Origin of the sequence: Enterobacter sp. Bisph1 (assembly GCF_000814905.1) — a bacterium.
In the GTDB taxonomy this organism is placed as follows: Bacteria; Pseudomonadota; Gammaproteobacteria; order Enterobacterales; family Enterobacteriaceae; genus Kosakonia.
The window spans coordinates 1-57,508 of record NZ_JXAG01000053.1 but is presented as its reverse complement, the minus strand read 5'-3'; the positions used below and the strand labels follow the sequence as shown (position 1 = coordinate 57,508).

General features: G+C 54.1%; 52 protein-coding genes, 1 tRNA gene and 1 pseudogene (1 of these 54 cut by a window edge). 29 read left to right on the top strand and 25 right to left on the bottom strand.

All coding sequences use genetic code 11. The features are described from left to right. On the top strand, nt 1–461 hold the 3' portion of the coding sequence (locus RW65_RS20680; protein ID WP_039058728.1) for a hypothetical protein. 385 nt of this gene lie to the left of the window's left edge; 461 of the gene's 846 nt are visible here — the last part of the coding sequence; the start codon falls outside the window, past its left edge; its stop codon occupies nt 459–461. 118 nt (nt 462–579) lie between these two features. Here the strand turns inward: RW65_RS20680 and RW65_RS20675 are convergent, their stop codons facing one another. After that, a complete protein-coding gene (locus RW65_RS20675; RefSeq protein WP_039058727.1) occupies nt 580–810 on the bottom strand; it encodes a hypothetical protein in 231 nt (76 codons plus the stop codon). A gap of 369 nt (nt 811–1,179) precedes the next feature. Between RW65_RS20675 and RW65_RS20670 the strand changes: the two genes are divergently transcribed. Both RW65_RS20670 and RW65_RS20665 read left to right on the top strand, forming a co-directional pair. Then, complete coding sequence (locus tag RW65_RS20670) at nt 1,180–2,184, top strand: hypothetical protein (protein ID WP_039058726.1); 1,005 nt, start codon at nt 1,180–1,182, stop codon at nt 2,182–2,184. 742 nt (nt 2,185–2,926) lie between these two features. After that, entirely contained in the window at nt 2,927–3,298 is a 372-nt protein-coding gene (locus tag RW65_RS20665; RefSeq protein ID WP_039058762.1) for an STY0301 family protein, read from the top strand. Between the two features lie 237 nt (nt 3,299–3,535). Here RW65_RS20665 and RW65_RS20660 read toward each other — a convergent pair. The 3 genes from RW65_RS20660 to RW65_RS20650 all read right to left on the bottom strand — a co-directional run bounded on the left by RW65_RS20660 (nt 3,536) and on the right by RW65_RS20650 (nt 5,695). After that, nucleotides 3,536–3,612: transfer RNA gene (locus RW65_RS20660), tRNA-Pro, on the bottom strand. 76 nt (nt 3,613–3,688) lie between these two features. Next, nucleotides 3,689–5,449: an LPS biosynthesis-modulating metalloenzyme YejM gene (gene yejM / locus RW65_RS20655; protein ID WP_039058725.1), complete on the bottom strand. Its 1,761-nt coding sequence runs from the start codon at nt 5,447–5,449 to the stop codon at nt 3,689–3,691. Between the two features lie 18 nt (nt 5,450–5,467). Then, complete coding sequence (locus RW65_RS20650) at nt 5,468–5,695, bottom strand: YejL family protein (RefSeq protein ID WP_039058724.1); 228 nt, start codon at nt 5,693–5,695, stop codon at nt 5,468–5,470. A 133-nt stretch (nt 5,696–5,828) separates the two neighbouring features. Here RW65_RS20650 and yejK point away from each other — a divergent pair, with 133 nt between their 5' ends. Then, the gene (gene yejK, locus RW65_RS20645) at nt 5,829–6,836 is read left to right on the top strand and encodes a nucleoid-associated protein YejK (protein WP_039058723.1); all 1,008 of its coding nucleotides are present in this window, start codon (nt 5,829–5,831) and stop codon (nt 6,834–6,836) included. A gap of 101 nt (nt 6,837–6,937) precedes the next feature. Here yejK and rplY read toward each other — a convergent pair whose 3' ends face one another. Further along, nucleotides 6,938–7,222: a 50S ribosomal protein L25 gene (rplY, locus tag RW65_RS20640; RefSeq protein WP_039058722.1), complete on the bottom strand. Its 285-nt coding sequence runs from the start codon at nt 7,220–7,222 to the stop codon at nt 6,938–6,940. Between the two features lie 124 nt (nt 7,223–7,346). Then, a complete protein-coding gene (gene radD, locus RW65_RS20635) occupies nt 7,347–9,107 on the bottom strand; it encodes a DNA repair helicase RadD (RefSeq protein ID WP_039058761.1) in 1,761 nt (586 codons plus the stop codon). A gap of 149 nt (nt 9,108–9,256) precedes the next feature. Here radD and rsuA point away from each other — a divergent pair, with 149 nt between their 5' ends. The 3 genes from rsuA (at nt 9,257) to RW65_RS20620 (ending at nt 11,853) form a co-directional block, all read left to right on the top strand. Then, nucleotides 9,257–9,964: a 16S rRNA pseudouridine(516) synthase RsuA gene (gene rsuA / locus RW65_RS20630; protein WP_039058721.1), complete on the top strand. Its 708-nt coding sequence runs from the start codon at nt 9,257–9,259 to the stop codon at nt 9,962–9,964. A 14-nt stretch (nt 9,965–9,978) separates the two neighbouring features. Continuing rightward, nucleotides 9,979–11,172: a Bcr/CflA family multidrug efflux MFS transporter gene (locus RW65_RS20625; RefSeq protein ID WP_039058720.1), complete on the top strand. Its 1,194-nt coding sequence runs from the start codon at nt 9,979–9,981 to the stop codon at nt 11,170–11,172. A gap of 336 nt (nt 11,173–11,508) precedes the next feature. Beyond that, nucleotides 11,509–11,853 carry a YejG family protein gene (locus tag RW65_RS20620; RefSeq protein ID WP_039058719.1) on the top strand — a complete coding sequence of 115 codons (345 nt, stop codon included), beginning with the start codon at nt 11,509–11,511 and terminating at the stop codon, nt 11,851–11,853. Between the two features lie 2 nt (nt 11,854–11,855). Here the strand turns inward: RW65_RS20620 and yejF are convergent, their stop codons facing one another. From yejF to RW65_RS20575, 9 genes are all read right to left on the bottom strand, one after another. Beyond that, nucleotides 11,856–13,445 carry a microcin C ABC transporter ATP-binding protein YejF gene (gene yejF / locus RW65_RS20615; protein ID WP_039058718.1) on the bottom strand — a complete coding sequence of 530 codons (1,590 nt, stop codon included), beginning with the start codon at nt 13,443–13,445 and terminating at the stop codon, nt 11,856–11,858. A gap of 1 nt (nt 13,446) precedes the next feature. Further along, nucleotides 13,447–14,472 carry a microcin C ABC transporter permease gene (locus RW65_RS20610; RefSeq protein ID WP_039058717.1) on the bottom strand — a complete coding sequence of 342 codons (1,026 nt, stop codon included), beginning with the start codon at nt 14,470–14,472 and terminating at the stop codon, nt 13,447–13,449. Next, complete coding sequence (locus RW65_RS20605; protein ID WP_039058716.1) at nt 14,472–15,572, bottom strand: microcin C ABC transporter permease YejB; 1,101 nt, start codon at nt 15,570–15,572, stop codon at nt 14,472–14,474. Before RW65_RS20605 ends, RW65_RS20610 begins: the two co-directional genes overlap by 1 nt. A 9-nt stretch (nt 15,573–15,581) precedes the next feature. Next, entirely contained in the window at nt 15,582–17,390 is a 1,809-nt protein-coding gene (locus RW65_RS20600) for an extracellular solute-binding protein (RefSeq protein ID WP_039058715.1), read from the bottom strand. 94 nt (nt 17,391–17,484) lie between these two features. Continuing rightward, nucleotides 17,485–19,041: a cyclic di-3',5'-guanosine monophosphate phosphodiesterase PdeN gene (pdeN, locus tag RW65_RS20595; protein WP_039058714.1), complete on the bottom strand. Its 1,557-nt coding sequence runs from the start codon at nt 19,039–19,041 to the stop codon at nt 17,485–17,487. Nucleotides 19,042–19,198: 157 nt separating this feature from the next. Further along, nucleotides 19,199–19,762 (bottom strand): bifunctional murein DD-endopeptidase/murein LD-carboxypeptidase, encoded by a 564-nt coding sequence (gene mepS / locus RW65_RS20590; RefSeq protein WP_039058713.1) that lies wholly within the window; start codon nt 19,760–19,762, stop codon nt 19,199–19,201. A gap of 415 nt (nt 19,763–20,177) precedes the next feature. Then, complete coding sequence (locus RW65_RS20585) at nt 20,178–20,888, bottom strand: phosphatase PAP2 family protein (protein ID WP_039058712.1); 711 nt, start codon at nt 20,886–20,888, stop codon at nt 20,178–20,180. Nucleotides 20,889–20,930: 42 nt separating this feature from the next. After that, nucleotides 20,931–21,908 carry a CobW family GTP-binding protein gene (locus RW65_RS20580; protein WP_039058711.1) on the bottom strand — a complete coding sequence of 326 codons (978 nt, stop codon included), beginning with the start codon at nt 21,906–21,908 and terminating at the stop codon, nt 20,931–20,933. Between the two features lie 120 nt (nt 21,909–22,028). Continuing rightward, nucleotides 22,029–23,495, bottom strand: coding sequence for a mannitol dehydrogenase family protein (locus RW65_RS20575; protein WP_039058710.1), 1,467 nt, complete (start codon nt 23,493–23,495; stop codon nt 22,029–22,031). Between the two features lie 206 nt (nt 23,496–23,701). Between RW65_RS20575 and uxuA the strand changes: the two genes are divergently transcribed. Next, nucleotides 23,702–24,892: a mannonate dehydratase gene (gene uxuA / locus RW65_RS20570; RefSeq protein WP_039058709.1), complete on the top strand. Its 1,191-nt coding sequence runs from the start codon at nt 23,702–23,704 to the stop codon at nt 24,890–24,892. A 69-nt stretch (nt 24,893–24,961) separates the two neighbouring features. On the opposite strand, the gene yeiP is transcribed toward uxuA, so the two are convergent. Further along, nucleotides 24,962–25,534, bottom strand: a complete 573-nt coding sequence (gene yeiP / locus RW65_RS20565; RefSeq protein WP_039058708.1) for an elongation factor P-like protein YeiP — start codon at nt 25,532–25,534, stop codon at nt 24,962–24,964. 161 nt (nt 25,535–25,695) lie between these two features. Between yeiP and RW65_RS20560 the strand changes: the two genes are divergently transcribed. After that, the gene (locus tag RW65_RS20560) at nt 25,696–25,950 is read left to right on the top strand and encodes a YkgJ family cysteine cluster protein (RefSeq protein ID WP_039058707.1); all 255 of its coding nucleotides are present in this window, start codon (nt 25,696–25,698) and stop codon (nt 25,948–25,950) included. On the opposite strand, the pseudogene RW65_RS22490 reads toward RW65_RS20560, so the two are convergent. After that, a pseudogene (locus RW65_RS22490) lies at nt 25,947–26,258 on the bottom strand (MFS transporter); the annotation flags it as partial. The gene RW65_RS20560 and the pseudogene RW65_RS22490 overlap by 4 nt on opposite strands. A gap of 278 nt (nt 26,259–26,536) precedes the next feature. Between RW65_RS22490 and fruB the strand changes: the two are divergent. Genes fruB through fruA form a run of 3 tightly spaced genes read left to right on the top strand, consistent with a single transcriptional unit; the run spans nt 26,537 to nt 30,314 of the window. Next, nucleotides 26,537–27,667, top strand: coding sequence for a fused PTS fructose transporter subunit IIA/HPr protein (fruB, locus tag RW65_RS20555; RefSeq protein WP_039058706.1), 1,131 nt, complete (start codon nt 26,537–26,539; stop codon nt 27,665–27,667). Then, on the top strand, nt 27,668–28,606 hold the full coding sequence (fruK, locus tag RW65_RS20550) for a 1-phosphofructokinase (protein WP_017458530.1): 939 nt from the start codon (nt 27,668–27,670) through the stop codon (nt 28,604–28,606). 16 nt (nt 28,607–28,622) lie between these two features. Beyond that, the gene (fruA, locus tag RW65_RS20545; RefSeq protein ID WP_039058705.1) at nt 28,623–30,314 is read left to right on the top strand and encodes a PTS fructose transporter subunit IIBC; all 1,692 of its coding nucleotides are present in this window, start codon (nt 28,623–28,625) and stop codon (nt 30,312–30,314) included. A 72-nt stretch (nt 30,315–30,386) separates the two neighbouring features. Here the strand turns inward: fruA and nfo are convergent, their stop codons facing one another. Together nfo and RW65_RS20535 are read right to left on the bottom strand one after the other, a co-directional pair. Continuing rightward, entirely contained in the window at nt 30,387–31,244 is an 858-nt protein-coding gene (gene nfo / locus RW65_RS20540) for a deoxyribonuclease IV (protein WP_039058704.1), read from the bottom strand. A gap of 71 nt (nt 31,245–31,315) precedes the next feature. Further along, nucleotides 31,316–32,365 (bottom strand): YeiH family putative sulfate export transporter, encoded by a 1,050-nt coding sequence (locus RW65_RS20535; RefSeq protein WP_039058703.1) that lies wholly within the window; start codon nt 32,363–32,365, stop codon nt 31,316–31,318. A 102-nt stretch (nt 32,366–32,467) separates the two neighbouring features. Here RW65_RS20535 and yieE point away from each other — a divergent pair, with 102 nt between their 5' ends. Together yieE and RW65_RS20525 are read left to right on the top strand one after the other, a co-directional pair. Continuing rightward, nucleotides 32,468–33,334, top strand: a complete 867-nt coding sequence (yieE, locus tag RW65_RS20530; protein ID WP_039058702.1) for a DNA-binding transcriptional regulator YeiE — start codon at nt 32,468–32,470, stop codon at nt 33,332–33,334. A 372-nt stretch (nt 33,335–33,706) separates the two neighbouring features. Continuing rightward, a complete protein-coding gene (locus tag RW65_RS20525; RefSeq protein WP_039058701.1) occupies nt 33,707–35,176 on the top strand; it encodes an amino acid permease in 1,470 nt (489 codons plus the stop codon). A gap of 79 nt (nt 35,177–35,255) precedes the next feature. Here the strand turns inward: RW65_RS20525 and fghA are convergent, their stop codons facing one another. Then, a complete protein-coding gene (fghA, locus tag RW65_RS20520; protein ID WP_039058700.1) occupies nt 35,256–36,092 on the bottom strand; it encodes an S-formylglutathione hydrolase in 837 nt (278 codons plus the stop codon). Nucleotides 36,093–36,243: 151 nt separating this feature from the next. Between fghA and RW65_RS20515 the strand changes: the two genes are divergently transcribed. The 9 genes from RW65_RS20515 (at nt 36,244) to RW65_RS20475 (ending at nt 45,413) form a co-directional block, all read left to right on the top strand. Further along, complete coding sequence (locus tag RW65_RS20515) at nt 36,244–37,371, top strand: YbfB/YjiJ family MFS transporter (RefSeq protein ID WP_039058699.1); 1,128 nt, start codon at nt 36,244–36,246, stop codon at nt 37,369–37,371. Between the two features lie 126 nt (nt 37,372–37,497). Then, nucleotides 37,498–38,163, top strand: a complete 666-nt coding sequence (gene folE, locus RW65_RS20510; protein ID WP_039058698.1) for a GTP cyclohydrolase I FolE — start codon at nt 37,498–37,500, stop codon at nt 38,161–38,163. A gap of 18 nt (nt 38,164–38,181) precedes the next feature. Then, nucleotides 38,182–39,342, top strand: coding sequence for a DUF418 domain-containing protein YeiB (gene yeiB / locus RW65_RS20505; protein WP_039058697.1), 1,161 nt, complete (start codon nt 38,182–38,184; stop codon nt 39,340–39,342). A 155-nt stretch (nt 39,343–39,497) separates the two neighbouring features. Then, complete coding sequence (gene galS, locus RW65_RS20500; RefSeq protein WP_039058696.1) at nt 39,498–40,523, top strand: HTH-type transcriptional regulator GalS; 1,026 nt, start codon at nt 39,498–39,500, stop codon at nt 40,521–40,523. A 294-nt stretch (nt 40,524–40,817) separates the two neighbouring features. Then, complete coding sequence (gene mglB / locus RW65_RS20495; RefSeq protein WP_039058695.1) at nt 40,818–41,816, top strand: galactose/glucose ABC transporter substrate-binding protein MglB; 999 nt, start codon at nt 40,818–40,820, stop codon at nt 41,814–41,816. Nucleotides 41,817–41,895: 79 nt separating this feature from the next. Next, nucleotides 41,896–43,416 carry a galactose/methyl galactoside ABC transporter ATP-binding protein MglA gene (gene mglA, locus RW65_RS20490; RefSeq protein WP_039058694.1) on the top strand — a complete coding sequence of 507 codons (1,521 nt, stop codon included), beginning with the start codon at nt 41,896–41,898 and terminating at the stop codon, nt 43,414–43,416. Between the two features lie 15 nt (nt 43,417–43,431). Then, nucleotides 43,432–44,442, top strand: a complete 1,011-nt coding sequence (gene mglC / locus RW65_RS20485; protein WP_039058693.1) for a galactose/methyl galactoside ABC transporter permease MglC — start codon at nt 43,432–43,434, stop codon at nt 44,440–44,442. A 184-nt stretch (nt 44,443–44,626) separates the two neighbouring features. Further along, nucleotides 44,627–44,854, top strand: a complete 228-nt coding sequence (locus tag RW65_RS20480; protein ID WP_039058692.1) for a phage domain protein — start codon at nt 44,627–44,629, stop codon at nt 44,852–44,854. Between the two features lie 133 nt (nt 44,855–44,987). Beyond that, the gene (locus RW65_RS20475; protein ID WP_039058691.1) at nt 44,988–45,413 is read left to right on the top strand and encodes a hypothetical protein; all 426 of its coding nucleotides are present in this window, start codon (nt 44,988–44,990) and stop codon (nt 45,411–45,413) included. On the opposite strand, the gene sanA is transcribed toward RW65_RS20475, so the two are convergent. From sanA to RW65_RS20455, 4 genes are all read right to left on the bottom strand, one after another. Further along, nucleotides 45,406–46,137 (bottom strand): outer membrane permeability protein SanA, encoded by a 732-nt coding sequence (gene sanA, locus RW65_RS20470; RefSeq protein WP_039058689.1) that lies wholly within the window; start codon nt 46,135–46,137, stop codon nt 45,406–45,408. The genes RW65_RS20475 and sanA overlap by 8 nt on opposite strands. Nucleotides 46,138–46,255: 118 nt before the next feature. After that, nucleotides 46,256–47,143 carry a cytidine deaminase gene (cdd, locus tag RW65_RS20465; RefSeq protein WP_039058688.1) on the bottom strand — a complete coding sequence of 296 codons (888 nt, stop codon included), beginning with the start codon at nt 47,141–47,143 and terminating at the stop codon, nt 46,256–46,258. Between the two features lie 129 nt (nt 47,144–47,272). Further along, a complete protein-coding gene (locus RW65_RS20460; RefSeq protein WP_039058687.1) occupies nt 47,273–47,968 on the bottom strand; it encodes a CidB/LrgB family autolysis modulator in 696 nt (231 codons plus the stop codon). Next, complete coding sequence (locus tag RW65_RS20455; protein WP_039058686.1) at nt 47,965–48,363, bottom strand: CidA/LrgA family protein; 399 nt, start codon at nt 48,361–48,363, stop codon at nt 47,965–47,967. The genes RW65_RS20460 and RW65_RS20455 overlap by 4 nt, the downstream gene beginning before the upstream one ends. A 220-nt stretch (nt 48,364–48,583) precedes the next feature. Between RW65_RS20455 and dusC the strand changes: the two genes are divergently transcribed. The 6 genes from dusC to ascB all read left to right on the top strand — a co-directional run bounded on the left by dusC (nt 48,584) and on the right by ascB (nt 56,388). After that, entirely contained in the window at nt 48,584–49,537 is a 954-nt protein-coding gene (dusC, locus tag RW65_RS20450; protein WP_039058685.1) for a tRNA dihydrouridine(16) synthase DusC, read from the top strand. A gap of 248 nt (nt 49,538–49,785) precedes the next feature. Further along, nucleotides 49,786–51,111, top strand: coding sequence for an OprD family outer membrane porin (locus RW65_RS20445; protein ID WP_039058684.1), 1,326 nt, complete (start codon nt 49,786–49,788; stop codon nt 51,109–51,111). A 15-nt stretch (nt 51,112–51,126) separates the two neighbouring features. Continuing rightward, nucleotides 51,127–51,999, top strand: coding sequence for a 5'/3'-nucleotidase SurE (gene surE, locus RW65_RS20440; RefSeq protein ID WP_039058683.1), 873 nt, complete (start codon nt 51,127–51,129; stop codon nt 51,997–51,999). 158 nt (nt 52,000–52,157) lie between these two features. Beyond that, a complete protein-coding gene (licT, locus tag RW65_RS20435) occupies nt 52,158–52,991 on the top strand; it encodes a BglG family transcription antiterminator LicT (protein ID WP_039058682.1) in 834 nt (277 codons plus the stop codon). 133 nt (nt 52,992–53,124) lie between these two features. Then, nucleotides 53,125–54,981: a PTS beta-glucoside transporter subunit IIABC gene (gene bglF, locus RW65_RS20430; RefSeq protein ID WP_039058681.1), complete on the top strand. Its 1,857-nt coding sequence runs from the start codon at nt 53,125–53,127 to the stop codon at nt 54,979–54,981. Nucleotides 54,982–54,996: 15 nt separating this feature from the next. Then, nucleotides 54,997–56,388, top strand: a complete 1,392-nt coding sequence (ascB, locus tag RW65_RS20425) for a 6-phospho-beta-glucosidase (protein ID WP_039058680.1) — start codon at nt 54,997–54,999, stop codon at nt 56,386–56,388. Nucleotides 56,389–56,422: 34 nt separating this feature from the next. Here ascB and RW65_RS20420 read toward each other — a convergent pair whose 3' ends face one another. Continuing rightward, on the bottom strand, nt 56,423–57,337 hold the full coding sequence (locus RW65_RS20420) for a LysR family transcriptional regulator (RefSeq protein ID WP_039058679.1): 915 nt from the start codon (nt 57,335–57,337) through the stop codon (nt 56,423–56,425). Nucleotides 57,338–57,508 lie beyond the last annotated feature (171 nt).

The following is a 57,508-nucleotide window of genomic DNA, read 5'->3' as shown; positions in this document are numbered from 1 at the left end:
GCACGGGGGCGTATATCATTGGCGGCGCGGTGGCGCATCACTCCTCTGACGCGCTGCAACTGCAGCTAAGCGATAAAGATAAGCAGATCGCTACGCTTAAAAATCAGTTACAGACGGCGACGACAGGTAAGCCGACTAAACGCCGGGCAGAAGCGGCTGCAAAAAATAGCCAGGCTAAAACCCCCAATGTTTTCGATCAATTTGATAGCAAGGATCCCGTCGACGCGCGCAAAGAGATTTATACCCTCAAAGCCGAGTGCATCAACGGGCGCGGTAAAAAATTGAACCCGGCGTGGACCGTTAATACCCGCAAGTTTGAAGTTGATGAATCGACAAAGCTGTTAGCCAACGGCTATTCGCTGTCACTGTCCGATAAAGCCGTTCCGGTGAACGGGCAGCGCTTTAAGCTGACTTATCCCGACGGCAGCGTGATCAACTGTAGCGTCGTTGATGCGCGATAAGGATTTCACCTTCGCTATCGCGCAGCCATACAAACGGATTAATGCCGATCCACTTAGGATCGGTTGACCGAACCGCTGTCAGGAATCAATCCGTCGCGCATAATATGCAACCGGCTCGCTAGCGCTTCGCGCCTGTAATTCTGGCAGCTACCGCTTTTGCCGCTTCAAGCTTGGCTTTCCCTGCTTCAGACTGGGCACCCGCTTCAAAGGCTTTGAAGTTCAATTCGACGTTCTCTATCGCTTTTTCTTTAAAAAACTGCGGCAGTTCAGAAAAAATGGACTGAAAAATGATTTCATACGCTAAGGCACGGCACTGCAAATCGTTAATCACTTCTTCAACTGGCTTCATACCCTCTCCTTAAAAAACTACAGCAATCATCGGCGAACAAGAGATACTCAGTCGTATGTATCTGCGACATGAATATGTAATATCGTTCACTTAGGCGAATAAAACCAGCGGAAGTCATTGCAAGAGCCTTGCATAAAAACAGTTAGACATCTGTCGCATCAGCATTTCTTCAAATTTTTGCGGGGTTAAAGCTTTAGTACCGCTGTCTTGTTCGTTACCGATGGACCGCTATTTTCATCAGTTATGAATACCACCATTTTTTGCCTAAGCCGCTAGAATTCTTTACAGTATTCAGTAGTCTTCATTAATAAGTTACGGTAACTACTCTCAATTTCATCACTACTGGCTCTTTAAGAGGAGGGAGGGAATATGCCACGCAATCTGGCACCTGCATACTGTGTTGTCCAACAGCCTGGCACTCTTGATTTCCAGGCGCGGATGCTTTTTCGTGACAGCCGCTCCGAAGCGGCTCGCCTTTTTATGCAGAATAATGTTGATACGCCTTGGCTGAATCCGGGGCAGATCATGATTGTAGCGGACCCTGGATCTTCACAAACCATGCACATGCTCAACGCTCTTCGGCAGGCGAAACAACAAACTAATAATGCCTTTGTTGGGGTAAGCTCTGACGAAGCTAGCTTTATGCAGCAACATTACGGTTTGATTGCTGCCCTCACCAGTGCAGGCGATAAAATTTTCGGCACCATAGGTGACGCGGGAGAAAAATACTTTTCTGAGATAGAAACTACCCTTAAAAAAATAGAAATAAGTTACCAGAATCAATTCCGAAGCCAAGGAACACTGATAAGCCAGCAGTTCTTTGTTGAACGTAACCAACTGTTCAACCAGCTAAAAGAACTTGTGAATAAACCTTTGTTGAAATCTTTGATCCGCAATGCGGTGAAGTTTAAGCCCTATGAAGATATGCGTAGGGCTTTGAATCTTTCCAGCCGTTCCATAGTTTATGAATGGTCTACCGTCGGACTCGGAGGGATACCCGGTTATTCAAGTTATGTTGGGAATGCGGCGAAAGCAGCTAAATTTTTAAAAACGGGAGGCTATATTGGAATCGGGTTTGCTTTTGCTGGCACAACGAACAATGTGGTGAGCGCTTGTACTAAGGGGCGTGAAAGCGAATGCAAAAGAACAGCGTTCAAAGAATATGGTAAGTTTGGCGCTTCAACTTTAACCGGGGTAGGGGCGGGTGCAGCGGGGTCCTTTGCTGGATTAGCAGTATGTACAGCTATAGGTGTCGCCACAGCAGGTACCGGCGCAGTTGTATGCGCGGCAGTAGGCTCGTTAGTTGCAGGTTATGCAGGTGCTGAAGCAAGCGACTTTGCGATGGATACAATTTATGAATATATGGGAATTTGAAGAGTGAAGTCAGCAATTGTGATCTTAATCATATTTCCTTCTCTTTGCCTGCTAATCAGCATACTACTCTATTTTTCCAATAGAACTACTTACCGCAAATTGATTTCCGATTTTCAAAAGAATCATACTTTCCCTCCTCCTTATTTATTGCATTGCAATATGGGTTACTTCGGCTCTCCGCTAATAAGTTATTTTTTTCTACACCTAAAAGAAAAGAAGAGGATCTTTTTTTTAGAAAAGAATAGCCAGGCCTATAACTTTGCCCAGAAAAGTGAACATTACGCTTCTATAAGTAGCCTGAAACCGCTCTACTATACATTTTTGGTGGGTTTTTCTTGCTGTTGCTTACTATTAATGATTGCAGTATGTATCAAGGTTAAATCATTATTTTTTCTATAAATCACAAAGACTTATGGCTAGCTAAAATTTCATTATATACATTCGGTAGTTTAAAGTTTTAGTTCCGATGTTATTCAGGGCACTGGTCGTTTTTACCAGAGATAGATTCCCGGGTGTGGAGTTTAATTTAGACATATCAAAAGGGAAGCCAGGCGAGATTTACGAGCCGTCCAGTGACGTGTCAGAAGGGGCACTACGGTCTGCCGGAGCATTGCGCCATTGTGCACGGACCATACACTAGCGGCGTGATAACCCGCAATAGACGCATAGATCTCACTACGGGAGTAAGTGGAATATGAATTTGTACCTAAGCCGCGCCCTGAAAACGTCGGAGGGAATTACTATGTTGTGGAGTAAAAGGGCGCTCGCCTTAAGTGCTATTTTCTGGCTTTATTCCGGACTCAGCTATGCTGAAAAAATCGAGTGCCCACAGTCTCTAACAGAAAATCACAAGCAATACCCGCTCTTTAATCTTGATGTATTTGAAGGGCCCCCAGAAGAAATGGGTTCTTTGATGCCTGATTCCGATGAAGCTGCTGTATGGACACTGAGTGATTCGCAGGCTGCGGCTAAAGCACGCAACACCGCTATGTTTCTTGTTTGTCAGTTTAAAGGGACAAAAAAGACGGTTACGTTGAAAATCCCGGCGAGCGCGAAAAAATGTTCAGCATGGATCGAGGGAAGTGCTGAACGCACACATATAACTTGCGAATAAGCCCATCGAAGTGCCAGATTTCGTTAAGACGTTCGCAACGAGATGCTGGCATTTCCTCAGCACACGCCACGTTCTTGAAACAAATTTCTCGTCTTAGTTCTTCGATATCACGCTCTTTTTGCGGGTGGTTTAGAGGAGCGACTCGCTGAGTCAGGCAACAAAAAAACCGCAAACTCAAAAAGTATGCGGTTTTTTGTGGGGTTTCCGTATGTAGTAGATACATCCAGAATGATGATTTGGTCGGCACGAGAGGATTTGAACCTCCGACCCCTGACACCCCATGACAGTGCGCTACCAGGCTGCGCTACGTGCCGACATGTGGCGCTAATAGTACCCTTTTCATCGCTGATTGCAAGTCAAGGACACGCTGAGTGATTCATAATTAATCAATCAGTTAGCGATAAAACGTTTTTCATCCGTCAGAACCTGCAGCAGTAAACTGAGCTGCGGTTTCTGATCGTGAATTTTTTCACCCTGCGTATTCCACGTCTGGTAATTCCCGTTCTGATTCAGCACCAGCGTTAGTTCCGGTGTGGTAATCGCCAGCACGCTGTTATTCGCCGCGGTAACCCAGTTATGACGGCGCGCAGCGTTAAACAAGTCCTGACCCTGGGAATACTCATTCGCGGGCGTAGTGACGTGCAGCAGGCGCTGCATCAGGGTAGTCATAATATCTTTATGGCCCGTAAGCTTAACGATCCGCTGCGCCGGGGTGCCCGGCCAGTGCACGACGAGCGGTACATGCAGATGGCTGCGCGACCACTCAAAATGGCTGTCCTCTTTGCTTCCCGGGATGCCGTAACCGGCGGTGATAATCACCACCGTGTCGTCGAGCTTACCGGCGGCGCGCAGAGCGTCAAGCACGCGGGCGATCTGCGCATCCACCTGTGAGGCGGCGCGGCCATATTTGCGGGCAAAACCGGGCTGCGTCATATCAACCGTGGCGGTGCCGTTTAAGGAAATCCACGAGAACCAACGGTTATCATCCTGGGCATAATGCCCAAGCCAGTTGATCCACTGGTTGGCGGTCTCTTCATCGCTCTGCGCTTTGGCGGCGGGCAGCGAGAAATCCGACAGCAGCGCCTGACGATAAAGCGGGCTGCTAAAGCCATCGGAGGAGAACAGGCCTAACTGATAACCCTGCTGGTTGAAAGCGGTAATCAACGCCGCCGGGATGCGCGCCGACAGCACGCCATCCATATAGCTTGGGGAAATGCCGTAAAACAGGCCGAAATAGCCATCGTCCGCGCTGTTGCCCGAGCTCATATGCTGTGTGAAGTTCACGTTTTGCTCGGCGAAGCTCGCCAGCTGCGGCATCTGTTTTTCATAACGCGAATAGTTGAGGCCGTCGACGGTAATCAGCAGAACGTTCTGGCCCGATCCCATATCCTGATAGCGCAGTTCACTTAACGGATACTGCACCGAAACCGCTTCGGGATTGCCTTGTTCCACCAGGCGGCGCTGGTAATCCTGCGCATCAAGCAGCCCGTGTTTTTCCAGGAATCGGCGTGCGGTCATCGGGTAGGAGAGAGGTAAATTCGCCCGCTGCATGGTAATCGGACGATAGAAATTAGCGTCAGCCCAAATGTACATCACATGGGTTGCGATAAAGGCGACGAAGAAAAAGGCGGCCAGCGGTTTCGCATAATGGCGGCGGCGCGTCAGGCTGCGCAGCTTCTGCCAGCTCCAGGTGGCAAACAGCATCTCAATCAGCAGGATCACCGGCACGCTGATAAACATCAGCTGCCAGTCGCGGGCAGTTTCGTTCTGGTCCGGGTTAATCACCAGCTCCCAGACCACCGGATTGAGATGCAGGTGAAAACGGGTAAACACTTCGCTGTCGATCAGCAGCAGCGTCATTCCGGCGGTTGCCAGCAGGGCCGAGAGCACCCGCATCAACCGCTGGGACATAACGATAAAGGTCAGCGGGAACAGCACCAGTAAATAGGTGGCAAACACCAGAAAGCTAAAATGCCCGACCACGCTCAAATAAGAATAAATTCGTCCGGAGAGGGTGGTCGGCCAGTCGGCAACAAACAGATAGCGGCTACCGAGCACGATGGCCAACAAAATGTTGAACAACGCGAACCAGTGCCCCCAGCTAACCATCTGGGAGACTTTTTCACGGTAGCGCTGACGATGAGTCACCATAAATTGTCGCTATTTCCCTTAATGCGCTTTGTCGTCGCCAATAGACGATTGTAACGCCTGCGCGAACGACTTCGCGATAGCCTGACGCTGCGCTGGCGCGACGCTGGTGTTAATCAGGTTCGTCACCATATTGCCCAGCACCATCAGGGACAGGTCGGTCGGAGCCTGGTGTTTTTCCAGCACGTTAGCCAGTTCGCTAAGGAGCTGTTCTACGTGTTCATCACTGTAGCGGGAGATTTGTGGCATAAATCGAAATCAGTCTGTTCATGAAAGGGCAACATATTACCGTAGCAACAGCTTTTTTTCTGCTTTTTTATCAGCAGTTGCACAGTCGCGTTGGTGGTGGTTGAATACCGCCGGTCTAAAAGGAGAGTTTATCATGAGTCTGGACATCAACCAGATTGCCCTGCATCAGCTTATCAAACGCGATGAGCAAACCCTTGAACTGGTGCTGCGCGATTCTTTGCTTGAACCTACAGCGCCTGTTGAAGAGATGGTGGCCGAACTGCACCGGGTCTACAGCGCGAAAAACAAAGCCTACGGCCTGTTTAATGCCGACAGCGAACTGGCGCAGGCGCTGCGTCTTCAGCGTCAGGGCGAAGAGGAGTTCCTGGCCTTTAGCCGCGCGGCAACCGGGCGCTTACGTGATGAACTGGCGAAATACCCGTTCGCCGACGGCGGAATTGTGCTGTTCTGTCACTATCGCTACCTGGCGGTGGAATATCTGCTGGTTGCGGTGCTGAACAACTTAAGCAGCATGCGCGTCAATGAAAATCTGGATATCAGCTCCACGCACTATCTGGACATTAACCATGCGGATATCGTGGCGCGTATCGATCTGACGGAGTGGGAAACCAACCCGGAATCAACGCGCTATCTCACCTTCCTGAAAGGCCGGGTAGGGCGTAAAGTCGCCGACTTCTTTATGGATTTCCTCGGGGCTGAAGAGGGGCTGAACGCCAAAGCGCAGAACCGCGGGCTGCTGCAGGCGGTCGATGATTTTACCGCTCAGGCCGATCTGGATAAATCAGAGCGCCAGACGGTGCGCCAGCAGGTTTACAGCTACTGCAATGAGCAATTGCAGGCGGGGGAAGAGATTGAGCTGGCCTCGCTCTCGAAAGAGCTGGCTGGTGTAAGCGAAGTGAGCTTCGAAGAGTTTACCGCAGGCCAGGGCTATGAACTGGAAGAGAGTTTCCCGGCGGATCGCAGTACGCTGCGTCAATTGACCAAATATGCCGGCAGCGGCGGCGGTCTGACCATCAATTTTGATGCGCTACTGCTTGGCGAACGCATTTTCTGGGATCCGATGACGGATACCCTGACGATTAAAGGTACGCCGCCGAATCTGCGCGATCAGCTGCAGCGTCGTCTGTCGGGCGGGAAGTAAACTCTCGATACCTGCCTGCGGGCAGGTTTTCGTCATGCTTTTCGCCGTGCACTGGCATAAAAAAACCCGCCGTAGCGGGTTTTTTCACAACTTGTCGGCGATTAAGCGCGAACGAAGTCGATGTGAGACAGTTTCGGTTTGTACGCGTGACGCTGTACAGCCTGAACTTTCACTTTTACTTCTTTGCCATCGAGCGCGATAGTCACAACTTCGTTGTAGAATTCAGCTTTAGACTGCAGGTTCCACAGTTTGTCATGATCCAGTTCGATAGCGATCGGCGCTTCAGTTCCACCGTAAACGATAGCCGGGAACTTGTTCGCTGCGCGCAGGCGGCGGCTCGCACCCTTACCCTGCTCTTTACGTACTTCTGCGTTAATAGTAAACATTTAAATCTCTCTTTAATAATTCCTGTTACAGGCGACCCAGCAACAGGCAGATGATCGGCTTTGCGGATGCAAAAGCGGGCGGTATTCTATCCTCGAATAGCCGATACATCAATTAAAAGCACACTTATCCGCGTAATTCATGCGCCCGACGAAAACGGCCTTCATAATCGAACACTTTCTCACGCACTTGCCAGTACTGACCTTTAAGACGGGCGACCACGAAATCGGGATGGCGTAACAGCACCTGCTGCGCCACGATATCCGCCGCAACAATCCAGCGCAGCGGCACGCCGGGCGTACGCGTATGCGGGCGCATAAAGAGCTGTTCAAAGGCGGTGCGCTGAGCAGGGGTTTGCAGACGAAAGCGCTCGCTCACCTCTGCGCCATCTTCATCGTGATAGGTGATTTTCAGCCATTCGCCTTTCTCATCCGCACCGTGGTTAAGCGTCATGCCGCTGCAGCGCAGCACCAGGGCATCTTTCAATTTTAATGCCGCTTTGAGCATATCGTCCGGATCGACCAGTACCGCGTCGCAGGTGCGACAGCGGCGGGCAGCGATATCGTTTTCCGCATTGCACTGCGGACAGTTTTTAAAGCGAAAGCGGAAATCGCACTGTTCACGCTGGCCTTCATCATCTTCCAGCCAGCCCTGGCAGCGGCGGCCAAAATGCTCAATCAGCGTGCCGTCGGCGGTGGTTTTTCCCCAAAAGGTATTGGCAAAACCGCAGGCCGGACAGAACACCTGCACCGGCACGTTATCACTTTTGCCTTTTGGCGCGCCGATCTCTGGTGCATACAGATCGTGTGGGTTACCGGCATAATCGAGGATCAGGCAGTCGGTTTTACCCGGCGCAAGGCGCAGGCCGCGACCGACAATCTGCTGATAGAGGCTGACGGATTCTGTGGGGCGCAGAATAGCAATCAGATCGACATGAGGCGCATCAAAGCCGGTTGTTAACACCGCGACATTCACCAGGAAGCGAAACTGCTGATTTTTAAAGGCCTCAATTAAGGCATCGCGCTGCGGGCCAGGGGTTTCACCGGTGATCAGCGCCGCATCGTTGGCGGGCAGCAGGCCTGTTATCTCTTTCGCGTGCTCGACGGTGGCGGCAAAGATCATCGCCCCTTTGCGCGTCTCGGCAAATTCAACGATCTGGCTGACAATGTGCGGCGTAATACGCTGCTGCTTTTTCAACTCGCGATTCAGATCGGCTTCGCTAAACAGGCCATTGCTTTGCGTCTGCAACCGGCTGAAATCATACTGCACCACCGGCATATCCAGCCGCTCCGGCGGCGTCAGAAAGCCGTGCTTAATCATATAACGCAGCGGCAGCTCATAGATGCAGTCACGAAACAGCGCTTTTTCATCGCCGCGCACCATGCCGTGATAATGAAAGCGGTAGATCCAGCCTTTACCGAGGCGAAACGGCGTGGCGGTCAGGCCCAGCAGGCGCAGCTGCGGATTGACTTCACGTAAATGGTTAAGGATTTGCTGATACTGGCTGTCATCATCGTCGCTGATGCGATGGCACTCATCGATAATCAGCAGGGAGAACTCGTTTTGAAACTGCGCCAGATTACGTGCCACGGACTGGACGCTGCCAAAAACCACTTTGCCGTGGCTCTGTTTGCTTTTCAGCCCGGCGGCAAAAATATCGGCCTCCAGCCCCAGCGCGAGATACTTGGCGTGGTTTTGCGCCACCAGCTCTTTAACATGCGCCAGCACCAACACGCGACCGCGCGCCAGCCGCGCCAGTTCGGCGATAACCAGGCTTTTGCCCGCGCCGGTGGGCAGCACAATCACCGCAGGTTCTGCATGGTGGCGAAAATGGGCGAGGGTGGCGTCGACCGCCTCGCGTTGATAAGGGCGTAAGGTAAAAGTCATTGTCTCGCAGGCGTTACACATTCACGCGGCACAGTATGCCACGAATCTTTCCTTTGAGCGGTCTGTGATGCTCGTTATACTGTCAGGGTACTCATTTCTCTTTTTGGGCGCATTGCCCGCACCCAGCACCATACAGGCAAAAAAATTTCATGCGACTTGATAAGTTTATCGCTCAGCAACTCGGCGTCAGCCGCGCTATTGCCGGGCGTGAAATCCGCGGTCAGCGCGTTACCGTCAATGGCGACATTGTCAGAGATACCGCTTTCAAACTGCAGCCCGAACACGAGGTGGAATATGACGGTAACACCCTCGTTCAGCAAACAGGCCCGCGCTATTTTATGCTGCACAAACCGGAAGGCTATGTCTGCTCGACGGACGATCCTGATCATCCGACGGTGCTCTATTTCCTCGATGAACCGGTCGCGCATAAACTGCATGCGGCAGGGCGTCTGGACATTGATACCACCGGTTTAGTGTTGATGACCGACGATGGTCAATGGTCGCACCGCATCACTTCCCCACGCCACCAGTGCGATAAAACCTATCTCGTCACGCTGGAATCACCGGTGTCCGAGGATACCGCTGAGCAGTTTGCCCGCGGCGTACAGCTGCATAATGAAAAAGATCTCACCAAGCCTGCGCTGCTGGAAGTTATCACCCCCACGCAGGTGCGTTTAACCATCAGTGAAGGGCGCTACCATCAGGTAAAACGCATGTTTGCCGCCGTGGGTAATCACGTGGTTGGCCTGCACCGTGAGCGCATCGGCGCAATCGCGCTGGACGACGATCTTGCGCCGGGCGAATACCGTCCGTTAACCGAAGAAGAAATTGCCAGCGTTGGCATGCCATCCCGCTAATTCAGGAGATTCACGTGACCCGCAGGCCACACTCATCACTGAGCATTGTCTTTATTCTTGGCCTGTTGGCCATGCTGATGCCGTTATCGATAGATATGTATCTGCCCGCGCTGCCGGTGATTGCCGAACAGTTTGGCGTACCGGCGGGCAGCGCGCAGATGACCCTGAGCACCTACATTTTAGGCTTTGCGGTTGGGCAACTGTTGTATGGCCCGATGGCGGACAGCATTGGACGTAAGCCGGTGATTCTCGGCGGAACGCTGGTTTTTGCCGCAGCCGCCGTGGCCTGTGCGCTGGCGCAGAGTATTGAACAGTTAATTACCATGCGCTTCTTCCACGGCCTGGCGGCTGCGGCGGCAAGCGTGGTGATTAACGCCCTGATGCGGGATATCTACCCGCGCGAAGAGTTCTCGCGCATGATGTCCTTTGTGATGCTGGTGACCACCATTGCTCCGCTGCTGGCGCCGATGGTGGGTGGTGCGGTACTGGTGTGGTTTAGCTGGCATGCGATTTTCTGGATTCTGGCGATAGCCGCGCTCATGGCATCGGCGATGATTGCCTTTTTCATCCGCGAAACCCTGCCCGTTGAGAAACGGCAAAAATTCCATATTCGCACCACGCTTGGCAACTTCGCCTCGCTGTTTCGCCACAAACGGGTGCTGAGCTATATGCTGGCGAGCGGTTTTAGCTTTGCCGGGATGTTCTCTTTTCTTAGCGCCGGGCCGTTTGTCTATATCGAAATCAACCACGTTTCGCCGCAGAATTTTGGCTACTACTTTGCGCTGAACATTGTTTTTCTGATTGTGACCACCATCGTCAATGGCCGCATTGTTCGTCGCGTCGGCGCGCTGAATATGTTCCGCAGCGGGCTGTGGATCCAGTTTGCAATGGCGCTGTGGATGGTGGTGACCGCATTGTTAGATGTTGGCTTCTGGTCGCTGGTGCTGGGCGTGGCGGCGTTTGTCGGCTGCGTATCGCTGGTGGCGTCAAACGCGATGGCTGTGATTCTTGATGAGTTTCCGCATATGGCCGGTACTGCGTCATCGCTGGCGGGAACCTTCCGCTTTGGCATTGGTGCCATCGTCGGGGCGCTGCTATCGCTGGCAACCTTTAATTCCGCGTGGCCAATGATTTGGTCCATCACCTTCTGTGCCACCTGTTCGATCCTCTTTTATCTCTACGCGTCGCGATCGAAAAAAACAGGCTAATCCCCTATGCCAGGGAGCGAAAAACGCTCCCTTTTTTGATGCATGTCAACGAGAAACCACTTCGCCTTCCCCGTATTTGTTTATTTTATGTAAAATCCGTTCGTGTAAAAAGTCACATCATTGTAGTGAAAAAGGTTGAGTTAGATCGCAGAAACGGGTACATATACCCCGAAACAGGGTCTGACGCTCAGTTCTTAAAATATTGATAAATGAGCCACAAGACCAGACGCCACGCGGGAAAGCACGCGTTGTTGGCGGTTGACAAGATGAATTGTCAATAATGTGTTAATATAAATGTGAAATTATTGTGAAGTGAAGTGCTTCCGGGGAAAGAAAGTGAATACATTACAGCTCTCCATCATCCATCGTCTGCCCCAGTGTTATCGCTGGCTGGAGGGTTTTGCAGGCGCGAAAGTTGAACCGATTCCGCAAAACGGTACGACCGAGGACGACAGGCTGGTAGCCTTAAAGCTGCTTAGCCCGGACGGCGACAACGCGTGGTCGGTAATGCACAAGCTAAGCCAGGCGTTGAGCGATATCGAAGTCAGGTGCTCGGTGCTTGAGTGCGAAGGCGAACCCTGCCTGTTCGTGAACGGCGAAGATGAGTTTGCCGCAACCTGCCGCCTGAAAAACTTTGGCGTTGCTATCGCGGAACCGTTCTGCGGGCAAAACCCTTTCTGAAGTTAGCTTAACGCCAGAAGCTGGCGTGTATAGGCTTGCGCAGGTGCGTCAAATACGCGTCGGCATTCGCCTTGCTCTACCACTTCCCCTTGCTTTAGCACAATCACCTGGTGACACAATGTGCGCACCACCTGCAAGTCGTGGCTGATAAAGATATACGCCAGCCGGTAGGTTTCCTGCAGCGATTTCAGCAGCGCAAGGATTTGCGCCTGCACGGTGCGATCCAGCGATGACGTAGGTTCATCGAGAATGATCAGCTCCGGCTTAAGGATCAGCGCGCGGGCAATGGCAATACGCTGGCGCTGGCCACCGGAGAACTCACCGGGAAACCGCCGCCGCGTGTCGGCATCCAGCCCCACTTCCTGCATCACCTCGATCACCCGCAGTTCACGCGCCTCGCGCGACAGCTCAGGATGATGCACCCGCAGCCCCTCTTCGATAATTTGCAGCACGTTGAGCCGTGGGTTTAAAGCAGAGTTGGGATCCTGAAACACCACCTGAATACGATGGCGTACCGGCAGCATCTGTTTACGGTTCCACAAATGCAGCGGTTTGCCGTCAAAGAGGATGGTGCCCTGCGAAGCCACCAGGCGCAGCAACGCCAGTCCGGTTGTGCTTTTCCCCGAGCCCGATTCCCCCACCAGCCCCAGCGTTTCACCGGGGCGTAGCGTAAAGCTGATATCTTTCACCACTTGATTGTTATCGACTACGCGCCTGAAAATCCCTTTACGCACCGGGAAGCTGACGCCGAGGTTTTCCACCTGCAATAATGGCTGCGCATCGGCATGCAGCGGAACAGGATCGCCGGCAGGTTCGCTATTCAACAGCTTTTGCGTATAGGGATGGGCGGGGGCGTTAAACAGCTTCTGCGCGCTGTTTTGCTCGACGCAGCGGCCGTTTTGCATCACCGCCACATTATCCGCCAGCTTACGCACAATGTTTAAATCATGGGTGATAAACAGAAGCCCCATATTAAGTTCATCGCGTAGCTCACGTAATAACGTCAGGATCTGCGCCTGGACCGAGACGTCCAGCGCGGTGGTCGGCTCATCGGCTATCAGCAGCTCCGGGCGCGTCAGCAGCGCCATGGCAATCATGACGCGCTGGCGCTCGCCGCCGGAAAGCTGGTGTGGGAAATCACCTAGCCGCGCGCGTGCGTTGCGGATGCCGACTCTGTCCAGACAATCAAGAATTTCCGCCCGCGCCGCTTCATGGCGCATACCGCGATGCAGTGAGAGCACTTCATAGAGCTGTTTTTCCAGGGTATGCAGCGGATTGAGAGAGACCATCGGCTCCTGGAAAATCATGGCGATTTTATTACCGCGCACGCTACGCAAGGTTCGCTCGCTGGCATGCAGCAAAGATTCCCCGTGAAACAGAATATCGCCAGCGGGGTAAACCACCGGCGGCGAGGGCAGCAGGCGCAGGATAGAGAGTGCGCTGACGCTTTTACCGGAGCCGGACTCGCCCACCAGCGCCAGCGTTTCGCCCGCCTCAATGCGTAAAGAGAGATCGTTAACCACCGTATGCAGGGTTTCTGCCTGGCGAAAGGCCACCGTCAGCGCGTCAATGGAGAGCAGGGGAGAAGTCATGTTATAGCGCCTTATTCGGGTCAAACGCGTCGCGCACCGCTTCGCCAATAAAAATCAGTAGCGACAGCAGCAGGGCGGTAGAGAAAAAAGCGGCAATCCCCAGCCAGGGCGCCTGTAAGTTATTTTTCCCTTGCAGCAGCAGTTCGCCCAGCGACGGTGAACCGAGGGGCAAACCAAAGCCGAGGAAATCAAGGGAGGTGAGCGTGCCCACCGAACCACAGAGGATAAACGGCAGGAACGTCAGCGTCGCGACCATCGCATTAGGCAGCATATGACGCACGATAATGCCGCGATCGCCCACGCCCATCGCCTGCGCGGCGCGAATATAGTCAAAATTACGCGTACGCAGAAATTCGGCGCGGACCACGCTGACCAGCGTCATCCAGCCAAACAGCACCGTAATACCCAGCAACCACCAGAAATCCGGCTGGATGACGCTCGAGAGCAGAATAATCAAGAACAGCGTCGGCAGACCCGACCAGACTTCAATAAAGCGCTGGCCGATCAGGTCGATTTTGCCGCCGTAATAGCCCTGCAGCGCGCCGGCCACAATGCCAATCACGCTGGAAAACAGGGTTAGCATCAAACCGAACAATAATGAGATACGGGTGCCGTAAAGAATGCGCGCCAGCACATCGCCGCCGTTGGCGTCCGTGCCGAGCCAGTTTTGCGCCGACGGCGGAGAAGGGAAGGGCTGGGTGGTCGAGTAATTAATGCTGCGCGCACCAAAACGCACCGGTGCCCACAACACCCAACCGTGTTCTTGCAGCTGCTTTTGCAGCCACGGATCCTGGTAATCCGCCGGTGTGGCGAGAGGGCCGCCAAAATCGCTTTCGCTATAATTTCTCAACGCTGGCGCAAACCATTCGCCGTCGTAGCGCACTAACAGGGGCTTGTCGTTGGCCACCAGTTCAGCGAACAGGCTAACAATAAAGATCACCAGAAAAATCCACAGAGACCAGTAGCCGCGGCGGTGATGGCGAAAACGCGCCCAGCGCGCCTGGTTGACATAGCTTAATTGAAACATCAGCGTCCCTCGAAATCGATGCGCGGATCCACCAGCGTATAGGTGATATCACTGAGGATATTGAGCAGCAGGCCGACCAACGAGAAAATATAGAGCGTGCCAAACATCACCGGGTAATCCCGCGAAATAGTGGCTTCATAACCCAACAACCCCAGCCCGTTGAGGGAGAAAATCACCTCGATCAGCAGCGAACTGGTAAAAAACATGCTGATAAAGGTGGCGGGGAAACCGGCAATCACCAGCAGCATGGCGTTACGAAAGACATGCTTGCGCATAATATTGCGCTCGCTAACACCTTTGGCACGCGCCGTCACCACGTACTGTTTACGGATCTCATCGAGGAAAGAGTTTTTCGTCAGCATGGTCAGCGCGGCGAAACCGCCAATCACCGTCGCCAGTACCGGCAGGGCGATATGCCACAGATAGTCGGTTATTTGCTTATACCACGGTAAGGTGTCGAAACTGGCCGACACCAGCCCGCGCAGCGGGAAGAAATCGTAATAGCTGCCGCCGGCGAAGAAAATAATCAACATAATGGCGAACAGGAACGGCGGAATGGCGTAACCAATAATGATGAATGCGCTGCTCCAGATATCAAAGCGGCTACCGTTGTAGACCGCCTTACGAATACCGAGAGGAATCGATACCAGATAGATAATCAGCGTGCCCCACAGGCCAATCGTCACCGAAACCGGCAGGCTGTCTTTAATTAATTGCAGTACCGACGCGCTGCGAAACAGGCTGTCGCCAAAGTCGAAGCGCACGTAATCCCACAGCATCGTAAAGTAGCGCTGGTACATCGGCTTATCAAAACCGTAACGCTTTTTGATCTCTTCAATCACTTGCGGATCAAGACCGCGGCCGCCGCGATAGTGGCTGTCATTACTCAATACATCGCCGACGCCGGTGCGCGCATGGGTCGCACCCATTCCGCCCCCGCCGCCACCCGGCAGGTTGTTCTGATCGCCAAACTCAATCGCCGCGATGGCCTGGTCAACCGGCCCGCCGGGGGCGATCTGCACGATAAAAAAGTTGATGGTGATGATGGCCCAGATTGTGGGAATGATCAGCAATAACCGCCGAATGATGTACGCGCCCATCCCTTCTCCTTACCGTCTGGCGGCGGGCAATTTTGCCGCCTTGTTGACGTCATACCACCAGGTGTCAAAACCCAGCGAGTAGACGGGGCGAATGCCGGGCATAGAAAATTTATCCCAGTATGCGACGCGATCGGCGGCCATATACCACATTGGCAGCATGTAATAGTTCCAGGTCAGGACGCGATCCAGCGCGCGTCCGAGGGGCAGCAGTTTCTCTTTATTGCCCTGCCAGCGATTGATCTGCTCAATCAGGTTATCCACCGCCGGGTTTTTAACCCCGGGCGCGTTATAAGAAGAGTCAATGTATTGCGAGCTCCAGGAGATTTGCAAATCGCCGCTCGGCCACGGCTGCGCACGCCACAGACGCGGCATCATATCGTAATCACGGCTGCGCATACGGTTGGTGGCCTGCGAGTTGTCCACCTGGCGGACCTCAAGGGTGATACCGAGCCGCGCCAGGTTATGCTGAAAGGGCAGTACCCACTGCGTATTGCCCCCGGATGGCAGCAGCAATTCAAAGGTAAAAGGCTTGCCGGTTTGAGCATTAACGCGTTGTTGGTTTTTCAGTACCCAGCCGGATTCCGTCAGTAATTTATCGGCTTTCAGCAGGTTCTCCCGGTCGTAACCATCACCTTTTGATTGGGCCGGCGTATAAATGGAGGTAAACACTTCCGGCGGCAGCTGTTCTTTTAGCGGTGCCAGCAGCGTCAGTTCATCGGCATCGGGATAGTTGCGCGCCGCATATTCGGTGTTCTGGAAATAGCTGTTTGCCCGGCTGTACGCGCCATAAAACAGCGCTTTGTTCATCCATTCAAAATCAAAGGCCAGCGACACCGCTTCGCGCACGCGCCTGTCGCTGAATATCGGATGGGTGATGTTAAACGCCAGCCAGCGCGTATCCTGGGCTGAAGTGTTGGGCTTTTCATCTTTAACGATATAGCCGCGGCTGAAATTGGTGCCGATATAGCGCGTCGCCCAGTTTTTCGCGCTCTCTTCGCTGCGCAGATCGTAAGCACCGGCTTTAAACGCTTCAAACGCCACATTGTCATCGAGATAGTAGTCATAGCGAATATTGTCGAAGTTCCAGCGCCCCTGATTGACGGGCAGATTGACGCCCCAGTAATCGCGCACGCGGGTATAGGCAACGTATTGCCCCATACGCCAGCTACTGATGCGATACGGCCCACTGCCCAGCGGCGGGCGCGGTAGCGGATCGCTGAGCTTATGGTCCTTCCAGAACTTCTCCGGCAGGACCGGCAGCGTTAGCAGGCTGAGCATGTCCTCTTTACCCGGCTTCGCAAGCTCAATACGCACGGTTAACGGCGCAATGGCTTTTACGCTGGTGCCTTTATAGACCAGGCGAAATTGCGGCACGCCTTCGGTCATAAACTTCTGAAAGGTAAAGGCGACATCGCTGGCGCGGATCGGTGAGCCATCGTGAAAGGTCGCGTGCGGATTGAGGCTTATCTCCATCCACGAAAAATCGTCGGCGTAGCGCGCCAGTTCTGCGACCAGCGGGTAGTAACTGCCGGGTTCATCGTCCGAGGTGGTAAATAGTGCGTCATACAGGGATTCGGTGCGCACTGCCGCATTGCCGCGCAGGGCGAAACGGTTGAAGTTGTCGAAGGTGCCTGGCACCGATAGCGTGATATTGCCGCCTTTTGGCGCGGCGGGATTAACATAATCGAAATGGGTAAAATTAATGGCGTATTTAGGTTCGCCAATAACGGCGAATGAGCTGCTCTCTTTTATGGTTTCCGCCTGAGCAAACAGGCTGACAAAAGCCAGCAATAACGCTGAGATACGCACAAACTTCATCCGGTGTGTTCCTTTATCCTGCAAGGCGACAGGCACGCTAAACCCTTATCATTGAATAATAAGGGAGGCTACGCCCGATGTGAAATTATTCACGCTACAGCATGAGGTTGAAATTCGGCGGTTGCCAGGCGGCAAACTGCTCAAGGGTCAGCGGGTGGCTAAAAAGAAAACCCTGCATATAATGAATGCCGTGCTCACGCAGCCATCGGGCTTGTTCTGGCGTTTCAACGCCCTCTGCAATGGTGAGCATATCGAGGCGGTTGGCGAGCGCCAGTACGGCATCCAGCACCGGGGAGGTAACGGTTTCCGTACCGATAGCGTTAACGAAACCACGGTCAATTTTCAGGTAATCCAGCGTGAACTTTTCCAGATAGATGAGTGCGCTATGGCCAGTACCAAAATCATCGATCGCAACGTGATAGCCTTCACTGCGCAGCGCTTGAAAGCGTTGCGCGACTTCAGTGTAGCGCAGCATATCGCGCTCGGTAATCTCCAGCACGAGTTTGAAATGGCGCGGGGGCAGAGAGCGGTCGAAGGCGCGAATATCATCAAGAAAGTGGTCGGCATGCAGATGGCCCGGTGCGATATTAACGCCCAGCTTGGCACCCGGCGGCAGCAGTTTTTGCAATAGCGGCGCATCGCGCGCAATTAAATCAAACAGATGCAACGTCAGCGGTACGATAAGCTGCTGCGCTTCAGCAAAGGGGATAAAGGTATCCGGCGCTATTTCTCCGGCGGTGGGATGCCGCCAGCGCAGCAGCACTTCGACGCCGGTGATGTGCAAATCTTTCGCACAGATCACCGGTTGATAAACCACATAAAACTGGTCGCGCTTGATGCCGGTGAGGATCTCTCTGCCCGGGCGCACATGGTTATAAAGCACAAAAGCGGTCAGTAATCCCACCAGCATTCCGAAGGTTGCGCCCAGTAGCGCCGCGAACTGAATATCCTGGGTACGCCATTTCTGCGCAAAGAGGTACAGGGTTATCGGCGAATCTTCAATGTGCGTGGTTAAAATGGGTGGCTGCGGGATTTGGCTCAGGGTTATCAGTCCGCCAGAAAAGGTCGAAACGGCTCGATCGCCGATGCCTAACGCGATGCCGGTCATCTCCGGCTGTTGCGAGGTGTAAAGTGAATAGGGCGTCAAATTGATATTCAGCGTGGCGAAGACGCCGCGATGATCCAGCAATGGGCTGCGAAACCAGAAACCGATCGCCGGTTTGTCAGGCAACATTGGCGTACCGGGTAATAACACCATATCGCTGTTTTTTTGCAGATCGATATCCGGCACCAAATCTTTCATTGCCATTCGCATCTCGCCGGTAGCAGAGGAGCAAAAGGCGTAGCTGTCTTTTACCAATAAAAACGCGCGTACGTTCATGCTGAATGCGGCGCGAGAGGTCAGTTCGCTGGCAACCTGATGGCAATCATTAATGGTCAGGGGCTGGAGGGATTCGGATGTCGCACGGATATCGCTAAGATAGCCCGTAAGCCAGGAGTGCATGCTGGCGAGTAGCGTATCGTATTTGTCCTGCTGGCGCTGCTGTTCGAACCATAATTGACACCCGCCGGCGAGCAAAGCCGCACTCAGACCGACAAGCAGGCTGGTCAGCGCTAATTTACGCCTGAAAGAAAAAGAGCGGGTGAACATGATGTTAAACCCATTTTTGAGATTCGTGGCGGCGTCGTGGTTTCGCTGGACTATAACCTGAAAAGGGGAATAAAGCCTATTGCAGGCATAAAAAAACACTACCGGAGCAGTGTTTTTTTATGCCTGATGCCAGCCAAGGGAAAACGGCATCAGGTGATTAGCTGCGTGTCAGGATCCGTCGCGCTTCGTTGTAGCGCTTCTTCCAGTAGGGTTCATCCATGCTTGAAATCATCACACCGTTGCTGGTGGAAGCATGCACAAACTGGTTATTACCGATGTAGATACCAACATGTCGGCCGGTAGAACCCGCTTTAAACAGAACCAGATCGCCGGTGCGCAAACTGGTGCGCGAAATAGACTTACCGGTTTCCTGCTGTTCCCAGGTCGAGCGAGGCAGCTCTAAACCAAACTGTTCACGGAAGGTGCGCTGCACGAAGCCGGAGCAATCAATGCCTTTTTTGGTGTCGCCGCCCAAACGGTAGCGAACGCCTTTCCAGTTAGCATACTGGTCCATAATGCGGCCTTTGACGTCCAGATTACGTACCATATTCTCAAATTCATCCTGAGAGGCTTGCAGTGAAGAGGTATCTTCGCCCACAGCAAGCGTCTCAGAATGCACGTTCTTTGCGGTATTTGTAGAACAAGCTGAAAGCAGAACCGCTACTGCAATCGCGGGTATCGCCCGCACGATATATCTCAAAATCGGTTGAGATTTGACCATGTTGCTTATTTTCCCTTGAAGTCCTTAACGATAAATATCGTTATAAAAAATGCCAACGCAGCGAGATTAATTATCTGAATGGATCGAGACAAATACTCTGACGTAATTTTGTGGAACAACGCACACTCTTACGTGCAATGAGAATTAAGAGCACTCTTTGCCACAAGACGAACCGAGGTTACCTGATCATCTTCGGCATGGCGAGAAGTTTTCTTTAATTTTTTATAAGAAATTGTGATATAGGAAACACAGGTCACAGAGTGGTGAAAAAATCATCGATTTAGTTTAAATAGCGGACAAATTACGCTTTTTTTAACGGATTGTTATCGATAAAGAGTGAAAAAATTAGGTCGTAACCGGGATTTAACGTCAGGGATCGACAACGATCCCTGATGAATGGTCGCCAGGGATAAACTTAATTTGTATATATTTTGTTATTTCCGGGTAAAAAACTATCAAACAAGGAAATTATTTTATCGCTAAGTGGCGTTAACAAACACCACGGCAAACCAATTAATACCGCCGACAGAGAACCGACGACAATATCGGTTAACCAATGTGCGCCAATCATCACTCGCGGAAAGGCAAAAACCACAAAAATAACCAGCGCGATAAAAAAGGCTTTATGACCAAAATAGCGCCACATTACCCCGGCGAAAATAAGGAGCATCATGCCATGATCGCCTGGGAAGCTGTCTTTAGATGCGTCCTTGGTAGGAAAATCGAGCAGATCGCGCACCCGATGGATATCGGTAAAGAACAGCGACGGGCTGGCGCGTTGCACCGGCATCAGGTGCTGGGCCAACTGGTTAATCACCACCGCGATTAGCAGCATGGCCAGGCCGATGAGCAGGATATGGCGGCGGCCGGAGGGATCTGCTTTCAGCCAGAAAGAGAGCATTAACAACCCCATTGCCACCAGCGAACAGGCGTCAAAGGCGCGGTTATTGGTCAGCGCCACCAGCCACAGGTAAGCACGGCTTTGGGTTAACCCATGGTTAAAGAAATGAAATATGGCAGAATCCAATGGGAACCAAAAACCGTGGTTCGCTGGCAAGTACCAGCATAAAAATAGTGCCAGTCCGGCGGCATTAAGCAAAAAAATAAGCGGTAAACGAGTTTTCATTACGAGTCTATTTCAATTAACACAGATGCAACGTTAGTGTGCTTAACTTAAACGAAGCTTCAACAGAGCGGACTGAAGGGCGTTCCAGTCCGCCTCGGAAGCACTAATTAGCTCGATTCGGCTATCTGGCGGCGCGACATTTTGCGTTTCAATATGCAAATCCTGGCCCTGGCGGTTTACACGCACCAGCCCCTCTGCAATGCGCATCACACCCTTAACCCTTTCAACGGGGGCCAGACGCGCCCACTCCAGTAAACCGATAGTGTCAAACACCGTCTCTTCATCAAAAATCCAGCCGCAGGCGAAATGGCCCTGGCCGCGATTGAGGCTGCGACGCCAGCGCTGGTTCGCCGGTAAGCTCAGCGCCGCAAGGCCGCGTTTATCTGCATGCGCGTGATCGTGGGCGGCGCTGGCGGGCAACTGACGCAGATTACGTCGTGGAAGGTCGAGCAGCGTGCCGTCAATTGCGCCCTGGGTGGCGCTAACCTGCAGACGGTCATCGCCATATTCTGCCCACCATTTTTCAAACGCCTGTTGGCTCTGCGGCGTGGCGCGGTCCTGCTTGTTAGTCACAATAATATCCGCCGACGCCAGTTGGTCGCGGAAGTTCTCATTGGTGAGATACTTTTCCTCCAGCAGCTGGCGCGGATCCAGTAAGCAGAGCGTGGCGCGCAGGTCTATCCAGGGTTCGTACACCGGCGCGGTAAGGATATCGAGGATCTGTTTTGGGTGACCGAGCCCCGTCGGCTCAATCAGCAGGCGATCGGGTTTTCCCTGGCGCAGCAGCGTATTCAGACCCACCTGCATTGGCAGACCATTGACGCAGCACATGCAGCCGCCCGGGATCTCTTTTAGCAGCGCGCCGCTGTCTGCCAGCAGTGCGCCATCAATCCCCACTTCACCAAATTCATTCACCAGCACCGCCCACTTTTCCTGCGGGTCTTTATTGGCCAGCAAATGCAAAATTGACGTGGTTTTGCCACTTCCGAGAAAGCCGGTAATGAGATTGGTTTTGGTCACAGGTGCTCCAGACGTCTTGGTAATTAGCGTGTGACTGACGATCCTGGCGAAAAAAGCGCGAAAAGAGAAGGGCGCGGACGGTGTAACAGCACTAACCGTCCGCTTAAACCGCAGAAAGTGTTAAATTCCGAGCGCGCGTTTTACCGCAGCGTGAGCGCCATCCGTCGTCAACTCTCGCCATGCCTGGTGAACGGCATCAACAAATTCAGGGCTGCTCGGCAGTTCACTGCCAAAGACCTCTTTCAGGGTTAACAGGGCCGTGACCCGCTCATTAACGCTACTGGTTTCGACAATCGCGCGGATTTTATCCGCCAGCGGATCGCGAATATCGATGACTTCACCCGCGTCATCCCTGCCGCTGACATAACGCATCCAGCCGGCAATACCCAGCGCCAGCAGCGGCCATGCAGTTTTACGCTCCAGATGAACACGTACGCCATCGAGCATACGCTGCGGCAGCTTCTGGCTGCCGTCCATGGCGATTTGCCAGGTGCGGTGCTTCAGCGCCGGGTTAGAAAATCGCTCAATCAGGCTGTTGGCATAAGCGGTAAGGTCAACCCCCTGAATGCGCAGCGTCGGGGCCTGCTCGTCCAGCATCAGGCGGCGCACCGCCGAGCGAAACGCCTCATCCTGCATACAATCACTGATATGCGCGAAGCCCGCCAGATAACCGAGATAAGCCAGAAACGAGTGGCTACCGTTGAGCATGCGTAACTTCATCTGCTCCCAGGGCTGCACATCCTGCACCAGCTGTACGCCCGCCACTTCCCACTCGGGACGGCCGGCGACAAAATTATCCTCTATTACCCATTGGATAAACGGCTCGCAGCTAATCGCGCAGGGATCGAATACGCCCAGCAGGTCAGCGATTTCCGCCAGCGATTCGTCCGTTGCCGCCGGCACGATACGATCGACCATCGTAGAGGGGAAAGTAACATGCTCTGCTATCCACTGTGCCAGCTCCGCAGAGCGGGTTTGCGCCATACCCAGCACGGCGTTTTTTACAATATGTCCATTATCGGGAATATTATCGCAGGAGAGCACGGTAAACGGCGCCAGCCCGCGAGCGCGGCGGCGGGAAAGGGCTTCCACCAGAATACCGGGTGCGGAATGCGGTTCGTCAGGATGTTTAAGATCGTGGGCAATACGCGGCTGGCTGAGATCCAGTTTGCCGCTGGCCGGATCGATGCAGTAGCCTTTTTCGGTAATGGTCAGGGAAACAATCGCCACCTGCGGTTCACAGAATTTTTCAATAATGGCGGGCAGTGAATCGAGCTTAGCGTTGAGGCATTCATTGACTGCGCCAATAATAATCGGCTGATTGCCCGCCGCCCCTTTTTCCAGCACGGTATATAAATGGTCTTGTTCACGCAGCTGCGCCATTAAGACATCGCCGCTGAACAGGCTGATTTCGCAAATGCCCCAGTCGCCGCCTTGCGCATTCAGCACCCGATCCGTCAGTAGCGCCTGATGCGCACGATGGAAAGCGCCAAAACCAAAATGGACAATGCGCGAGCGCAGTTGAGCGCGGTCATAACTGGGCTGCTGTACCGTGGCGGGAAGTGTGACCGAGGCGATTGTTTTCATCTATATACACCTGATTAACCAATAATTAACAAGATGCAGTGTAAAGTTATATGACAGCAAAAAGAATTGGTATGCCGTAATTATCCGGGGAATGTGAGCTGGATCAATCATTGTGGTGGGAAGATTTGACCGTTATCGTTAAGCATGTATGGTAGTCGTCATGATGTAATATGCATTGGTATAACAACTTTGTAGAGGGTAAGGCAATGGAACAAACCTGGCGTTGGTATGGACCGAACGATCCGGTATCGCTTGATGATGTGCGTCAGGCAGGCGCAACAGGTGTCGTGACCGCACTGCACCATATTCCGAACGGCCAGGTGTGGCCGGTGGAAGAGATCAAGGCGCGTCAGGCGCTGCTGGCGGAAAAAGGGCTGGTCTGGTCGGTGGTAGAAAGTATTCCGGTGCATGAAGAGATTAAAACCCACACCGGGCAGTACGATACCTGGATTGCCAATTATCAGCAAAGCATCCGCAACCTGGCGGCCTGCGGTATTGATACCGTCTGCTACAACTTTATGCCGATCCTCGACTGGACGCGTACCGATCTCGAATATGAGCTGCCGGACGGCTCCAAAGCGCTGCGTTTTGACCAGATCGCTTTCGCCGCTTTCGAGCTGCATATTCTGAAGCGCAAAGGTGCCGAAGCCGATTACAGCGACGAAGAACAGCGTCAGGCGCAGGCGTACTTTAACGCCATGAGCGAAGCGGAAGTGGAAAAGCTGACGCGCAATATTATTGCCGGTTTGCCGGGCGCTGAAGAGGGTTACACCCTTGAGCAGTTCCACGCCCGTCTTGCTGAATATGACGGTATCGACAAAGCGCAGCTGCGTGAAAACATGGCCTACTTCCTGCGCGCTATCGTACCGGTGGCCCAGCAAGTGGGCGTGCGAATGGCGGTGCATCCGGACGATCCGCCGCGCCCGATCCTCGGCCTGCCGCGTATTGTTTCGACTCTCGAAGATATGCAGTGGCTAAAAGAGGCGGTCGACAGCATCAATAACGGTTTCACTATGTGCACCGGCTCTTACGGCGTGCGTGCGGATAACGATTTAGTGCAGATGATCGAGACCTTTGGCGATCGCATTCACTTTACCCATCTGCGCTCAACCTGCCGCGAAGATAACCCGAAAACCTTCCATGAAGCGGCGCACCTGCAAGGCGATGTGGATATGGTGTCGGTGGTGGCCGCCATTCTGGGCGAAGAGCAGCGCCGTAAAAAAGCGGGCGATCTGCGTCCGATTCCGTTCCGCCCGGATCACGGCCATCAGATGCTGGACGATCTGCGCAAGAAAACCAACCCAGGCTATTCGGCGATCGGTCGTTTGAAAGGGATGGCGGAAGTGCGCGGCGTTGAGCTGGCGCTGAAAAAAACCGTGTTCCGCGACCTGCTCTGATAGGGTTCTGCGGAAAGTAAAAAGCCACTTCAGTTCACACTGAAGTGGCTTTTTTAATGCCTTGCCGTATTAGTCAGCGCGGCCCATATAGCGGCGCTCTTCGATATGAATACGGATTTTTTCGCCGGTGGTCAGATACTCGGGTACCTGCACCACCAGCCCGGTGGAAAGGGTTGCCGGTTTGGTACGGGAGCTGGCGGAAGCGCCTTTAATACCCGGTGCGGTTTCCACGATTTCCAGATCCACCGTCTGTGGCAGTTCCAGCGCCAGCAGCTGGCCATCCCACAGCAGAACCTGCATATCCGGCATGCCGCCTTCCGGGATAAACAGCAGTTCTTCTTCGATCTGCTCTTTATTAAAGGTATACGGCGTATAGTCTTCTTTATCCATAAACACGTATTCGTTGCCGTCAACATAAGAGAAGTCGACAAAACGACGGTTCAGGGTCACGGTATCAAGGATATCGTCGCCTTTAAAACGCTCTTCTACTTTCAGCCCGCTACGGACATCGGAAAAACGCATTTTGTAAAGGGTTGCCGCGCCGCGGGCGCTCGGTGACTGAATATCAATATCTTTCACAATCAGCAGTTTGCCGTTGTAATTCAGCACCATACCTTTTTTAATTTCGTTCGCTCTTGGCATTGCAAGGGTCCTGTAAATTGAAAATAACGAAAATATCGCGACAAACTACTCGCGAGGGCCTTTTCAGGCAAGTGGAATTGGAGAGTTTTGCGTTCACTGGATAAAAGATGGTAGCTTGCCCCTCTACGCGCAGCCCGCGCGCCTGATTAAAGAGAGTTTCTATGGAATGCCGCCCGGACTGCGGAGCCTGCTGTACCGCCCCGTCCATCAGTAGCCCGATCCCCGGCATGCCCAACGGTAAACCGGCCAATACTCCCTGCGTTCAGCTTGACGAACAACAGCGCTGCAAAATATTTACCTCGCCGCTGCGCCCGAAAGTGTGCGCCAGTCTGCAGCCGGACCGCGAGATGTGCGGGACAAACCGCGAACAGGCGCTCGTCTATCTGCTCGACCTTGAACGCCAAACCGCGCCTTAACTATCTCTGATACGGCTGAGACAGACTTGCGTGGCGAGCGTCATCGCCCGCGCTATCCAGAACACCGTATTCTAGCGCCAGCTCTCCGCCGCCACGCCGGTCACTGAACCGGCGATAATCCAGCCAGCGCGCATGGTATGAGTATAAAGGGTGGTCGCAGAACCCGCCTGGCCGGGCATCAGATCCTGCAAACAGAGCATGCCGATATAGATAGCATTTAGCGGCTGCAAGGCAAGCAGCATCGGCGATTCTGCCGTCAGCACTCCAGCAAAGATAAGATCCCCGCCACGCCGTTTAAACCTCAATAAATTAAAACTGTATTTCAACTATTGCCTTAAGGCTGATGGATGCTGAACGTTAAAAGCTGAAGGAATATTTTGCTTCAGCAAATGAGCCGTACGTGCTGACGAAATGTGCAGTACCTCAAAATTCTGTGATGAGAATTAAGAGAATTCTTGCTAGCGGAATAAAAAAGGTGAAGACTTCTTGAAACGTTTCAGCGTCATCACGTTATGTCTGAACAGCGTCGGTGGCGAATTATTTCCCAGCAAAGCTGAAACGATTCAATTCAGCGAGAGAGGGTCACATGTTCCAGTTATCCGTTCAGGACATTCATCCCGGCCAGCAGGCCGGTAATAAAGAAGAGGCCATCCGCCAGATAGCCGCAGCACTGGCGCAGGCAGGTAACGTCGCCGACGGTTATGTCGACGGCATGCTGGCGCGCGAAGGGCAAACCTCAACCTATCTCGGTAATGGCATCGCCATTCCTCACGGTACCACCGACACGCGCGACCAGGTGCTGAAAACCGGGGTAAAAGTTTTCCAGTTCCCGCAGGGCATTCTATGGAGCGAAGGCCAGGTGGCTTATGTCGCCATCGGTATCGCCGCCAGCTCCGATGAACATCTTGGTCTGCTGCGTCAGCTGACCCATGTGCTGAGCGATGATTCCGTTGCCGCCCAGCTGCAATCCGCCACCACAGCTGAAGAGCTGCGCGCGTTGCTGATGGGCGAAAAGCAGGGCGCTTCTCTGAAACTCGATAACGAAACTTTAACCCTCGATGTTGCCGCCAGCGACCTGATCACCCTACAGGCGCTGAACGCTGCGCGCCTGAAAGAAGCGGGTGCCGTTGACGCTGCCTATGTTACCCGCGCGATTAACGAAAAACCGCTGAACCTGGGTCAAGGCATCTGGCTGAACGACAGTGCTGAAGGCAACCTGCTCAGCGCCGTCGCCGTAAGCCGTGCGGCAAGCTCGTTTGAAGTGGACGGCGAACGTGCCGCGCTGCTGGTTAGCGTGGCGATGGTTGATGAGCAGCCGGTTTCGGTACTCAAGCGCCTGAGCGAACTGCTGCTGAACAATAAAGGCGGCCTGCTGGTGGATGCGGATGCCGCTACCTTGCTGGCGCTGCTGACCAGCGACGATGCCGTGGCTGAAGATGTGCTGAGCGCCGAGTTTGTGGTGCGTAACGAGCACGGTTTACACGCGCGTCCGGGCACTATGCTGGTGAATACCATTAAGCAGTTCAACAGTGAAATTACCGTGACCAATCTTGATGGCAGCGGTAAACCGGCTAACGGCCGCAGCCTGATGAAAGTGGTCGCGCTCGGCGTGAAAAAAGGACACCGTCTGCGTTTCACCGCCCAGGGCGATGATGCGGAACAGGCGCTGAAAGCGATTGGCGAAGCAATTGCCGCCGGTCTCGGGGAGGGAGCATAAATGAGCAGACGCGTAGCAACAATTACCCTTAATCCAGCCTACGATCTGGTGGGGTTCACGCCGGAGATTGAACGCGGCGAAGTCAATCTCGTACGCACCACCGGCCTGCATGCGGCCGGGAAAGGGATCAACGTCGCGAAAGTGCTGAAAGATCTCGGCATCGATGTGACGGTGGGCGGTTTCCTGGGTAAAGACAATCAGGATGGTTTTCAGCAACTGTTCAGCGAGCTGGGCATTGCTAACCGTTTCCAGGTGGTGCAGGGGCGTACCCGCATCAACGTCAAGCTGACGGAAAAAGACGGTGAAGTCACCGATTTCAACTTCTCCGGTTTTGAAGTGACGCCTGCCGACTGGGAGCGTTTTGTTAACGACTCGCTGACCTGGCTTGGTCAGTTCGATATGGTTTGCGTCAGCGGCAGCCTGCCGTCCGGCGTCAGCCCGGAAGCCTTTACCGACTGGATGACGCGCCTGCGTAGCCAGTGCCCGTGCATTATTTTCGACAGCAGCCGTGACGCGCTGGTCGCAGGTCTGAAAGCCGCGCCGTGGCTGGTGAAACCCAACCGCCGCGAGCTGGAAATCTGGGCGGGCCGCAAATTGCCAGACTTGAAGGACGTTATTGAAGCCGCTCACGCCCTTCGCGAACAGGGGATCGCCCACGTGGTGATTTCGCTGGGCGCAGAAGGGGCGTTGTGGGTTAACGCTTCGGGTGAATGGATTGCCAAACCGCCGTCAATGGAAGTGGTAAGCACCGTTGGCGCAGGGGATTCAATGGTTGGCGGGCTGATTTATGGCCTGCTGATGCGTGAATCCAGTGAACATACATTACGCCTGGCCACCGCTGTTGCTGCACTGGCGGTAAGTCAGAGTAACGTAGGGATTACCGACCGTACCCAGTTAGCCGCGATGATGGCGCGTGTTGACTTAAAACCCTTCAACTAACAGCAGGAGAGGCATAATGAAAACGCTGCTGATTATAGACGCTGAACTCGGGCAGGCTCGCGCGTATATGGCGAAAACCTTGCTGGGCGCGGCGGCGCAGAAAGCAAATTTGCAATTTATTGATAACCCTGGCGAAGCTGAACTGGCGATCGTTTTGGGGCGTCAAGTACCTGCCGACAGCGCGCTGGACGGCAAAAGAGTGTGGTTGGGCGATATTAATCGCGCCGTTGCGCATCCGGAACTGTTCCTGAGCGAAGCGAAAAACCACGCTGCAGCCTATGTCGCGCCTGCTGTCTCGACGGTCGTTCCCGCCAGCGCAGGCCCGAAACGCATCGTGGCGATCACCGCTTGCCCGACGGGTGTTGCACACACCTTTATGGCGGCGGAATCCATTGAAACCGAAGCTAAAAAACGTGGCTGGTGGGTAAAAGTTGAAACCCGTGGCTCCGTCGGGGCTGGCAATGCCATTACCGCAGAAGAGGTGGCACAGGCGGATCTGGTGGTGGTTGCCGCCGACATCGAAGTGGATCTGGCGAAATTTGCCGGTAAGCCGATGTACCGCACCTCAACGGGCCTCGCGCTGAAGAAAACGGCGCAGGAACTGGATAAAGCCGTTGCTGAGGCGAAACCTTATCAGCCGTCGGGCAAAGGGGCTTCTGACGCTGCGGAAGGTAAAAAAGAGAGCGCGGGCGCTTACCGTCATCTGCTGACCGGTGTCTCCTATATGCTGCCGATGGTGGTCGCAGGCGGTCTGTTGATTGCGCTCTCCTTTGCCTTTGGGATTACCGCATTTAAAGAAGAAGGGACGCTGGCGGCGGCGCTGATGAAAATCGGCGGCGGTTCAGCTTTCGCCCTGATGGTGCCGGTGCTGGCCGGCTTTATCGCCTTCTCCATCGCTGACCGTCCGGGTCTGACGCCGGGCCTTATCGGCGGCATGCTGGCGGTCAGCACCGGTTCCGGTTTTATTGGCGGTATCATCGCCGGCTTCCTCGCGGGTTATCTGGCGAAAGGTATCAGTAAAGGCCTGAAGCTGCCGCAAAGTATGGAAGCGCTGAAACCGATTCTGATCATTCCGCTGGTCTCCAGCCTGATAGTCGGCTTAGCGATGATTTACCTGATCGGTACGCCGGTAGCGAAAATCCTTGCCGGTTTGACCTCCTGGCTGCAAACCATGGGCACGGCTAACGCCGTTCTGCTGGGCGCAATCCTCGGCGGCATGATGTGTACCGATATGGGTGGTCCGGTGAACAAAGCGGCCTACGCTTTCGGTGTCGGTCTGCTGAGTAGCCAGGCGTACGCACCGATGGCGGCGATTATGGCAGCCGGTATGGTGCCGCCGCTGGCGATGGGTCTGGCGACGCTTGTTGCCCGCAACAAGTTTGACAAAGGTCAGCGTGAAGGCGGTAAAGCGGCGCTGGTGCTGGGCCTGTGCTTTATCTCCGAAGGGGCTATCCCGTTCGCGGCCCGCGATCCGATGCGTGTTCTGCCGTGCTGTATCGCCGGGGGCGCGCTGACGGGCGCCATCTCCATGGCGATTGGCGCAAAACTGATGGCACCGCACGGTGGTCTGTTTGTCCTGCTGATCCCAGGCGCTATCACGCCGGTACTGGGTTACCTGTTCGCAATCGTGGCGGGTACGCTGGTGGCAGGTCTGGCGTATGCCTTCCTGAAACGCCCGGAAAACGAAGCCGTAGCGAAAGTTGCATAATGTCCTGACTGAGAAAGACGAAGGGCCGCATCGCGGCCCTTTTTTTATACTTTGTGCAGTAAGGGAAGGGGTTCAGGCAGGGGTTTCAACGTACTGCTGGGCTTTCAGCCAGGCAATCTCTTCGCCCCAGATATCCGGGTTAATGGTTTCCAGAATCATCGGAATGCCGTCGAAACGCTCATCGCGCATGATCCAGCGAAACGCGTCATGACCAATATTGCCTTCGCCGAGGCTGTGATGACGGTCAACCCGGCTGCCAAAGCCACTTTTTGCGTCATTCAAATGCATGCCGCGTAAGTACTGAAAACCGACTATGCGTTCGAACTCCGTAAAGGTCTCCGCCGTGGCCTGTTCGCTGCGTAAATCATAGCCAGCGGCAAAGGCGTGGCAGGTATCGATACAGACGCCGACGCGGGATTTGTCTTCCACCCCGTCAATGATGGCCGCCAGATGCTCAAACTTAAAGCCGAGGTTGCTGCCCTGACCGGCAGTATTTTCAATCACCGCGGTGACGCCTTGCGTCTGCGCCAGCGCAATGTTGATGGATTCGGCGATTCGCGCCAGACATTTATCTTCATCAATTTGCATCAGATGGCTGCCCGGATGGAAGTTCAGCAGCGTCAGCCCCAGTTGCTGGCAGCGGGCCAGTTCATCGACAAACGCCTCGCGGGATTTTTCCAGCGCCTCGCTCACCGGATGGCCTAGGTTTATCAGATAACTGTCGTGGGGCAGGATCTGACCGGGGGTGAAATGGTGTTGTTCGCAGGCGGCTTTAAACGCGTCGATGGTCTCTGTGCTCAGGGGCGCGGCGCGCCACTGACGCTGGTTTTTGGTAAACAGCGCAAACGCAGTGGCACCAATTTCAGCCGCTCGAATAGCGGCATTGGCTACGCCGCCGGAGGCGCTGACATGCGCACCAATGTATTTCATAAACACTCCTGTAAAACCCGCCGGGGGAAAGCGCCCATCATAGCGGGTCTACAGGGAAGAGATGTAGTGGTTTATGCCATCAGGTGATGAACCGCCAGGTTAATTGCGCCGCCGCCAACAATCAGCCAAACAAACAGCAGCAATCCCATAATCATCGGTTTGGCCCCGGCGTTTTTCAGCGCGCTGACGTGAGTGGTTAATCCCAGCGCCGCCATCGCCATCGCCAGCAGCAGCGTATCCAGCGTGTTCAGCATGTTGACCACGTTTGTTGGTAACAGGTGAAAGGAGTTAAACACCGCTATCGCGACAAAACCGAGTGCAAACCACGGAATGGTGAGTTTACTTTTCTCGCCGCTATCCTGCGGGCTAAGTTGTTTTACGCGCGCCGCCAGTAGCAATAAAAACGGTGCCAGCATCATCACGCGCAGCATTTTTGCAATCACCGCCGCATCCTCGGTTTCCGGGCTAATGGCATGCCCGGCGGCAACCACCTGCGCCACTTCATGCACCGTTGAACCCACCCAAATTCCGTAGGTTTCCGGGCCGAACCACTGGGCCAGCAGCGGGTAAAGCGCCGGATAGATAAAGATCGCCAGCGTACCGAAAATCACTACCGTGGCGACGGCCACAGTGACTTTACTGGCCTGTGCTTTAACTACCGGCTCGGTCGCCAGTACCGCCGCCGCACCGCAAATACTGCTGCCCGCGCCAATCAGCCAACTGGTCTGTTTATCCAGGCCAAAGACTTTCTGCCCGAGAAAACAGGCCAGCATAAAGGTGCTTGAAAGCGTCAGCACATCAATGATTACGCCGCTGACGCCGACGTCAGCAATTTGCGAAAAGGTCAGGCGAAAGCCATACAGGATAATCCCAAGGCGTAACAGATGCTGCTTGGCGAACAGCACGCCGCCGTCACAATGGGCGTGCCATGCCGGATAAAAGGTATTGCCGAGAACCATACCGATAAGGATCGCCAGCGTTAAGGCGCTCAGGCCCAAACCCGCTACTGACGGGATCGCCCCCAGCCACAGCGCCGCGACGGTAATCAAGCCGGTCAGCAGCAAGCCGGGGATAAAATGCCAGGCCGGATGGCGTCGAGTGTGTACTGTGATGTCAGTCATAACCTTCTCCTCTTAACGATGAAAAGGGTAAAGGGGACTGGCTTAAAGGTAAAATTGATTATATGTTTATAACCAATCTCTATAAGTGGTAAGCGAACGGTTATGCATATTACATTACGCCAGCTGGAAGTTTTTGCTGAAGTGCTGAAAAGCGGCTCCACCACCCAGGCCTCGCAGCGCCTCGCGCTCTCTCAGTCTGCCGTTAGCGCCGCGCTGACGGATCTGGAAGGACAGCTCGGCGTGCAGCTGTTCGATCGCGTCGGCAAACGCCTGGTGGTTAATGAACATGGCCGTTTGCTCTATCCCCGCGCCCTGGCGGCGCTGGAGCAGGCGACGGAAATCGAGCAGCTGTTTCGCGAAGAGAATGGCGCTATCCGCGTGTTTGCCAGTAGCACCATTGGCAACTACATCTTGCCGGAGGTGATTGCCCATTATCGCCGGGATTTCCCCGATCTGCCGCTTGAGCTGAGCGTCGGCAACAGCCTGGACGTGATTAACGCCGTTGCGGATTTTCGCGTCGACATCGGCCTGATTGAAGGCCCGTGCCATACCGCCGAAATTATCGCCGAGCCGTGGCTGGAAGATGAGCTGGTAGTTTTCGCGCCGCCATCGTCTGCGCTGTTGCACGGGCGTGTCACGCTGGAGCAGCTGGCCGCCGCGCCGTGGATCCTGCGCGAACGCGGTTCCGGCACGCGGGAAATTGTCGACTATTTACTGCTGTCGCATTTGCCGCAGTTTCGTCTCGGCATGGAACTGGGTAATTCGGAAGCCATTAAACACGCGGTTCGCCATGGCCTGGGCATCAGCTGCCTGTCGCGGCGGGTGATTGCCGAACAGCTGGAGACCGGCAGCCTGGTCGAAGTGCCGATCCCACTGCCCCGGCTGGTGCGTACGCTGTGGCGCATCCATCATCGGCAAAAGCATCTCTCCAGCGCCTTAAACCGCTTTATCCGCTACTGTGACATTTGATTTCACGGCAGTATTGGCTCTGTATTGCTGGCGACGAACCCCGGCCCACTACAGCGTTGAAACGGGGCAGGTTAGTGAAATAGCCTGTCCCGGTAAACCTGGCGCGGGAAGTGTGTCAGCCTGCACTGATGCGAAAATCCCAGCAGACGGGGTGACATAAGCGCTAACTGCCACATCCCAGCCTGAAGACCTCCTTTCGTTCCCACTCACCTCATAATTTTGTTTACAGATTCGCAACATTTATCATTCACTGCTTTACTTATAATCCGCAGGCGATCATGAAGGTCTCTAATAAGAGGCGTTTTATGCCGGAAGGCCTGCGTTTCGTTTGCTACAATCGCGCCTCATTTTTTGTATGGATAGCATTTTCTTATGGTTTCCGAAACTAAAACCACAGAAGCGCCCACGCTTCGTCGAGAACTCAAGGCACGTCATCTGACGATGATTGCCATTGGCGGCTCCATCGGAACAGGCCTGTTTGTCGCTTCAGGGGCGACCATCTCCTCCGCTGGCCCCGGCGGCGCACTATTCTCTTATATCCTGATTGGCCTGATGGTCTATTTCCTGATGACCAGTCTGGGCGAACTGGCGGCGTATATGCCGGTTTCCGGTTCATTCTCCACCTATGGGCAGAAATACGTGGAAGAGGGCTTCGGCTTCGCGCTGGGCTGGAACTACTGGTACAACTGGGCGGTCACTATCGCCGTTGACCTTGTTGCCTCGCAGCTGGTGATGACCTGGTGGTTCCCGGATACGCCGGGCTGGATCTGGAGCGCGCTGTTCCTCGCGGTTATTTTCCTGCTGAACTACATCTCGGTGAAAGGCTTTGGCGAAGCGGAATATTGGTTCTCGCTGATTAAAGTCGCCACCGTCATCATCTTTATTGTGGTTGGCGTGATGATGATTTTCGGTATTTTCCAGGGCGAAAAACCGACCGGCTGGAGCAACTGGGCGATAGGCGATGCGCCGTTTGCCGGCGGCTTCTCGGCGATGATTGGCGTGGCGATGATCGTCGGCTTCTCCTTCCAGGGAACCGAGCTTATCGGTATCGCGGCGGGTGAATCGGAAGACCCGGAAAAGAACATTCCGCGCGCGGTGCGTCAGGTGTTCTGGCGTATTCTGCTGTTCTATGTGTTCGCCATCTTAATCATCAGCCTGATTATTCCTTATACGGATCCGAGCCTGCTGCGTAATGATGTGAAAGACATTAGCGTCAGCCCGTTCACGCTGGTGTTCCAGCATGCGGGACTGCTCTCGGCGGCGGCGGTAATGAATGCCGTTATTCTGACCGCCGTGCTGTCGGCGGGTAACTCCGGTATGTATGCCTCGACGCGTATGCTCTACACGCTGGCGTGCGATGGCAAAGCGCCGCGCATTTTCTCCAGACTGTCGAAAGGCGGCGTACCGCGTAACGCGCTATATGCCACTACGGTGATTGCCGGGCTGTGCTTCCTGACGTCGATGTTTGGTAATCAGACCGTTTACTTATGGCTGCTGAATACTTCCGGGATGACGGGCTTTATCGCCTGGCTGGGGATTGCTATCAGCCACTATCGTTTCCGTCGCGGCTATGTGGCCCAGGGCCGTTCGTTGGATGACCTGCCGTACCGCTCAGGGTTCTTCCCGCTGGGACCGATTTTTGCCTTTGTGCTGTGTCTGATAATCACCCTTGGGCAGAATTATCAGGCCTTCCTCGCAGATACCATTGACTGGGGCGCGGTCGCGGCCACCTATATCGGGATCCCGCTGTTCCTTATTATCTGGTTGGGGTATAAATGGACCAAAGGCACTCGTTTCGTACGCTATAGCGAAATGGAGTTTCCAGAACGATTTACCAAGTAAATTCACTCTTTAGCCCTCCGTCCGGAGGGTTTTTTTTGCGCTTAATTCTGCCCCGGCGGTTACGCTGCCGGGGCGGGGATTACTTCAGCAGATACTGCGCATGGAAGCGCAAATGATCTTCAATAAACGCGGCAATAAAGAAGTAACTGTGATCGTAGCCGGACTGAATGCGCAGCGTCAGCGGCCAGGATTTCTGCCGCGCCACTTCCGCCAGCCGCGCGGGCTGCAGCTGATCGGCGAGGAACTGATCGCTATCGCCCTGATCGATAAGCGTTGGAACAGCCTCTTGCTCACTGCTTTCCAGCATCAAGGCGCAGCTGTCCCATTCCCGCCACAGCCGGGTATCGTCCCCCAGATAAGCACTAAACGCTTTTTGTCCCCACGGTACCTGCATCGGGTTAACGATGGGGGCAAAGGCGGAAACGCTGGTATAGCGACCCGGATTTTTTAGCGCCATGATGAGCGCGCCATGTCCGCCCATCGAATGGCCGCTGATGGCACGGCGATCGCAGACGTTGAATTGTGACTCGATAAGCTGCGGCAATTCATCGCGCAGATACTCATACATACGGTAATGATCGGCCCACGGCTGCTGCGTGGCGTTAAGATAGAACCCTGCACCTTTACCCAGATCGTAACTGTCAGCATCGGCCACTTGATCACCGCGCGGGCTGGTATCCGGCATCACCAGCACAATCCCCAACTCGGCGGCCACGCGCTGCGCGCCGGCTTTGGTGGTGAAGTTTTCATCGTTACAGGTCAGGCCCGACAGCCAGTACAGCACCGGCGGCGGTGCGTCGCTGTATTGCGGCGGTAAAAAGAGGCTAAAGGTCATTGTGCAGTTCAGCACGCTGGAGTCATGTCGCCAGCGCTGCTGCCAGCCTTCAAAACAGCGGTGCTCTTCAAGCATTTCCATGCGGGGCTCCTTGGTAATGTACATCAATGATGTCGATAACATTTTGTCATCATACAGCCTATTGCCGCTCCTCTCTAACTTTTGCTTCCGCATAAAACCAACATGCTGCATCATAAATATAACTTTATATTAACAATTCTGGAGGGCAGGGATGGCGCGACGTGTGGCGCTGTGCGGGTTTATGGTGCTGGTGGTGGCGATGGGGATCGGACGTTTTGCCTTTACGCCACAGGTGCCCCTCATGATCCGCGATAGCCAACTTACGCTCACCAGCGCAGGCCTGGTGGCGGCGCTGAACTACCTTGGCTATCTGCTTGGCGCATGGGATGCCATGCGCGCGCGACGGCACATAGAAGTGCGTCTGTGGTTGGGGATTAGCGGCGCGGTGGCGCTGACCTTCCTCTCTGCATTAGCGGATAATGCATTGGTGCATGGCCTGCTGCGTCTGGTCATCGGCGCGATGAGTGGCTGGGCGATGGTGCTGATTGCCGCCTGGACCAATGAGCGGCTGGCACACGCCGGAAAACCGGGCCTCAGCGCGGCGGTGTTTGCCGGCCCCGGCGCGGGCATTGCCCTGAGCGGATTATTGGCGGTGGCGATTCAGGCTAAAGGTTTAAGCGCCGGGTCTGGCTGGCAGGTTTATGGCGTACTGGCACTACTGCTGGTTGCGCTGGTTGCCCGCTATTTGCCGCGCCCGGGCGAATGGCACCGGCCGGGGGAAAAGATGCAGCCGCTGCCGCTAACGGGCAATCTGAAACGGCTGGTGTGGAGCTATAGCCTTGCCGGATTCGGTTATATTTTACCGGCCACGTTCCTGTCACAAATGGCGGCGCTGCGCTTTCCTGGCAGTCTGTTTGCCCAGTTTGTCTGGCCGGTGTTTGGTGCCGCGTCGGTGGTGGGTATTGGCTTAAGTATACTGCTGCGTCACGTTGGGCACAGCCATCAGCGGCTGGCGCTGGTGCTGTGGCTGCAGGGCGCAGGCGTACTGGCGGCGTGGCTGCTGCCCGGTTTCAGCGGGCTGGTGTGTGGTGCGCTGCTGGTCGGCGGCGGTTTTCTCTGTGCGGTACAGCTTTCGCTACTGTATGGGCGCGAGCTCGCGCCAAACCATACGCGCTATATGGCCGGGTTATTGACCACCGGTTATGCGATGGGGCAACTTGTCGGGCCGATGACCTCGGCGCTCTCCACCTGGCTTACGCAGCGGCTGGAACCGGCCCTTGGCGTGGCGGCATTTGCTCTGCTCATTGGCGGGTTATTAGTGTGGAAACCCAGGCCTTGAAAGGCGGCGGCGATTAGAATAATTATCATCAGTGGACTGGATTATGTGCGCAAGCTCACGCACAATGTTCCCTCGCTTTGCGTTAATCACGCGAGGTTCGCCCCACCTGCAGGAGAATAAAAAAATATGCCATCACTCAGTAAAGAAGCGGCGCTGGTACATGAGGCCCTGGTTGCTCACGGTCTTGAAACACCGCTGCGTCCTCCCGTACAAATGGATAATGAAAGCCGAAAACGTCTTATTGCCGGGCATATGACCGAAATTATGCAGCTGCTGAATCTCGATTTGAGTGATGACAGCCTGATGGAAACGCCGCACCGCATCGCCAAAATGTATGTCGATGAGATCTTCTCCGGCCTGGATTACGCGAATTTCCCAAAAATCACCGTTATTGAAAACAAAATGAAGGTCGACGAGATGGTAACGGTGCGCGATATCACCCTCACCAGCACCTGCGAACACCATTTCGTCACCATCGACGGTAAAGCCACCGTCGCTTATATCCCGAAAAGCTCGGTGATTGGGCTGTCGAAAATCAACCGAATTGTACAGTTCTTCGCCCAGCGCCCGCAGGTGCAGGAGCGCCTGACGCAGCAGATCCTTATTGCGCTGCAAACGCTGCTCGACACCAAAAATGTCGCCGTCTCGATTGATGCGGTGCACTACTGCGTGAAAGCGCGCGGCATCCGCGATGCCACCAGCGCCACCACCACTACTTCCCTCGGTGGGTTGTTTAAATCGAGTCAGAATACCCGCCAGGAGTTCCTGCGCGCCCTCCGTCACCTTAGCTAATACGCTGGAGCCGCCGACATGGAAAGAAATGTCACGCTGGATTTTGTTCGTGGCATCGCCATTCTCGGCATTCTGCTGCTCAATATCACCGCCTTTGCTCTGCCGAAGGCGGCGTATCTGAATCCTGCCTGGTATGGCGATATTACCGCCTCCGATGCGTGGACCTGGGCGCTGCTCGATCTTTTTGCCCAGGTCAAATTCCTCTCGCTGTTCGCCCTGTTGTTCGGCGCAGGCCTGCAGATGCTGCTGCCGCGCGGCAAGCGTTGGATCCAGTCGCGTCTGACGCTGCTGGTGCTGCTGGGTTTTATCCACGGCCTCTTTTTCTGGGATGGCGACATTCTGCTGGCGTACGGGCTGGTCGGGCTGATTGCCTGGCGCATGGTGCGCGATGCCCAGAGCGTGAAGGGGATGTTTAATACCGGCGTGGTGCTCTATCTGATAGGCATTGCCGTGCTGCTGGTACTGGGGGGCATTTCCGGCACGCAGCCGAACCGCTCCTGGCTACCCGATGCGGCTAATGTGCAGTATGAAAGCTGGTGGCGAACCAGCGGCAGCGTGATGGAAGCGGTCAGCTACCGCGCGGATATGCTCGGAAATGCGCTGCTGGCGCTCGGGGCACAATATGGCTGGCAACTGGCCGGGCTGATGCTAATTGGCGCAGCATTGATGCGCAGCGGCTGGTTGAAAGGGCAGTTTAGTCTGCGTCATTACCGACGCACGGGTGCGCTGCTGATTACTGTCGGACTTTTGATCAACCTTCCGGCGGTGATTGCCCAATGGCAGCTCGGCTGGTCGTTTCGCTGGTGCGCTTTCTTTCTGCAAGCGCCGCGCGAGCTGGGCGCACCCTTGCAGGCGGTGGGCTACGCTGCGTTAGCCTGGGGTTTCTGGCCGCAGATCTGCGGGTATAGACTGGTTAATGCCATTGCCTGCGTCGGGCGCATGGCGCTGACCAATTACCTGCTGCAAACGCTGATTTGCATCACCTTGTTTAACCATTTCGGTCTGTTTATGAAATTCGACCGTCTGCAGCTGCTGGCGTTTGTTCCCGCGGTTTGGGTAGTCAATCTCCTCTTCTCCCTGTGGTGGCTCAGACTTTTTCGTCAAGGGCCAGTGGAGTGGCTGTGGCGGCAATTAACCGCCCGTGCGTCGCGCAACGCATTACCTCGTACATCCAGATAACGATCTGGATCACAATCATTAACAAAACGGATGTAACCGTTTCCATTGATGTGATGTGACTCACGCAGCAATAGCCCACCGACTGACAGAATAGCCTCCTTATATTACGCAGGGGGTGCCTGTGAACTGCCGCAATTCAGAAAAGGTGGGTACAAATGATCACCATTCGTGACGTTGCCCGTCATGCGAGCGTCTCGGTGGCGACGGTTTCTCGCGTGCTCAATAACAGCGCGCTGGTGAGCCCGGAAACCCGTGACACGGTGATGAAAGCGGTCGCTCAGCTGGGCTACCGGCCAAATGCCAATGCCCAGGCGCTGGCGACGCAGGTCAGCGACACCATTGGCGTCGTGGTGATGGACGTCTCGGATGCCTTTTTCGGTGCGCTGGTTAAAGCGGTGGATACCGTCGCCCAGCAGCATCAAAAATATGTGCTTATCGGCAACAGCTACCATGAAGCGGAAAAAGAGCGTCACGCCATTGAGGTGTTGATACGTCAGCGCTGTAATGCCTTGATTGTTCACTCAAAAGCATTAAGCGATGAGGAACTGGCGGGCTTTATGGAGCAGATCCCCGGCATGGTGTTGATTAACCGGCTGGTGCCGGGTTACGCTCACCGCTGCGTCTGCCTTGATAACGTCAGCGGTGCGGTCATGGCCACGCGCATGCTGCTGAATAACGGCCATCAGCGCATTGGTTATCTGGCCTCGAGCCATCGCATTGAGGATAACGATATGCGCCGCGAAGGCTGGTTCCGCGCACTCGAAGAGCAGGGGATTATCGCCCCGGAAAGCTGGGTCGGCACCGGTTCGCCGGATATGCAAGGCGGTGAGGCGGCCATGGTTGAGCTGCTGGGACGTAACCTGCAACTGACAGCGGTGTTCGCCTATAACGACAGCATGGCGGCAGGGGCGCTGACGGCGCTGAAAGATAACGGCATTGCGGTGCCGCAGCATTTATCGCTGATTGGTTTCGACGATATCCCTATTGCCCGTTACACCGATCCGCAGTTGACCACGGTGCGTTATCCGGTGGCATCCATGGCGCGGCTGGCGACGGAGCTGGCGTTGCAGGGGGCCGCAGGTACGCAGGATCCTGAGGCGACGCACTGTTTTATGCCCACCTTAGTGCGCCGTCATTCCGTTACCGTGCGGCAAACTGTGGCTCCGATCACTAACTTTTAAAATCCATCGATGTAACCGTTTTCAATCTGTGAGTAAATTCACAGTATCTTAACAAGGTGCTGACTATGATGTCAGCGTTTTAGCAGCTGAAACACGATGTAACAGCGAACATTCACTTTCACTATAAGTGAACGCTTTAAAGCATCGGATAAAGCGAATTCTGGAGCGTTACCCGGACACGGACGAATGGATTTTTAGAGTGAACTTCGGTCGGCAGTAACGTTCTTGCAACAACTAGCCCGCCGAGCATTATTCACAAGAACTACCCTGCATTTAATAAAAACCGGAGATACCATGAATAAGAAGGTGTTGACTCTGTCTGCTGTTATGGCAAGCATGCTTTTCGGCGCTGCTGCACACGCAGCGGATACCCGCATTGGTGTGACCATTTATAAATATGACGACAACTTTATGTCCGTTGTCCGTAAGGCTATCGAAAAAGACGCTAAAGCAGCGCCGGATGTACAGCTGCTGATGAATGACTCGCAGAATGACCAATCCAAACAGAACGATCAGATCGACGTCCTGCTGGCGAAAGGCGTAAAAGCACTGGCGATCAACCTGGTTGACCCGGCAGCGGCAGGCACCGTGATTGAGAAAGCGCGTGGCCAGAACGTTCCGGTTGTGTTCTTCAACAAAGAACCTTCCCGTAAGGCGCTGGATAGCTACGATAAAGCATTTTACGTGGGTACCGATTCTAAAGAGTCCGGCGTGATTCAGGGCGACCTGATTGCCAAACACTGGGCGGCAAACCAGGGCTGGGATCTGAACAAAGATGGTCAGATTCAGTTCGTCCTGCTGAAAGGCGAACCGGGCCACCCGGATGCTGAAGCGCGTACCACTTACGTTATCAAAGAGCTGAACGACAAAGGCATCAAAACTCAGCAGCTGGCTCTGGATACGGCAATGTGGGACACCGCACAGGCGAAAGACAAAATGGACGCCTGGCTCTCTGGCCCGAACGCTAACAAAATCGAAGTGGTTATCGCCAACAACGACGCAATGGCTATGGGCGCGGTTGAAGCGCTGAAAGCGCACAACAAATCCTCTATTCCGGTATTTGGTGTCGATGCGCTGCCAGAAGCGCTGGCACTGGTGAAATCCGGCGCAATGGCCGGTACCGTGCTGAACGATGCTAACAACCAGGCCAAAGCCAGCTTTGATTTGGCGAAAAACCTGGCGGAAGGTAAAGGCGCGGCAGACGGCACCAACTGGAAAATCGACAACAAAGTTGTGCGTATTCCTTACGTCGGCGTAGATAAAGACAACCTGGCTGAAATCGCCGGTAAATAATATAAGCAGCATGTTCTCATTGGGCGCAACGACTGTTGCGCCCTAATAATACGATATGCCAGGCCAACAAGGTATAATTATGGTCAGCAATAATACTCAGTCGTCAGGTGAATTCTTGTTGGAAATGAGCAATATCAACAAGTCTTTTCCAGGCGTAAAGGCACTCGATAATGTCAATTTGAAAGTCCGTCCGCACTCTATCCATGCATTAATGGGGGAGAACGGCGCGGGGAAATCTACATTATTAAAATGTCTTTTTGGGATCTATCAAAAAGATTCCGGCAGCATTCTTTTTCAGGGAAAAGAGATCGATTTCCACTCGGCTAAAGAAGCACTGGAAAATGGTATTTCGATGGTTCACCAGGAACTCAACCTGGTGCTGCAGCGTTCCGTGATGGACAATATGTGGCTGGGTCGCTACCCGACCAAAGGCGTATTTGTCGATCAAGAGAAAATGTTCCGCGATACCAAAGCCATTTTTGATGAGCTGGATATTGATATTGATCCAAAAGCGCGCGTAGGAACGCTTTCTGTCTCGCAAATGCAGATGATCGAAATCGCTAAGGCGTTTTCCTATGACGCTAAAATCGTTATTATGGATGAGCCCACTTCTTCGCTGACTGAAAAAGAAGTGAATCATCTTTTTAAAATTATTCGTAAATTAAAAGAGCGCGGCTGCGGTATTGTTTATATCTCCCATAAAATGGAAGAGATATTCCAGCTGTGCGATGAAATTACTATCCTGCGCGACGGCCAGTGGATTGCCACCCAGCCGCTGGAAGGGCTGGATATGGATAAGATCATCTCCATGATGGTTGGCCGCTCGCTGAACCAGCGCTTCCCGGACAAGCACAACGTACCGGGCGAAACCATTCTTGAAGTGCGCAATCTCACCTCACTGCGCCAGCCCTCGATCCGCGATATCTCCTTTGATTTGCGCAAAGGCGAAATTCTCGGTATTGCCGGTCTGGTTGGGGCGAAACGTACCGACATCGTAGAAACATTATTTGGCATTCGTGAAAAATCAGCCGGCACCATTAAGCTTCATGGCAAAGTGATTAATAACCACAATGCGAATGAGGCAATTAATAATGGGTTTGCGCTGGTCACTGAAGAGCGCCGTTCCACCGGTATTTATGCTTATCTGGATATCGGTTTTAACTCATTAATCTCCAATATTCAGAATTACAAGAACAAGGTCGGCCTGCTGGATAACAGCCGCATGAAAAGCGATACCCAATGGGTTATTGACTCCATGCGTGTGAAAACGCCGGGCCACCGTACGCAAATCGGATCCCTTTCCGGTGGTAACCAACAAAAAGTCATTATCGGCCGTTGGTTATTAACACAGCCAGAAATTTTAATGCTCGATGAGCCGACCCGCGGTATTGACGTTGGAGCTAAGTTTGAAATTTACCAACTGATTGCTGAACTGGCGAAAAAGAACAAGGGGATAATTATTATTTCCTCTGAAATGCCTGAGTTGTTAGGCATCACTGACCGTATTCTGGTAATGAGCAATGGCCTTGTTTCCGGGATTGTTGATACTAAAACGACAACGCAAAACGAAATACTCCGTCTTGCGTCTTTGCACCTTTAAGATCAGGGGCTCCTCATGAGTGCGTTAAATAAGAAGACTTTTCTCACTTATCTGAAAGACGGCGGTATTTACGTTGTTCTTTTAGTGTTACTGGCCATTATTATTTTCCAGGATCCCACTTTCTTAAGTTTGCTGAACTTAAGTAACATTCTGACCCAATCCTCGGTGCGTATTATTATCGCGCTGGGCGTCGCGGGGCTGATTGTGACCCAGGGGACCGACCTTTCCGCAGGCCGCCAGGTGGGCCTGGCGGCGGTGGTAGCCGCCACGCTGCTGCAGGCGATGGAAAACGTCAATAAAGTGTTCCCGGATATGGCAACTATGCCGATTCCGGTGGTGATCCTGATCGTCTGCGTCATTGGTGCGGTGATCGGTCTGGTGAACGGTATCATCATTGCCTACCTTAACGTGACACCGTTTATCACCACCCTGGGTACGATGATCATCGTTTACGGTATCAACTCCCTGTACTACGACTTTGTGGGTGCGTCGCCGATTTCCGGCTTCGACAGCGGCTTCTCGACCTTTACGCAGGGCTTTATTGCGCTGGGCAGCTTCCGTTTGTCCTATATTACCTTCTATGCCTTGTTCGCCGTGGCGTTCGTGTGGGTGCTGTGGAATAAAACCCGTTTCGGCAAAAATATTTTCGCTATCGGCGGTAACCCGGAAGCGGCGAAAGTGTCTGGCGTTAACGTTGCGCTGAACCTGCTGATGATTTATGCCCTGTCCGGCGTGTTCTACGCCTTTGGTGGCATGCTGGAAGCCGGTCGTATCGGTTCCGCCACCAACAACCTCGGCTTTATGTACGAACTCGATGCTATCGCGGCCTGTGTGGTTGGCGGCGTCTCCTTCAGTGGCGGCGTGGGTACCGTGCTTGGCGTGGTGACCGGTGTGATTATCTTCACCGTTATCAACTACGGTCTGACCTATATCGGTATCAACCCGTACTGGCAGTACATCATTAAAGGCGGCATCATTATCTTCGCCGTTGCGCTCGATTCATTGAAATACGCGCGCAAAAAATAATTCCGTTATACGACCAGGCCCGCTCACCAGAGCGGGCTTTTTTGTCGCTGTCTGCCGCCGTTTGCTCGAAACTTAAGCGATCGGTGGAATCTTAAAAACTTGTTCCCCCCTGGCGGGTGAAAATTCTCAGGCAGGTGCTACGCTCATTAAAGTTAAAGCTGCAATGTTAATAAGGAGATTGGGCATGAACAGTAACTATGGGGTTCCAGCACTTCCGGTGCTCGGCTGGCAGGTCGGTTCCGCAGACAATTTAAATGGCGTGGTGGTGAAGTTTGGTTGCAGTACGCTTTCCGGCGGACCCTCAGCCACCACCTTCGATTCGCCGTTTTTTAATTTAAGCCCTGATAAGGTACGAAGCCTTATTAATGATCTTGAACGTTCTCTGCAGGAGTATGAAAGCAAGGTAGCTTGACGTTCCGCTCTATTCGTCGGGTACGTCCATGTGCCCGATATTTAAGTCAATTCTGAATGCCTTGAAGCCAAACCCTTCTTACGCTTAAAAGAAAGAATCTGTGAAAAGGTGGATGCACAGTTAAGGGGCGCTTATGAATTTAGTTTATTTCTCAGTTGATAATTTACCGCATGAAAAAAATACTCCCGTGAATTTCTCGCTAAAAAATGTTGAATTACTGCGCGACGGCGACGTGATTGCCTCGCCTGGCGATATCAAAATTACCGCCTTGCCGTTTTACTTCTTCTGCTCAGTGCCGACCGGATTTCGCAAAATTGAGTTCAAAATGAAGAACAGCCCGCCGGCGCGTATTGTCTGCAGCGCGGGCTATTTGAAAAGCGGTGATTATCTGGTGAATACCCCGGACGGGGAGAAGGTTTACGCTTTTAATGCCTTAAACGGCACATGGACGCTGGACAGTTCCCGCCACGCGATTATCGAAAATCGAGCCTTCGTCGAACGCGGTTTTACCCTTGTACGTCCGATGAAGCACAGCAACCGTAACGCCTCCGTCAGTTAGCGCTTCCGCTTTTTCCTTTCTTCTGCATATCGATAAGCTGCTCGGCGGTGACGGCTGGGTAGCCCTGCGCATCATCCGGCACCTCTTGCATGGAAGGGATTGGCACCAAAGGGCCGAGAAAACGCGGTTCACGCTTAAAAATATAGAGATCGGCAATGGTCGCGAGACGCGCGCCAAATTCCCGTACGCGCACGCTCCACATATCTTTCGGCGAAGGCACCGCGTAACACTGGGCCTGAATACCTCTGTGTAGGGCGATAAACAGCGCGCGTTCGCAGTGGAAACGCTGGGTGATAATGATGAAATCGTTGGTATCAAAGACTTTGCGGGTGCGCACAATCGAATCAAGGGTTCGAAAGCCGGCGTAATCTAATACGATATCGGCCGGATCGACGCCATTGGCAATGAAATCTTTGCGCATCGTAACTGGCTCATTGTAGCTTTGAAGCGCGTTATCGCCGCTTAGCAGCAGGTAGTTAACCTTGCCGCTGTTATAGGCGTTAAGCGCGCCCTGGATCCGGTAACGGTAATACTGATTGATGACGCCGGTACGGTAGTACTTTGCGGTGCCGAGTACCACGCCCACCTGACGCCAGGGCAGATCCTGCAAATCGTCGTATATATAGGGGGCGGTTTTCCAGCTCATCCAGCGGTCCAGGCCAAGCGCAGTTAACAGCAGTAAGCCGATAAGGACTAACAGGCTGTAGATAAAACGCTTTAACATGCAGCTGACCTGGCGAGGATTGAATGACCCACAGGCTACTTTACCCGTACCGCAAGCGCAAGAAACAGCAGCGCAATTGCCTTGTTTTTCATCACTGCGGGCGCAAACCCGCAGAAAATTAACGGCTCAACAACACGCGTTCAACTTGCTCGCATCCCAGCGCGCGCAGCGTGGCGGCGGTGGCGTCCCATTGTGTCAACGGCGCGTCGGTGCGTTCGGCCAGCACCGCACGTTGGATATCCCCATAGTCAAACCCGCTGAGGCTAAGCAAATTCAGCGCGCCCTGCAACGGCGGCAGCGTCGGGTTAAAAGCGGCATTTTCCGCATAGCTACCGCTAAAAATGCGCCCATCGTGACAAAGCAGCGCCACGCCGGAAGGCGAATCGGTATACGGCGTGTGACTGTGATTCGCCGCGTGGATAGCGGCCTGGGTCAGCGCATCGCCGCTGGCGGTAAAGCCGTGATGCTGCTCATCCATTAACAGGGTTTTGATATCGAGATCGACCGGACCAAAGGCGTCCGGCAGATAATCACCCAGCGTATGCGGTGCACGGCCCGGCAGGTTAATACGCAGCTTCAAACCGCTGTTCAGCTCGTTCATAAACTGACGGCAGTGACCGCAGGGGGTGTAATTAACGGTTATTGAGGAGAGGGCTTTTTCACCACGCAGCCAGGCGTGGCTAATCGCACTCTGCTCGGCATGCACGGTCTGTTGCATCGTCGCGCCGAGGAATTCCATATTCGCGCCGAAGTACCAGTTACCGCTGACGCCGCGGGCGATAGCGCCAACGTTAAAGTGTGAGAGATCGGTACGGGCGCAGGCAGCGGCCAAAGGAAGCAGGGCAAAAGCCAGCGCCTCTTCATCCATCCCGCAGGCTTGCTGCAATGTTGCCACCTGCCCGGCACTTAACATGGCGGGAAAGTGCGCCTCCGCCAGCACGGGCGCCAGCGCGGTTTGCAAATTCTCCGCCAGTGCGGAAAAAGCAGTGTGAAAACGTGAATGCATGGCCTTGCCTCATAACAGTGTAATGGAATCGTAGTTTACGAGGCCGGGTAGCTGTTATGTGTGATTAAAATCACACTACTTGTGCAACTTATGTAACTCAAACCAAAAATGTGCGACATATCGCAGATATTAGCCCAGCACTGCGAGGATCACCGGGAACAGAAACGGTGCCACCAGCGAGGTGATAATGCCGCAAATCACCAATGCTAATGAACTGAACGCCCCTTCCTGATAATCCAGTTCGGCGCAGCGCGACGTACCCAGCGCGTGCGACGCGGTGCCCATCGCCAGCCCGCGCGCCGATTTGGTGGTGATGCGCATCAGGTTCAGCAAAGTGTGACCGAATACCGCGCCCAGCACGCCAACAAAAATGACGCATACTGCGCTAATTGCCGGAATACCGCCAATGCTGCCGCCGACGGCCATGGCGATGGGCGTGGTGACGGATTTGGGTAATATCGACGCGGCAATTTCTGGCGTTGCGCCCATCATCAGGGCTACCGCGGTCCCGGTAATCATCGCCACCAGACTGCCGATAAAGCAGATGGTAATAATCGATTTCCAGCGCGCGCGGATCTGGTGGAGCTGTTCATAGAGCGGAAACGCCAGCGCCACCACGGCGGGCTGCAGCAGATCGTTAAGGATTTTACTGCCCTGGAAATAGTGATCGTAAGGCGTACCGGTTACCAGCAGAATAGGGATAATCACCACCATCGCCACCAGTAACGGATTGAGCAGCGCCAGTTTGCAACGCGCCGCGAGTTTACGCGCGGCGAAAAATACCGCCAGCGTGAGCGGTAACGACCACCAGATATATGTCATCATTCTTTGCGCCCTTCTTGTCCTGCCACTTTACGTTCGCCGTGCACCAGATGGGTGCTCCAGCTGACAACCAAAAAGACGATAAGCGTGCTCACCGCACAGGAAACGATAATCGGACCGAACTGCGCACGCAGCAGGTCATAATATTGCATTACCCCGACGCCGATCGGCACGAACAGCAGGGCCATATAACGGATCAAGATCACGCAGCCCGGATTGACCCATTTGGCGGGCAAAATCTGCAGCGCCAGCAGCACAAACATAATCAGCATGCCGATGATGCTGCCGGGAATGGTGATGGGCAGCAGGGATGAAATGAAGATGCCTGCATACAGGCAGGCATAGATTAGGACAAATGCCCGGGAATACTGCCAGATAATATTCAGTACGTTAGTCATGGTGGACGCCTTTATCGAAACGCATTCATCATACAATTAAAACGAAAAACGTGCTACCGATCACATCATGACTTGTGAGCATATCAAACATTCCCTCCGGCAACGTTGCTACTTTCCGACAAAATTGACCGTTTGTAATAGCTCAATTGTAGTGAATAAAGGCACTTTTCACGCCTGAGCGGAGACGCTACTATGACGCCTCTTTTTTATGGGGCGATATATGCGTGTATTACTGGCGCCGATGGAAGGCGTGCTCGATTCGCTGGTGCGCGAGCTGCTGACCGGGGTGAACGATTATGATCTGTGCATCACCGAATTTTTGCGCGTGGTGGATCAGCTGCTGCCGGTAAAATCCTTCTATAAAATCTGCCCGGAGCTGCACCGGCAAAGCCGTACCCCTTCCGGTACGCTGGTGCGTATTCAACTGCTCGGGCAGCACCCGCAGTGGCTGGCGGAAAACGCCGCGCGCGCCGTTGAGCTTGGCTCCTGGGGCGTCGATCTCAACTGTGGCTGTCCGTCGAAACTGGTGAACGGTAGCGGCGGCGGGGCGACATTGCTAAAAGACCCTGACTTAATCTACCGTGGCGCCAAAGCGATGCGTGAAGCGGTGCCGTCCCACTTGCCAGTAACGGTAAAAGTGCGTCTTGGCTGGGACAGCCCGGCGCGGGCGTTTGAGATTGCCGATGCCGTCCAGCAGGCGGGTGCCAGCGAACTCGTGGTGCACGGGCGTACCAAAGAAGATGGCTATAAAGCGGAGCGTATTAACTGGCAGGCGATTGGCGAAATCCGCCAGCGTTTGTCGATTCCGGTGATTGCCAACGGCGAGATTTGGGACTGGCAAAGCGCGCAGGACTGTATGGCGGCCACGGGCTGTGACGCCGTGATGATTGGCCGCGGCGCGCTCAATGTGCCCAATTTAAGCCGCGTCATTAAGTACAACGAGCCCCGTATGCCGTGGCCGGAGGTGGTGGCGCTGTTGGCGAATTATTCCCGGCTGGAAAAGCTGGGCGATACCGGTTTATATCACGTTGCGCGGATTAAACAGTGGCTGGGTTATTTACGTAAGGAGTACCACGAAGCCAGCGGTCTGTTTACGGCAATCCGTACTTATAAAACCTCTGCCGAGATTGCAGCCTGCATTTCTCGCGAGCTTAATCACGTTTCTGCTTGTTGATAAAATCAACGCTGGATAATCCCTGTCGGCGGTGTTATTTATAGCCCGTCGCAAATTAGGATTGTAACTGACATACAGGCAAAACCTAAACGCTGTGAATTCATCAATGCTGAATTCCGCGTTTAGGTTTTTTTGTTTTAATTACCTGACCATTTAAAACGATTAATTTAAAAAATAGTTCGCTGTCAGCTATGCCGGAATAATATCGACAACCTGACGCTTGCCAAATAAAAAATGGAATGAATATCATGGCGATTAAAAAATTCTCTTTACCTCTGCTTTTTATTTCAGGATGGAGCGGTATGGCGATATCTGCCGATACCACATCCAGCGCCCACCAGGGCTTTTTTACCGCTAGCCAGTATCACGTTACGCTGAAAAATGTCTGGATGCTTAACACCAGCGATCAGCTTGAGCAGGCCGGTTTTGGCGATCAAAACGCCTGGGCGCAGGGCCTGCATCTCGATTACCAGAGCGGCTGGTTTCAGGATCTGCTGGGCGTCGATGCTTCGTGGTATAGCGTGGTTAAACTATATGCCAATGAAGGCTTTGCCGGCAGGGATCTGCTGCGTGACCGCAACGGTCACGCCGAGGGATTCAACAAAGTCGGCCAGCTGTATGCAAAGCTGAAATGGGGCGATGAACACGCCTGGCTACGGCTGCAGGCTGGCTGGCAACAGCTTTATAAGCTGGGGGTGCTTACCGTGACGCGCAGCCGCGCCGCGCCCAGCAGCTGGCAAGGCGTCAGCCTCGATAGCGGCTGGAGCGATATCGCCGTACGCGGCGCGTGGGTGTCGCGTTTTTCCGAACGCGACGAACCGGAGAAACGCCGCTTCACTACGCTTGCCAGTAATAAGCCCATCGATTATATCGTCACCGGAGAGCTGAGCTGGAGCCCGGCGAAAAATAGCCGTATTAGCTGGGTGGCCGGTGAGAGTCATAATTATTTACAGCGTCAGGGGCTGGAAACTCAATTTTCCCTGCCGTTGGGTGAAAATAAAAACGTATTATTTCGCGGGGGCGGATATTACACCCGCGGGCTGGCTAACTGGGAAGGCGCTCGCAGTTTTAATCACAGCGCGCAGCATATTTTTGCAGTGACGGGTTATCAATATCACAATAGTGAATCCGGCCTCGGTTGGTCAAAAACAAAAGCGCCGCTGGATAATGGTGTCGGTCAGTTTTACTGGCATATGGGCAAAAACACCCGTGGCGCATTTAATAGTCCGGCGGACGGCGAAGGCAATGATTACGTCAACGACGGCGAGCAGATGTTTTATTTATACAGCAAATATAAATGGTCTCCGGAATTAACCTTAGGGATATATGGCAATTACGGTTTTGGGGCGAGCTATCACTCTGTCGATTTAACGCAATGGGAATATGGTGGCTTTCTCGCCTGGACGCCCCAGCGCATCAAAGGGTTCTCACTCTTCACCGGTTTTGGTCCGAGCTACAGCTGGAAGCTGCAAAACGGTAAGCCCTGGCTGACGGACGATAAACGTACCTTCCATCGAGCGAAGGGGATCGGCGGTACCGTGGCGCTGGAATACAAATTTGGCCTCAACAATTAGCAAAGGAGTTTGATAATGAAAAGATCACTACTGGCTGTCGTCCTCACCACGCTGACGATGACGCACGCGCAGGCGGCTGAACGCGCGATGCGTATTTTGCTGGTCAACGATGACGGCTGCGAATCCGTTGGCACCACCACGCTGCAGGACAAACTGACCGCCAAAGGTTATGAAGTGTGGATGGTAGCACCTTCTACCAATCAAAGCGGCATTGGTTCGGCGATCACCTTTAAACCTAACAAGATTTTTGATGTAAAAAAGGTGGCAGATAAACGCTACTGCTTCCCCGGAACGCCGGCGGACGCGCTGGATTTTGGCCTGCTGGGTGTGCTGAAAGATAACCCGCCGGATCTGGTGCTTTCCGGGGTTAACGACGGGCCGAATACCGGTGTGGCGCAGCTTAATTCCGGCACCATTGGCGCAGCGGCCCGCGCGGTGCGTTACGGCTATCCGGCGATTGCCGCCAGCATCGGTTATCTGCTCACGGAAGAGGAGCAAAAAGCGGGCTGGCCAAGCACCCATCAATACTGGCCGGATTCCGTCGATTACATTGTTTCGCTGGTGGATAAGCTGCACGCTAAATGGCAGCCCGGACAGCCGGTAATGCCCAAAGGTTCCGGATTAAGCATCAACTATCCACCGCTGGCGAAAAGCGCTATCAAAGGTGAAAAATACATCGCTAACGAACAGTTTCCGCAGCCGCAGCATGAATACAAACTGCTAGAGGACGGGCGCGCCCAGCAACTGATGCGCAAAGAAGTGCTGACGCCAAGCGAAGCGGATACTGACACCGGCTGGCTGAATAAAGGCTATATCACCTGGACGCTGTTCGATGGCGAGTGGAACGCGCCGCAGTTTGAAGCGCAATATAAAGCGCTATTCCAGTGAATAAGCAGCTGAGACGGCAGTCCCATTTTGTTTGCCGTTTCGTTGTTCACCAAAGAGAAGCTGGTAGAGTGCCGGGGTGGATTGTTACTGCGCAAGCAGGCTAAACCCGATTATCTGGCTTCTGTCAGAGATCGGGTTTTTTTGTTTCCGGGGTCCGGATGAAGATCGCCAAAGTATTAAATAATAACGTCGTGGTGGTGCTGGACGAGCAGCAACGCGAGCAGGTGGTGATGGGCAGAGGGATCGCTTTTCAAAAACGGACCGGCGATCCGCTGGATGAACGGCGCATCGAGAAAGTATTCGCGCTGCAAAGCGATGAGCTGGTGCGTCGATTCAGCGAGCTGCTCAGCCAAATCCCCCTCGAGGTGATGACCGCCTGCGATCGCATTATCGAACTGGCGCGGGCCAGGCTAGGCAAGCTGCAGGAGAGCCTGTATATCACGCTGACGGATCACTGTTTCTTCGCCATCGAGCGGCAGAAAAAGGGCACGGTGATCCGCAACGTGTTGTTGTGGGAGATCAAGCGTCTTTACCCCAAAGAGTTCGAACTGGGCCAGCAAGCGCGTCAGATCCTCGCAAAACGGCTCGGCGTGGAACTCGCGGAAGATGAGGCTGGCTTTATCGCTCTGCATCTGGTGACCGCGCAGCTGAACAGCGAAATGCCGGAAGTGATGCATATCACCAAAGTGATGCAGGATATACTGCATATCGTAAAGTACCAGCTCAGGCTGGACTACGATGAAGACTCGCTTAGCTATCATCGCTTTGTCACTCATCTGAAGTTTTTCTCCCAGCGCATGCTGAGCCGTACGGTGGTTGAGGATGATGATATCTCGCTGCACCAGGCGGTAAAAGAGAACTACTGTCGGGCCTGGCAGTGTGCGGAAAAAGTAGCGTGTCACCTGGTCAACAACTACCAGCGCAGACTGACAACGGAAGAGATTATGTTTCTCGCCATTCATATTGAGCGGGTGAGAAAAGACCGGCATTAACCGAACAGCCAAAAAATGGATTGTTACTGCGTGATACAACGCAGGCAAAACCTGAGTTCGTTACCGAAGGGTGGCGGCCTCAGGTTTTTTTTTACTCAGTCACCGCCCTCGGGCATGAAGTAAGGAACAGAGCATGGAATATCAATCGCTGGCGAAAGATATCCTTAGCCACGTAGGCGGAGCGGATAACATCATCAGTCTGGTGCACTGCGCTACGCGGTTGCGATTTAAATTAAAAGAGGTAAAGAAAGCCGATGCCGAAGGGCTCAAAGCTCACCCCGGCGTGATCATGGTGGTGGAGAGCGGCGGTCAGTTTCAGGTGGTTATCGGCAATCACGTCCACGCAGTCTGGCAAGCCGTCCGTACCGCAGCGGGGTTAACGGATGAAACACCTGCGCCGGCAGACCATGATAAAGGTAGCCTCTTTAGCCGGCTGATTGATATTGTTTCCGGGATCTTTACACCATTTATTGGCATTCTGGCCGCCTCGGGGATCCTTAAAGGCATGCTGGCGCTGGCGGTAGTTTGCGGTTGGCTGGATACCGAGAGCGGCACTTACAAAATTTGGTTTGCCGCCAGCGACGCGCTCTTTTTCTTTTTCCCATTGATTCTCGGCTATACCGCCGGGAAAAAATTCGGCGGCAACCCGTTTATTACCATGGCGATTGGCGGTGCATTAACCCATCCGCTGATGATTGCCGCCTTTGAAGGCAGCCAGGCCAGCGGGGCAGTGAGCGAAACCTTCCTCGGTATCCCGGTGACTTTTATTAATTACAGCGGTTCGGTGATCCCGATTATTCTCGCCGCCTGGCTCAGCTGCTGGCTGGAGAAACAGGGCAACCGCTTCCTGCACGCAGCGGTGAAGAACTTCTTTACCCCTTTGTTGTGCCTCGCGATTACCGTGCCGCTCACCTTTCTGCTGATTGGTCCCGTTGCCACCTGGCTAAGTCAGATGCTGGCGCACGGTTATCAGACGATTTATACGCTGGCGCCGTGGCTGGCGGGCGCGGCCCTCGGTGCGCTGTGGCAGGTGTGCGTGATTTTCGGTCTGCACTGGGGGCTGGTCCCGTTAATGATTAACAACATCGCGGTATTTGGTCAGGATTCAATGTTACCAATCCTGCTGCCCGCGGTGCTCGGCCAGGTCGGCGCGACGCTGGGTATTTTCCTGCGCACCCGTGATGCCCGGCAGAAGATGCTGGCGGGTTCCGCCGTTGCCGCCGGGGTTTTTGGTATTACCGAACCGGCGGTCTATGGGTTAACGCTGCCGCTGCGCCGTCCGTTTGTGTTTGGCTGTGTCGCCGGGGCCATTGGCGGCGCGATTGTTGGCTTTAGCAATAGCCATGTCTACTCGTTCGGCTTCGCCAATGTCTTTACGCTGGCACAAATGATCCCCCCGGGCGGCGTAGACGCCACGCTGTGGGGCGGCATTATTGGCTGCGCGGTGGCGCTGGTGCTCTCGTGCGTGCTGACGCTGATTGCCGGTTTACCCAATATACCTGCTGCTGCGCAAGCAGATGTCGCGCCAGAGCCGAAAGCGAATGAGATCCTCGCGCCGATGAACGGTAGCGTACTGGCACTCGATCAGGTGCCCGATTCCACTTTCGCCAGCGGCCTGTTGGGCAAAGGGGTCGCGATTATCCCGGCAGACGGCCGCGTCATTGCGCCGTTCGCCGGGGTGGTGGCCTCACTGTTCGCGACTAAACACGCCATCGGCTTGCTGAGCAATAGCGGTATTGAAGTGTTGATTCATGTCGGTATCGATACGGTAAAGCTCGACGGTAAACCCTTTACTGCCCATGTTCAGGTGGGCGATTTAGTGAACGCGGGCGATCTGCTGCTGGAGTTCGATCGCGACGCGATCATCAGATCCGGGTTCGATCTCGCTACACCAATAATTATCAGTAATAGCGACTGCTTCACGGGCGTCAGTACCGTGGCGTCAAGTTCTGTTCAGGCGGGCAAACCGCTACTTGCGGTTGCGGGTTAATCAAAGGAGAAAAGAATGAAAGCATTTCCAACATCGTTTCTGTGGGGCGGCGCGATAGCCGCAAACCAGGTCGAAGGCGCGTGGCGTGAAGACGGTAAAGGCCTGTCGACCTCCGATGTGCAGCCAAAAGGGGTATTTGGCGAGGTGGTCGAGCGCGTGGAGGGCGACAGTGCGCTAAAAGATGTGGCGATCGATTTCTATCATCGCTATCCGCAGGATATCGCGCTGTTCGCCGAGATGGGCTTTAGCTGCCTGCGTGTGTCGATTGCCTGGACGCGTATTTTCCCCAACGGTGATGAAAGCACGCCAAACGAAGCGGGGCTGGCGTTTTATGACCGGATGTTTGATGAACTGGCAAAACATGGCATTACGCCGCTGGTCACCCTTTCGCACTATGAAATGCCGTGGGGGCTTGTAACCGCGTACGGCGGCTGGGGCAATCGCAAGACTATCGAATTCTTTGAACATTATGCGCGCACGGTCTTCACGCGTTACGCCAGCAAAGTGAAGCTGTGGCTGACCTTCAACGAAATCAATATGTCGCTGCACGCGCCGCTGACCGGCGTGGGGCTGGCGGAAAACAGCAGTAAAGGGGACGTCTATCAGGCGATTCATCATCAGTTAGTCGCCAGCGCGCTGGCGGTGAAGGCCTGCCATGAAATTGTTGCCGACGGCAAAATCGGCAACATGCTGCTGGGCGGCTTAATGTACCCGCTGACCTGTAAGCCGGAAGATGTGCTGGAAGCACTACAGCAAAACCGCAGCTGGCAGTTCTTTGGTGATGTGCAGTGTCGTGGCGTGTATCCGGGCTATATGCTGCGCTATTTCCGCGATAATGGCATTGCCATTGAGATAACCGATGCCGATCGCGAAGCGCTGAAATCGACCGTCGATTTTATCTCCTTTAGCTACTACATGAGCGGCTGCGTTACGACCAACGAAGAGTTAAACCAGAAAGCGCGCGGTAATATTCTCAGCATGGTGCAAAATCCGCATCTGCAAAGTTCTGAATGGGGCTGGCAAATCGATCCCCTCGGCCTGCGTACGCTGCTGAATATGCTGTGGGATCGCTGGCAGAAACCGCTGTTTATTGTCGAGAATGGCCTGGGCGCGAAAGACAAAGTGGAAGCGGATGGCAGCATTAATGACGATTACCGCATTGCCTATCTTAACGATCATCTGTTGCAGATGCGGGAAGCCATTGACGACGGCGTCGAGATGATGGGCTATACCAGCTGGGGGCCGATAGATCTTGTCAGCGCCTCGAAAGCCGAGATGTCCAAACGTTACGGTTTTATCTATGTCGACCGGGATGATGACGGCAACGGCACGCTGGCGCGCAGCCGGAAGAAAAGTTTTTACTGGTATCGCGATGTGATTGCCAGCAACGGCGAGAGCCTGAAGTAAAGCCCATGCTGCCCGGCCAGGCCGGGCGGCAGCATCAGTTCAAACGCTTAGCGATAAACTCTTTTAGCCACATTACGGCCGGGTCGCTGCTGTGGCGCTGATGCCAGAGCATAGCCAGTTCAATCGGTGGTGCATCCAGCGGCAGCGGGCTGCCTGCCAGCCCTAAAGTATGCTGCCACTCTTGCGCCAGACCGCCGGGAACCGTTGCCAGCGCCGGCATCGTCGCCAGTAATCCCGGCAGGGCGGCGAAGTGCGGCGTGGTGTAATGAATCCGGCGCTGATGGCCGGTTTTTGCCAGTAAGGTATCGAACTGGCTGCTGGTGGCTTCCCGGTAACTGACCATCAAGTGCGGCTGGGCGGCAAAGGTATCGAGATCGAGCGGCGCGCTCAGCGCCAGCCGCTGCGGATGCCAGAGCGTGACGAACGGCATGGTAATGAGCACTTCGCGCTCCAGCCAGCGCGGCCCGGCTTCGGCGACGCTGATTGCCATATCCATCTCGCCGCCTTCCAGCCGACCGGCATCGCTAAAGGGATCGCTGGCAACCACATTAAGGCGCACGCCGGGTGCGGCCTGTTGCAGGGCCGGGATCAGCTTCGGCATCAACCACATCTCTACCCAGTCCGCCATGCCGAGGGTCAGCGTCACCGTCGCCGTTTGCGCATCAAACGCCGTTTGCTGAAACAGCGCGCTCTGCAACTGTTCCAGCAGCGGTAACAACTCACCGTGCAGTTCAACGGCGCGGGCGGTAGGCTGCATTTTATGGCCGCTACGGATAAATAGCGGGTCATCGAACAACCCGCGCAGACGCGACAGTACGCCGCTGACTGCAGGCTGTCCCAAATGCAGTTTGTCCGCCGCTGCGGAAACGCTCTGTTCGCGAAACAGCACCGCGAAGGCAATCAGCAGGTTAAGATCGATTTTGCGAAAATCATTCTCTTTGATAGTCATTATTACTCCAATCAATTGGAGTGATAGTAGCCGCTAGCGGATACTGGCGCAACGAAAACGACTGGAGGAGAGTATGAAACATTATCCGCTACTGTTGGCGCTGATTGTGGCAGGTTTCAGTTTGCAGGCCGCCGCTGCGCCGCTGCCGACGCACCAGGCGCAAGCGCCGGG

What these genes read in the sequence shown, in the direction of transcription:
- RW65_RS20515 (WP_039058699.1), top strand. Translation starts at nt 36,244, where the DNA reads ATGGCGCGACGTGTGGCGCTGTGCGGGTTTATGGTGCTGGTGGTGGCG.
- RW65_RS20575 (WP_039058710.1), bottom strand. Translation starts at nt 23,495, where the DNA reads ATGAAAACAATCGCCTCGGTCACACTTCCCGCCACGGTACAGCAGCCC.
- yejM (WP_039058725.1), bottom strand. Translation starts at nt 5,449, where the DNA reads ATGGTGACTCATCGTCAGCGCTACCGTGAAAAAGTCTCCCAGATGGTT.
- galS (WP_039058696.1), top strand. Translation starts at nt 39,498, where the DNA reads ATGATCACCATTCGTGACGTTGCCCGTCATGCGAGCGTCTCGGTGGCG.
- RW65_RS20585 (WP_039058712.1), bottom strand. Translation starts at nt 20,888, where the DNA reads ATGAAAACTCGTTTACCGCTTATTTTTTTGCTTAATGCCGCCGGACTG.
- fruB (WP_039058706.1), top strand. Translation starts at nt 26,537, where the DNA reads ATGTTCCAGTTATCCGTTCAGGACATTCATCCCGGCCAGCAGGCCGGT.
- mglC (WP_039058693.1), top strand. Translation starts at nt 43,432, where the DNA reads ATGAGTGCGTTAAATAAGAAGACTTTTCTCACTTATCTGAAAGACGGC.
- RW65_RS20535 (WP_039058703.1), bottom strand. Translation starts at nt 32,365, where the DNA reads ATGACTGACATCACAGTACACACTCGACGCCATCCGGCCTGGCATTTT.
- fghA (WP_039058700.1), bottom strand. Translation starts at nt 36,092, where the DNA reads ATGGAAATGCTTGAAGAGCACCGCTGTTTTGAAGGCTGGCAGCAGCGC.
- folE (WP_039058698.1), top strand. Translation starts at nt 37,498, where the DNA reads ATGCCATCACTCAGTAAAGAAGCGGCGCTGGTACATGAGGCCCTGGTT.
- RW65_RS20445 (WP_039058684.1), top strand. Translation starts at nt 49,786, where the DNA reads ATGGCGATTAAAAAATTCTCTTTACCTCTGCTTTTTATTTCAGGATGG.
- RW65_RS20455 (WP_039058686.1), bottom strand. Translation starts at nt 48,363, where the DNA reads ATGACTAACGTACTGAATATTATCTGGCAGTATTCCCGGGCATTTGTC.
- mepS (WP_039058713.1), bottom strand. Translation starts at nt 19,762, where the DNA reads ATGGTCAAATCTCAACCGATTTTGAGATATATCGTGCGGGCGATACCC.
- pdeN (WP_039058714.1), bottom strand. Translation starts at nt 19,041, where the DNA reads ATGTTCACCCGCTCTTTTTCTTTCAGGCGTAAATTAGCGCTGACCAGC.
- RW65_RS20670 (WP_039058726.1), top strand. Translation starts at nt 1,180, where the DNA reads ATGCCACGCAATCTGGCACCTGCATACTGTGTTGTCCAACAGCCTGGC.
- RW65_RS20650 (WP_039058724.1), bottom strand. Translation starts at nt 5,695, where the DNA reads ATGCCACAAATCTCCCGCTACAGTGATGAACACGTAGAACAGCTCCTT.
- fruK (WP_017458530.1), top strand. Translation starts at nt 27,668, where the DNA reads ATGAGCAGACGCGTAGCAACAATTACCCTTAATCCAGCCTACGATCTG.
- RW65_RS20610 (WP_039058717.1), bottom strand. Translation starts at nt 14,472, where the DNA reads ATGTTTCAATTAAGCTATGTCAACCAGGCGCGCTGGGCGCGTTTTCGC.
- radD (WP_039058761.1), bottom strand. Translation starts at nt 9,107, where the DNA reads ATGACTTTTACCTTACGCCCTTATCAACGCGAGGCGGTCGACGCCACC.
- yeiB (WP_039058697.1), top strand. Translation starts at nt 38,182, where the DNA reads ATGGAAAGAAATGTCACGCTGGATTTTGTTCGTGGCATCGCCATTCTC.
- RW65_RS20475 (WP_039058691.1), top strand. Translation starts at nt 44,988, where the DNA reads ATGAATTTAGTTTATTTCTCAGTTGATAATTTACCGCATGAAAAAAAT.
- bglF (WP_039058681.1), top strand. Translation starts at nt 53,125, where the DNA reads ATGGAATATCAATCGCTGGCGAAAGATATCCTTAGCCACGTAGGCGGA.
- cdd (WP_039058688.1), bottom strand. Translation starts at nt 47,143, where the DNA reads ATGCATTCACGTTTTCACACTGCTTTTTCCGCACTGGCGGAGAATTTG.
- surE (WP_039058683.1), top strand. Translation starts at nt 51,127, where the DNA reads ATGAAAAGATCACTACTGGCTGTCGTCCTCACCACGCTGACGATGACG.
- sanA (WP_039058689.1), bottom strand. Translation starts at nt 46,137, where the DNA reads ATGTTAAAGCGTTTTATCTACAGCCTGTTAGTCCTTATCGGCTTACTG.
- fruA (WP_039058705.1), top strand. Translation starts at nt 28,623, where the DNA reads ATGAAAACGCTGCTGATTATAGACGCTGAACTCGGGCAGGCTCGCGCG.
- ascB (WP_039058680.1), top strand. Translation starts at nt 54,997, where the DNA reads ATGAAAGCATTTCCAACATCGTTTCTGTGGGGCGGCGCGATAGCCGCA.
- yieE (WP_039058702.1), top strand. Translation starts at nt 32,468, where the DNA reads ATGCATATTACATTACGCCAGCTGGAAGTTTTTGCTGAAGTGCTGAAA.
- rsuA (WP_039058721.1), top strand. Translation starts at nt 9,257, where the DNA reads ATGCGACTTGATAAGTTTATCGCTCAGCAACTCGGCGTCAGCCGCGCT.
- licT (WP_039058682.1), top strand. Translation starts at nt 52,158, where the DNA reads ATGAAGATCGCCAAAGTATTAAATAATAACGTCGTGGTGGTGCTGGAC.
- dusC (WP_039058685.1), top strand. Translation starts at nt 48,584, where the DNA reads ATGCGTGTATTACTGGCGCCGATGGAAGGCGTGCTCGATTCGCTGGTG.
- RW65_RS20665 (WP_039058762.1), top strand. Translation starts at nt 2,927, where the DNA reads ATGTTGTGGAGTAAAAGGGCGCTCGCCTTAAGTGCTATTTTCTGGCTT.
- RW65_RS20480 (WP_039058692.1), top strand. Translation starts at nt 44,627, where the DNA reads ATGAACAGTAACTATGGGGTTCCAGCACTTCCGGTGCTCGGCTGGCAG.
- RW65_RS20560 (WP_039058707.1), top strand. Translation starts at nt 25,696, where the DNA reads ATGGAATGCCGCCCGGACTGCGGAGCCTGCTGTACCGCCCCGTCCATC.
- yejK (WP_039058723.1), top strand. Translation starts at nt 5,829, where the DNA reads ATGAGTCTGGACATCAACCAGATTGCCCTGCATCAGCTTATCAAACGC.
- RW65_RS20460 (WP_039058687.1), bottom strand. Translation starts at nt 47,968, where the DNA reads ATGATGACATATATCTGGTGGTCGTTACCGCTCACGCTGGCGGTATTT.
- nfo (WP_039058704.1), bottom strand. Translation starts at nt 31,244, where the DNA reads ATGAAATACATTGGTGCGCATGTCAGCGCCTCCGGCGGCGTAGCCAAT.
- RW65_RS20525 (WP_039058701.1), top strand. Translation starts at nt 33,707, where the DNA reads ATGGTTTCCGAAACTAAAACCACAGAAGCGCCCACGCTTCGTCGAGAA.
- RW65_RS20605 (WP_039058716.1), bottom strand. Translation starts at nt 15,572, where the DNA reads ATGGGCGCGTACATCATTCGGCGGTTATTGCTGATCATTCCCACAATC.
- RW65_RS20675 (WP_039058727.1), bottom strand. Translation starts at nt 810, where the DNA reads ATGAAGCCAGTTGAAGAAGTGATTAACGATTTGCAGTGCCGTGCCTTA.
- RW65_RS20600 (WP_039058715.1), bottom strand. Translation starts at nt 17,390, where the DNA reads ATGAAGTTTGTGCGTATCTCAGCGTTATTGCTGGCTTTTGTCAGCCTG.
- RW65_RS20420 (WP_039058679.1), bottom strand. Translation starts at nt 57,337, where the DNA reads ATGACTATCAAAGAGAATGATTTTCGCAAAATCGATCTTAACCTGCTG.
- mglA (WP_039058694.1), top strand. Translation starts at nt 41,896, where the DNA reads ATGGTCAGCAATAATACTCAGTCGTCAGGTGAATTCTTGTTGGAAATG.
- yejF (WP_039058718.1), bottom strand. Translation starts at nt 13,445, where the DNA reads ATGACTTCTCCCCTGCTCTCCATTGACGCGCTGACGGTGGCCTTTCGC.
- uxuA (WP_039058709.1), top strand. Translation starts at nt 23,702, where the DNA reads ATGGAACAAACCTGGCGTTGGTATGGACCGAACGATCCGGTATCGCTT.
- yeiP (WP_039058708.1), bottom strand. Translation starts at nt 25,534, where the DNA reads ATGCCAAGAGCGAACGAAATTAAAAAAGGTATGGTGCTGAATTACAAC.
- rplY (WP_039058722.1), bottom strand. Translation starts at nt 7,222, where the DNA reads ATGTTTACTATTAACGCAGAAGTACGTAAAGAGCAGGGTAAGGGTGCG.
- mglB (WP_039058695.1), top strand. Translation starts at nt 40,818, where the DNA reads ATGAATAAGAAGGTGTTGACTCTGTCTGCTGTTATGGCAAGCATGCTT.